At 66.3% G+C, this 56,436-nt stretch carries 53 protein-coding genes (1 of these 53 only partly in view); 30 read left to right on the forward strand and 23 right to left on the reverse strand.

Annotated elements, in window-relative coordinates; genetic code table 11:
* Positions 1 to 43: 43 nt before the first annotated feature.
* The 4 genes from E3O28_RS09200 to E3O28_RS09215 form a co-directional block, all read right to left on the reverse strand.
* Positions 44 to 1,342: a maleylacetate reductase gene (locus E3O28_RS09200; RefSeq protein WP_241973075.1), complete on the reverse strand. Its 1,299-nt coding sequence runs from the start codon at positions 1,340 to 1,342 to the stop codon at positions 44 to 46.
* A 7-nt stretch (positions 1,343 to 1,349) separates the two neighbouring features.
* Positions 1,350 to 2,054, reverse strand: coding sequence for an alpha/beta hydrolase (locus tag E3O28_RS09205; RefSeq protein ID WP_134415688.1), 705 nt, complete (start codon positions 2,052 to 2,054; stop codon positions 1,350 to 1,352).
* Between the two features lie 8 nt (positions 2,055 to 2,062).
* A complete protein-coding gene (locus E3O28_RS09210) occupies positions 2,063 to 3,037 on the reverse strand; it encodes a ring-cleaving dioxygenase (protein WP_104099468.1) in 975 nt (324 codons plus the stop codon).
* Positions 3,038 to 3,511: 474 nt separating this feature from the next.
* Positions 3,512 to 4,558: a sigma-70 family RNA polymerase sigma factor gene (locus E3O28_RS09215; protein WP_134415689.1), complete on the reverse strand. Its 1,047-nt coding sequence runs from the start codon at positions 4,556 to 4,558 to the stop codon at positions 3,512 to 3,514.
* Positions 4,559 to 4,743: 185 nt separating this feature from the next.
* On the opposite strand from E3O28_RS09215, the gene E3O28_RS09220 reads away from it, so the two are divergent.
* On the forward strand, positions 4,744 to 5,631 hold the full coding sequence (locus tag E3O28_RS09220) for a hypothetical protein (protein ID WP_134415690.1): 888 nt from the start codon (positions 4,744 to 4,746) through the stop codon (positions 5,629 to 5,631).
* Positions 5,632 to 5,693: 62 nt separating this feature from the next.
* Here the strand turns inward: E3O28_RS09220 and E3O28_RS09225 are convergent, their stop codons facing one another.
* A complete protein-coding gene (locus tag E3O28_RS09225) occupies positions 5,694 to 5,978 on the reverse strand; it encodes a glutaredoxin family protein (protein ID WP_134374113.1) in 285 nt (94 codons plus the stop codon).
* Between the two features lie 174 nt (positions 5,979 to 6,152).
* Here E3O28_RS09225 and E3O28_RS09230 point away from each other — a divergent pair, with 174 nt between their 5' ends.
* The 3 genes from E3O28_RS09230 to E3O28_RS16970 all read left to right on the forward strand — a co-directional run bounded on the left by E3O28_RS09230 (position 6,153) and on the right by E3O28_RS16970 (position 9,879).
* Positions 6,153 to 6,344 (forward strand): hypothetical protein, encoded by a 192-nt coding sequence (locus E3O28_RS09230; RefSeq protein WP_134415691.1) that lies wholly within the window; start codon positions 6,153 to 6,155, stop codon positions 6,342 to 6,344.
* Positions 6,341 to 7,921 carry a GGDEF domain-containing protein gene (locus E3O28_RS09235; protein ID WP_134342783.1) on the forward strand — a complete coding sequence of 527 codons (1,581 nt, stop codon included), beginning with the start codon at positions 6,341 to 6,343 and terminating at the stop codon, positions 7,919 to 7,921. Before E3O28_RS09230 ends, E3O28_RS09235 begins: the two co-directional genes overlap by 4 nt.
* A 341-nt stretch (positions 7,922 to 8,262) precedes the next feature.
* Positions 8,263 to 9,879: an ADP-ribosylglycohydrolase family protein gene (locus E3O28_RS16970; protein WP_241973076.1), complete on the forward strand. Its 1,617-nt coding sequence runs from the start codon at positions 8,263 to 8,265 to the stop codon at positions 9,877 to 9,879.
* Positions 9,880 to 9,907: 28 nt separating this feature from the next.
* On the opposite strand, the gene E3O28_RS09245 is transcribed toward E3O28_RS16970, so the two are convergent.
* Positions 9,908 to 11,617 (reverse strand): BCCT family transporter, encoded by a 1,710-nt coding sequence (locus E3O28_RS09245; RefSeq protein ID WP_134415692.1) that lies wholly within the window; start codon positions 11,615 to 11,617, stop codon positions 9,908 to 9,910.
* 137 nt (positions 11,618 to 11,754) lie between these two features.
* Between E3O28_RS09245 and E3O28_RS09250 the strand changes: the two genes are divergently transcribed.
* Complete coding sequence (locus tag E3O28_RS09250) at positions 11,755 to 12,405, forward strand: cob(I)yrinic acid a,c-diamide adenosyltransferase (RefSeq protein ID WP_104099476.1); 651 nt, start codon at positions 11,755 to 11,757, stop codon at positions 12,403 to 12,405.
* An 82-nt stretch (positions 12,406 to 12,487) separates the two neighbouring features.
* On the forward strand, positions 12,488 to 12,616 hold the full coding sequence (locus E3O28_RS17235) for a hypothetical protein (protein ID WP_277870375.1): 129 nt from the start codon (positions 12,488 to 12,490) through the stop codon (positions 12,614 to 12,616).
* Here the strand turns inward: E3O28_RS17235 and E3O28_RS09260 are convergent.
* Both E3O28_RS09260 and E3O28_RS09265 read right to left on the reverse strand, forming a co-directional pair.
* Positions 12,606 to 13,106 carry a PTS glucose transporter subunit IIA gene (locus E3O28_RS09260; protein ID WP_104099477.1) on the reverse strand — a complete coding sequence of 167 codons (501 nt, stop codon included), beginning with the start codon at positions 13,104 to 13,106 and terminating at the stop codon, positions 12,606 to 12,608. The two genes, E3O28_RS17235 and E3O28_RS09260, sit on opposite strands and share 11 nt — an antisense overlap.
* Positions 13,103 to 13,375 (reverse strand): PTS glucose/sucrose transporter subunit IIB, encoded by a 273-nt coding sequence (locus E3O28_RS09265; RefSeq protein ID WP_255408595.1) that lies wholly within the window; start codon positions 13,373 to 13,375, stop codon positions 13,103 to 13,105. Before E3O28_RS09265 ends, E3O28_RS09260 begins: the two co-directional genes overlap by 4 nt.
* Positions 13,376 to 13,546: 171 nt before the next feature.
* On the opposite strand from E3O28_RS09265, the gene E3O28_RS17240 reads away from it, so the two are divergent.
* The 4 genes from E3O28_RS17240 to nagA all read left to right on the forward strand — a co-directional run bounded on the left by E3O28_RS17240 (position 13,547) and on the right by nagA (position 17,636).
* A complete protein-coding gene (locus tag E3O28_RS17240; RefSeq protein ID WP_134401103.1) occupies positions 13,547 to 14,296 on the forward strand; it encodes a GntR family transcriptional regulator in 750 nt (249 codons plus the stop codon).
* A gap of 56 nt (positions 14,297 to 14,352) precedes the next feature.
* Entirely contained in the window at positions 14,353 to 15,597 is a 1,245-nt protein-coding gene (locus E3O28_RS09275) for a PTS transporter subunit EIIC (protein WP_104099479.1), read from the forward strand.
* A gap of 31 nt (positions 15,598 to 15,628) precedes the next feature.
* Positions 15,629 to 16,414 (forward strand): glucosamine-6-phosphate deaminase, encoded by a 786-nt coding sequence (gene nagB / locus E3O28_RS09280; RefSeq protein WP_104099480.1) that lies wholly within the window; start codon positions 15,629 to 15,631, stop codon positions 16,412 to 16,414.
* A 67-nt stretch (positions 16,415 to 16,481) separates the two neighbouring features.
* On the forward strand, positions 16,482 to 17,636 hold the full coding sequence (gene nagA / locus E3O28_RS09285) for an N-acetylglucosamine-6-phosphate deacetylase (RefSeq protein WP_241973077.1): 1,155 nt from the start codon (positions 16,482 to 16,484) through the stop codon (positions 17,634 to 17,636).
* 606 nt (positions 17,637 to 18,242) lie between these two features.
* Here the strand turns inward: nagA and E3O28_RS09290 are convergent.
* Positions 18,243 to 18,905, reverse strand: coding sequence for a hypothetical protein (locus tag E3O28_RS09290; protein WP_134415694.1), 663 nt, complete (start codon positions 18,903 to 18,905; stop codon positions 18,243 to 18,245).
* Between the two features lie 319 nt (positions 18,906 to 19,224).
* Between E3O28_RS09290 and E3O28_RS09295 the strand changes: the two genes are divergently transcribed.
* Positions 19,225 to 20,526, forward strand: coding sequence for an HNH endonuclease signature motif containing protein (locus E3O28_RS09295; protein ID WP_166784782.1), 1,302 nt, complete (start codon positions 19,225 to 19,227; stop codon positions 20,524 to 20,526).
* A gap of 187 nt (positions 20,527 to 20,713) precedes the next feature.
* Here E3O28_RS09295 and E3O28_RS09300 read toward each other — a convergent pair whose 3' ends face one another.
* Positions 20,714 to 21,505, reverse strand: a complete 792-nt coding sequence (locus E3O28_RS09300; protein ID WP_134415696.1) for an N-formylglutamate amidohydrolase — start codon at positions 21,503 to 21,505, stop codon at positions 20,714 to 20,716.
* Between the two features lie 168 nt (positions 21,506 to 21,673).
* Here E3O28_RS09300 and E3O28_RS09305 point away from each other — a divergent pair, with 168 nt between their 5' ends.
* The 4 genes from E3O28_RS09305 to E3O28_RS09320 all read left to right on the forward strand — a co-directional run bounded on the left by E3O28_RS09305 (position 21,674) and on the right by E3O28_RS09320 (position 23,857).
* A complete protein-coding gene (locus tag E3O28_RS09305; RefSeq protein WP_134415697.1) occupies positions 21,674 to 21,856 on the forward strand; it encodes a hypothetical protein in 183 nt (60 codons plus the stop codon).
* Between the two features lie 12 nt (positions 21,857 to 21,868).
* A complete protein-coding gene (locus E3O28_RS09310; RefSeq protein ID WP_134415698.1) occupies positions 21,869 to 22,327 on the forward strand; it encodes a hypothetical protein in 459 nt (152 codons plus the stop codon).
* Positions 22,328 to 22,696: 369 nt separating this feature from the next.
* Complete coding sequence (locus E3O28_RS09315) at positions 22,697 to 23,149, forward strand: hypothetical protein (protein WP_134415699.1); 453 nt, start codon at positions 22,697 to 22,699, stop codon at positions 23,147 to 23,149.
* Positions 23,150 to 23,464: 315 nt separating this feature from the next.
* Positions 23,465 to 23,857, forward strand: a complete 393-nt coding sequence (locus E3O28_RS09320) for a hypothetical protein (RefSeq protein WP_134415700.1) — start codon at positions 23,465 to 23,467, stop codon at positions 23,855 to 23,857.
* Between the two features lie 49 nt (positions 23,858 to 23,906).
* Here E3O28_RS09320 and cycA read toward each other — a convergent pair whose 3' ends face one another.
* Both cycA and ald read right to left on the reverse strand, forming a co-directional pair.
* Positions 23,907 to 25,373: a D-serine/D-alanine/glycine transporter gene (gene cycA / locus E3O28_RS09325; protein WP_134393754.1), complete on the reverse strand. Its 1,467-nt coding sequence runs from the start codon at positions 25,371 to 25,373 to the stop codon at positions 23,907 to 23,909.
* Positions 25,374 to 25,500: 127 nt separating this feature from the next.
* The gene (gene ald, locus E3O28_RS09330) at positions 25,501 to 26,637 is read right to left on the reverse strand and encodes an alanine dehydrogenase (protein ID WP_134415701.1); all 1,137 of its coding nucleotides are present in this window, start codon (positions 26,635 to 26,637) and stop codon (positions 25,501 to 25,503) included.
* A gap of 296 nt (positions 26,638 to 26,933) precedes the next feature.
* Here ald and E3O28_RS09335 point away from each other — a divergent pair, with 296 nt between their 5' ends.
* Complete coding sequence (locus E3O28_RS09335; protein WP_134374091.1) at positions 26,934 to 28,142, forward strand: PucR family transcriptional regulator; 1,209 nt, start codon at positions 26,934 to 26,936, stop codon at positions 28,140 to 28,142.
* Positions 28,143 to 28,162: 20 nt separating this feature from the next.
* Here the strand turns inward: E3O28_RS09335 and alr are convergent, their stop codons facing one another.
* Both alr and E3O28_RS09345 read right to left on the reverse strand, forming a co-directional pair.
* On the reverse strand, positions 28,163 to 29,329 hold the full coding sequence (alr, locus tag E3O28_RS09340) for an alanine racemase (protein ID WP_241973078.1): 1,167 nt from the start codon (positions 29,327 to 29,329) through the stop codon (positions 28,163 to 28,165).
* Positions 29,330 to 29,425: 96 nt separating this feature from the next.
* Positions 29,426 to 30,271 (reverse strand): uracil-DNA glycosylase, encoded by an 846-nt coding sequence (locus E3O28_RS09345; protein ID WP_134415705.1) that lies wholly within the window; start codon positions 30,269 to 30,271, stop codon positions 29,426 to 29,428.
* A gap of 146 nt (positions 30,272 to 30,417) precedes the next feature.
* Between E3O28_RS09345 and E3O28_RS09350 the strand changes: the two genes are divergently transcribed.
* The 3 genes from E3O28_RS09350 to E3O28_RS09360 all read left to right on the forward strand — a co-directional run bounded on the left by E3O28_RS09350 (position 30,418) and on the right by E3O28_RS09360 (position 34,166).
* Positions 30,418 to 30,765, forward strand: coding sequence for a hypothetical protein (locus E3O28_RS09350; protein WP_134401095.1), 348 nt, complete (start codon positions 30,418 to 30,420; stop codon positions 30,763 to 30,765).
* A gap of 31 nt (positions 30,766 to 30,796) precedes the next feature.
* Positions 30,797 to 33,532, forward strand: a complete 2,736-nt coding sequence (locus E3O28_RS09355) for a UvrD-helicase domain-containing protein (RefSeq protein WP_134415708.1) — start codon at positions 30,797 to 30,799, stop codon at positions 33,530 to 33,532.
* Positions 33,533 to 33,659: 127 nt separating this feature from the next.
* Positions 33,660 to 34,166 (forward strand): cupin domain-containing protein, encoded by a 507-nt coding sequence (locus E3O28_RS09360; RefSeq protein WP_134415710.1) that lies wholly within the window; start codon positions 33,660 to 33,662, stop codon positions 34,164 to 34,166.
* 268 nt (positions 34,167 to 34,434) lie between these two features.
* On the opposite strand, the gene E3O28_RS09365 is transcribed toward E3O28_RS09360, so the two are convergent.
* Positions 34,435 to 35,349: a YDG/SRA domain-containing protein gene (locus E3O28_RS09365; protein WP_134401092.1), complete on the reverse strand. Its 915-nt coding sequence runs from the start codon at positions 35,347 to 35,349 to the stop codon at positions 34,435 to 34,437.
* Between the two features lie 130 nt (positions 35,350 to 35,479).
* Here E3O28_RS09365 and E3O28_RS09370 point away from each other — a divergent pair, with 130 nt between their 5' ends.
* Positions 35,480 to 36,514: an NADPH:quinone reductase gene (locus E3O28_RS09370; protein WP_134415712.1), complete on the forward strand. Its 1,035-nt coding sequence runs from the start codon at positions 35,480 to 35,482 to the stop codon at positions 36,512 to 36,514.
* Between the two features lie 52 nt (positions 36,515 to 36,566).
* Here the strand turns inward: E3O28_RS09370 and deoC are convergent, their stop codons facing one another.
* The 3 genes from deoC to deoD are packed head-to-tail and all read right to left on the reverse strand — an operon-like array spanning position 36,567 to position 39,451.
* Positions 36,567 to 37,271, reverse strand: coding sequence for a deoxyribose-phosphate aldolase (deoC, locus tag E3O28_RS09375; protein WP_134415714.1), 705 nt, complete (start codon positions 37,269 to 37,271; stop codon positions 36,567 to 36,569).
* Between the two features lie 9 nt (positions 37,272 to 37,280).
* The gene (locus tag E3O28_RS09380; protein ID WP_134415716.1) at positions 37,281 to 38,687 is read right to left on the reverse strand and encodes an MFS transporter; all 1,407 of its coding nucleotides are present in this window, start codon (positions 38,685 to 38,687) and stop codon (positions 37,281 to 37,283) included.
* On the reverse strand, positions 38,687 to 39,451 hold the full coding sequence (deoD, locus tag E3O28_RS09385) for a purine-nucleoside phosphorylase (RefSeq protein ID WP_241973079.1): 765 nt from the start codon (positions 39,449 to 39,451) through the stop codon (positions 38,687 to 38,689). The genes E3O28_RS09380 and deoD overlap by 1 nt, the downstream gene beginning before the upstream one ends.
* Before the next feature lie 86 nt (positions 39,452 to 39,537).
* Here deoD and E3O28_RS09390 point away from each other — a divergent pair, with 86 nt between their 5' ends.
* Entirely contained in the window at positions 39,538 to 40,329 is a 792-nt protein-coding gene (locus tag E3O28_RS09390) for a GntR family transcriptional regulator (RefSeq protein WP_134415718.1), read from the forward strand.
* A gap of 75 nt (positions 40,330 to 40,404) precedes the next feature.
* Here E3O28_RS09390 and E3O28_RS09395 read toward each other — a convergent pair whose 3' ends face one another.
* Positions 40,405 to 40,779: a YccF domain-containing protein gene (locus E3O28_RS09395; protein ID WP_134415720.1), complete on the reverse strand. Its 375-nt coding sequence runs from the start codon at positions 40,777 to 40,779 to the stop codon at positions 40,405 to 40,407.
* Between the two features lie 51 nt (positions 40,780 to 40,830).
* Positions 40,831 to 42,897, reverse strand: coding sequence for a transketolase (gene tkt, locus E3O28_RS09400; RefSeq protein ID WP_134415722.1), 2,067 nt, complete (start codon positions 42,895 to 42,897; stop codon positions 40,831 to 40,833).
* 94 nt (positions 42,898 to 42,991) lie between these two features.
* Here tkt and E3O28_RS09405 point away from each other — a divergent pair, with 94 nt between their 5' ends.
* The 8 genes from E3O28_RS09405 to E3O28_RS09440 all read left to right on the forward strand — a co-directional run bounded on the left by E3O28_RS09405 (position 42,992) and on the right by E3O28_RS09440 (position 52,574).
* A complete protein-coding gene (locus E3O28_RS09405; protein WP_134342814.1) occupies positions 42,992 to 44,176 on the forward strand; it encodes an ROK family protein in 1,185 nt (394 codons plus the stop codon).
* A 196-nt stretch (positions 44,177 to 44,372) separates the two neighbouring features.
* Positions 44,373 to 44,831: a PTS sugar transporter subunit IIA gene (locus E3O28_RS09410; protein WP_134401085.1), complete on the forward strand. Its 459-nt coding sequence runs from the start codon at positions 44,373 to 44,375 to the stop codon at positions 44,829 to 44,831.
* A gap of 64 nt (positions 44,832 to 44,895) precedes the next feature.
* A complete protein-coding gene (locus E3O28_RS09415; RefSeq protein WP_134342816.1) occupies positions 44,896 to 45,168 on the forward strand; it encodes a PTS sugar transporter subunit IIB in 273 nt (90 codons plus the stop codon).
* A gap of 42 nt (positions 45,169 to 45,210) precedes the next feature.
* A complete protein-coding gene (locus E3O28_RS09420) occupies positions 45,211 to 46,737 on the forward strand; it encodes a PTS ascorbate transporter subunit IIC (RefSeq protein WP_134415724.1) in 1,527 nt (508 codons plus the stop codon).
* Positions 46,738 to 47,272: 535 nt separating this feature from the next.
* Positions 47,273 to 48,319, forward strand: coding sequence for an NADPH:quinone reductase (locus E3O28_RS09425; RefSeq protein WP_134415726.1), 1,047 nt, complete (start codon positions 47,273 to 47,275; stop codon positions 48,317 to 48,319).
* Positions 48,320 to 48,707: 388 nt separating this feature from the next.
* Complete coding sequence (locus tag E3O28_RS09430; protein ID WP_134342823.1) at positions 48,708 to 49,778, forward strand: extracellular solute-binding protein; 1,071 nt, start codon at positions 48,708 to 48,710, stop codon at positions 49,776 to 49,778.
* Positions 49,779 to 49,802: 24 nt separating this feature from the next.
* A complete protein-coding gene (locus E3O28_RS09435; RefSeq protein ID WP_134415728.1) occupies positions 49,803 to 50,816 on the forward strand; it encodes an ABC transporter ATP-binding protein in 1,014 nt (337 codons plus the stop codon).
* A 36-nt stretch (positions 50,817 to 50,852) separates the two neighbouring features.
* Positions 50,853 to 52,574 carry an iron ABC transporter permease gene (locus E3O28_RS09440; protein WP_166784783.1) on the forward strand — a complete coding sequence of 574 codons (1,722 nt, stop codon included), beginning with the start codon at positions 50,853 to 50,855 and terminating at the stop codon, positions 52,572 to 52,574.
* A gap of 110 nt (positions 52,575 to 52,684) precedes the next feature.
* Here E3O28_RS09440 and E3O28_RS09445 read toward each other — a convergent pair whose 3' ends face one another.
* On the reverse strand, positions 52,685 to 53,404 hold the full coding sequence (locus tag E3O28_RS09445) for an alpha/beta hydrolase (protein ID WP_174721894.1): 720 nt from the start codon (positions 53,402 to 53,404) through the stop codon (positions 52,685 to 52,687).
* Positions 53,401 to 54,228 carry an alpha/beta hydrolase gene (locus E3O28_RS16330; RefSeq protein WP_166784784.1) on the reverse strand — a complete coding sequence of 276 codons (828 nt, stop codon included), beginning with the start codon at positions 54,226 to 54,228 and terminating at the stop codon, positions 53,401 to 53,403. The genes E3O28_RS09445 and E3O28_RS16330 overlap by 4 nt, the downstream gene beginning before the upstream one ends.
* 303 nt (positions 54,229 to 54,531) lie before the next feature.
* Between E3O28_RS16330 and E3O28_RS09455 the strand changes: the two genes are divergently transcribed.
* The gene (locus E3O28_RS09455; protein WP_134415734.1) at positions 54,532 to 54,945 is read left to right on the forward strand and encodes a DUF2256 and DUF3253 domain-containing protein; all 414 of its coding nucleotides are present in this window, start codon (positions 54,532 to 54,534) and stop codon (positions 54,943 to 54,945) included.
* 195 nt (positions 54,946 to 55,140) lie between these two features.
* Here the strand turns inward: E3O28_RS09455 and E3O28_RS09460 are convergent, their stop codons facing one another.
* Positions 55,141 to 56,436, reverse strand: the 3' portion of a protein-coding gene (locus tag E3O28_RS09460) for an LLM class flavin-dependent oxidoreductase (RefSeq protein WP_104099292.1). Its footprint extends 90 nt past the window's final position; 1,296 of the gene's 1,386 nt are visible here — the last part of the coding sequence; its start codon lies beyond the right edge, outside the window — the gene reads right to left on this strand; its stop codon occupies positions 55,141 to 55,143.

Here is a 56,436-nt window from a genome sequence, read left to right on the forward strand (position 1 = left end):
GGCCGCGCCGCCCGCCCGCCCGGCCGCGCCGCCCGCTCAGCGGCTAGCGCCCGCCCGGGGCGGCGCCGGACCAGGCATTCCGCAGCAGCAGAGTCAGGTCGTCGGGGGTGACCGCGCGCGGGTTCGACGCGGGAACGGCCGGCAGGACCAGTGCCACGGCCCGGGCGATGTCCGACTCCTGAAACCCGAAGTCCCGCAGCGCAGTCGGTGCGTGCAGGCTGTCCCGCAGGGCGAGTAACCCTTCGACGGCGGTGCGCGAGCCCAGGGCGGCGGCTATCCGCGCCTCGGCCTCGGTGGCGGCGGGCGCGTTGAGGGCGACCACATGCGGCAGCACGATGGCGTGCGTCTGCGCGTGCGGCAGCCCGAAAGTCCCGCCCAGCACGTGACAGATCGTGTGATGCAGGCCCGAACCGGCGCTGGAGAACGCGCTCGCCGACAGATACGCGCCATAGAGGGCATCCTTCCGGGCGGCCAGGGCTCCGTGGATGCCGCCGCCCCCCAGAACCGGATCGCTCCCCGATGTGTCCGAGCCGGCCGCCTCCGCGGTGTGCGGTCCGACCCCGGGAGCCACGGCGATTCGCGGCAGGGCGTGGGCCAGCATTCGGATTCCCTCAGCGGCGAGCAGCGCGCTGACCGGGTTCGCGCCCGGGGCCCAGAGGGCGTCGACGCCGTGGGCGAGGGCGTTCAGCGCGCTGGACACGCTCAGCTCGCGAGGGAGGGACAGCGTGAGGTCGGCGTCGTAGATCACGGTGCCGGGCAGGACCCTCAGATCGAACCCGGTGGTCTTCACCCCGTTTTCGACCAGCCCCCAGACCGCGGTGGCCTCCGAACCGGAATAGGTGGTGGGCACCGCCACGATCGGCAGTCCGCCGGTCCGCTCGCTGCGCAACGCGAGAATCTTGGCCAACCCGATCGCCGACCCGCCGCCGAGGGCAACGATCACGTCGACGCGAGCCGCCTGGGCCGCCCGATGGGCGCGCTCGGCCGACTCCGCCGGAACGTGCTGCACGACCTCATCGAACACCAGCACCGAACGGATGCCGGCGAGCACCGCCGCGGACCGCTCCATTTCCCGCCGGGTCGCGATCACCATCACGCGCGGGGCGCCGGGAGTGCCGCTGGCGCTCAAGGTGCCCGCCGTAGCGATCACGCTCGCCGTGCCGGTGCCGGTGCCGCCGGCCTGCACGGTGCCGCCGGCCTGCACCGTGGCCGGCTGCTCGCCGAGCACCTTGCCGAGCACCTCGCCGAGCAGCTCGCCGGCCCGCCCGGTGCCGAAGAGCACGCGTTGTCGCTGCGTTCGATACTCGAAATCGAGGCCCGGCCCGACGGGCTGCTCCCTCACGGCACGCCTACGCGCGGGTCTGCATGGGGCGGGCCAGCCAGGCTCGGGCGGCGGCGACATCCGTGGCGGCGATGCCGTGACCTCCGTCGCGCAGCTCGCGGTCGACCTGGGCGCCGCGCCCGATGAGGGTGGCGACGGCCCGGTCGGCGCTCGCGAGCGGGGCCATCAAGTCGGAGCGTCCGTTGAGCATCAGCACCGTCGTGTCGGCGAGGTCCGTGGCGAGCGCACGATCGTCGAGCGGGAACATGCCGGAAAACGCGACGACCCGGTCGAGAACGTCGGGGTGCAGCAGGGCCGTGGCCAGGGCGATGTTGGCCCCGTTGGAGAAGCCCACGGCGATAATGCGGCGCCCATCGAGGTCGTAGTGCTGCCGGGCCCGGGCGATGAAACCGGCCAGTTCGCCGGCCCGCAGCACCACGTCCTCGACATCGAACACGCCCTCGGAGAGGCGGCGGAACCAGCGCAGCATGCCGCCCTCGGTGACGCGACCGCGCGGGGCGAGCACGGTCGCGCCGGGGTCGAGCGCGTCGGCAAGGGTGAGGATCTCCTGCTCATCGCCGCCGGTGCCGTGCAGCATCAACAGCACGGGGGCGGAGACATCCGTGGGGTCTGAGCCGGGCGGGCCCGAGTCGCCGGATGCCGTCGGCGAACCCGCCCGGAAAACGTGCACCCAGTCGAGATCGGTCTGTGGGGAGTCGCGTTGCTCGGTCATCGAGGGTCCTACTTCTCCGCGACGAGGGCCGGGTTGTTCTCGCTCGGCAGGGTGATCGGAACGACGGCGCGCTCGATCTGGTCCCGGCTGGGCTCGAGCCACGGCGGCAGCTTGAGCGAGCGGCCCAGTTCCAGCAGTGGCTCGTCGATGTCGAAGCCGGGGGTGTCCGTCGCGATCTCGAACAAGACGCCGCCGGGCTCGCGAAAATAGATCGACGTGAAGTACTGCCGGTCGAGGATCGCCGTCACGCCGTAGCCGCGCGCGACGAGTTCCTGGCGCCACTGCTCCTGCGTGGTCTTGTCCGGCACCCGGAACGCGATGTGGTGCACGCTGCCGCCGGCGGTCAGGCCGACCTGCCCGTTCGGGTCGGCGAGGATGTCCACGATGTTGCCGGGGGCTCCGTCGCCGGCACCCACCCGGATGCGGTCGGTTGTCTCCTCGATCACGTGCATGCCGAGGTCGCGGGTGAGCACCTCGACGGTGCCGGTCGGGTCGGCGACGGTGAGTACCGAGGAATGCTGGCCGCGCACCGCGTACTCGGCGGGCACAGATGCCGAGTCCCACGGATTGCGCGGATCAACCGTCGACGAGGCCACGAGGTCCAGCTGCAGGCCGTCGGGGTCACGCAGGGAGAGGCGTTCCTCGTCGGCGGAGCGGCGCACGAATTCGGATTCGACGCCGAGTTGCCTGAAGTGGCCGGCCCACCAGCCGAGGCTGCCGGCCGGCACCGAGAAAGCGGTGGACGTGGACTGGCCCGAGCCGGGGCGCCCGCTGGAGATGCCCGTCCAGGGGAAGAAGGTGAGCAGCGAACCCGGGCGGCCCGCGTCATCCCCGTAATAGAGGTGGTAGGTGCCGGGGTCGTCGAAGTTAACCGTTTTCTTTACGAGCCGCAGGCCGAGGCCGGTCACGTAGAAGTCGATGTTGCGCTGCGGTGCACCGGCAATCGCGGTGACGTGGTGCAGTCCGGAGGTGTGCGGAGTCACGGGGTCCCTTTCTGGCGGGAAGCTGGTCGGTGTGCTGTTGGCGTCGAGTCTGGCATGCGCTTTCTGAGCTGCGCAGTCCGGCGTGATGCCGACTTCTATGCAAACACATGTTTCTGTGGATTCATTCCCAGGCACGTGCAGCTCCCGCGCGAGGGCGAATGCGCCGCTCGGGCCGCCTCGGGCCGGGCCGACGGGACTACTCTCCCGGGCCGACATCCCAGGAACGCTCCGGCAAGTCCTCGAGCCAGTTCCCGACCGAATCGTCGTTCGCCAGGGAGATGCTGCTCTCAGCGGGACACGCCAGCCCCGGCGGAACCGAGCACGACGCCTCGGAGATCAAATCCCGGCCGTCGACATCCTTCGGCGGTTGTGCACCCGCGTTCCCAAACATCGAACCCCCTCAGTCGGCTTTTCCGGTGCGGTCGCCGGGGTCCGGGGCAACAGTTTGAAGCTACGCTCGCGGAGGATTCGCCGTCAAGCACTTCGAGAAACGGATGCTGCCGCGATTCTGCCGCCGCCCCGTTCCGCCGTCTCCGCGCTGGCGCTGACCCGCGCCCCGGGAACCCGCCCGGAGGCCAACGGAGACCGCAGCCGGGCCAGGGCCTGCAGCTCGATCTGCCGCACCCGGTCGTAGGACACACCGAAGTGCGCTCCGATCTCCCGCCGGGGCTTCGGGATGTCGCCGCCGAGGCCGTACCGCATGCTCAGGACGCTGGCTTCGCGGTCGGGCAGGAGGGAGAGGTGGCAGGCGAGGCGCTCCAGCAGGAGGGTGCGGCCGGCGGCGTCGCACGGGTCGAGCGCCGCGACATCCGCAATGGTGTCGCCGAAGGGCACGTTCTCGAGGCCGCTGCCGAGGTCGGCCCAGACCGGGGCGTCGATCGACCGCGGCTGGCCGGTGCGGTTCCGCAGCGTCAAAATCTGTTGCGTGGTGAGCCCGCTGGCCTGGCCGAGTTCCGCGATGGTGCCGTCGCGGCCGAACTGCTGCCGCAGCCGGTGCTGCACCTGGTTGAGGGCGGTGAGCGCCTCGACCTGGTAGGCCGGGAGACGGATGGTTCGGGCCTGGTCGGCCAGCGCGCGTTGAATGCTCTGGCGGATCCACCAGGTGGCATAGGTCGAGAACTTGAAACCGCGGGTGTGGTCGAAACGCGGGGCCGCCCGGATCAGGCCGAGATTGCCTTCCTGGATCAGGTCGAGGAGGTCGAGCCCGCGGCCGGTAAAGTGCCGGGCCACGGACACCACCAGCCGGAGATTCGCGCAGATCAGGTGATTCATGGCCCGCCCGCCGTCGGCCGCGAGCCAGCGGAGCTCCTCCCCGAGGTCGGCGGCCCCCACGCCGGAAGCACCCGGCCAAAGCCGTGAGAGTCTCTCCGCTGCGAGCAGCCCGACCTCGATGCGCTGGGCGAGCTCGATCTCATCCGTCTTGGTCAGGAGCGGCACACGGCCGATCTCGTGCAGGTAGGCGCCCACGGAATCGGCGGAGAAGCGGTGACGGGAATGGGAACGGCTCGCGGCGATGGTCATGCCGGTACCGTAGGCGCGGGCCGGGGTCGGGACCTTGGGGCCGACACAGCGTGTGCAGAATCACCGCACGGGTCCGGCTGTGCAGGAACCCCGTGCGCCGACCGACCTCGAACGGGGAGTTTCGCTCGGGGCCCGGATCGACGATGATGAGCGGGCAGAGCCGCATCGAGTGGAGGGACGCGACTATGAGTGATGCAGAGTCAAACGATTCCGGCGAGAACTTTCTGCCCGGCCGTGACGGCGACAGCGGCGGCGGCAGCGGTGACGACAGCGGTGATAGCGGCGGCGACAGCGGTGGCGACAGCGGTGGTGACAGCGGCGACAGTGGCGGCGTCAGCGAGAGCGAGGTCGACGGCTACGAGGTCTACCACCCGCCGGCGGACCGCTTCCTCACCGCCCAGATGTGGTGGATCGCGAGCGAACTGGTGCGGCGGCATCCGCATCTCCGCATCTCCGGGGTGGAGGTCGACGAGGCCGACCGCCTCCTGATCGTGCATGACGAGCAGGACGGCATGAGCGTGCAGTGGGACCTCGAGGGCGGCTGCAAATTCCTGGTCAACGGGGTGGTGCAGAAAATCAGCTGGATCCAGATGCTGGCCACGCTCAACCCGCACACGATCGTCAAGCGCATCGAGGTGGCGACCGGACTCGGCATCCCGAAGACCACACCGGCCACGTCCGCCCGGGCGCTGACCTACCGGGTGATCGCCAGCGCGCTGGCCACCGCGACCAACGACCGGTACGAGTGGTACGCGGTTCCGGCGCCCATGCTGCACGACGAAGATCCGGAAAACCCCGGATGCGAGTTCTTCCGCGACTTTCCCTCCACCGTCCGGGCGCGGGCCGAGTATGTCGCGATGACCCTCGATGAGTTCGAGGCGGGCGGTCGCAGCGTGTACTTCTACCAGCCGTTCTGGGCGCTGCTGCGCGACCTTGAGCCGATCGCGATCTTCGACTCTGCCGGGGTGGTGCACACGACCTCGGGCGCCACGGCACTGATGCCCCTGTATGAGCGGCTCGACCGCAAGCTCGCGCTCGTGACCGCGCGCGTGCTCGCCGACTACTTCCCCTGAATCGGGCGCGGGCACTCGGGCAGGCGAGCCGGCCTCCGCTGCGGAGAGGGCGAGCGAGCCGGTTAGCGGATGCTGCCGAGCTGGGTCAACTTCGCGTGCAGAGTCGAATCGCTGGGCTCCACCACGTGGGTGCCGTCCGGGAACAGGATCACCGGGATCTGGGTGCGGCCGCTGATCGCGTGGGCACGGTCGGCGCCGTCCCCCACGAGCAGGAGGTCGACGTAATCGTAGTCGACGTTCAGCGTATCGAGCAGTTTCTTCGAGCGGCGGCAGTCGCCGCACCACTCCGCCCCGAACACGGTCAGGCGCTGGGCGTCGGAAACAGGGGGAGCGGCGAGGTCGGTCATGAACTCATCCTAGGTCGGCACCCTGAGTGCCCCGCGGGTCGGCGTGCGTGCGCCTCGTTTTGGGGCAGAGGGCCATCGTCGATGCCCTCGAGAACCGGGTTTTTGAGGCAGGCCGACTGCTAGGTTCAGTCTGAGCACGAACAGTTGGGGGACTGAACATGCATTCAGACCAGGATGCCGCACAAGACTCAGGGGGACAACCGGCCATCGACCTGCCACGACCAGCAGCGCCTCACGCAGCGCCGGCGCCAGAACCAGCGCCAGAACCAGCGCCAGAACCAGCGCCAGAACCAGCGCCAGAACCAGCGCCAGAACCAGCGCCAGAATCCTCGATCGACGACCTCCTCGCCGACTGCGAGCGATTGAGCGCGAGCGGGAGCCATCTCGACGGTGTCGGGCAGGCCGAGGCGGTGCTGGCCCGGGCCGGCGCGACGCTGCTGCAGCAGGCGCAGGCCCGTGAACTGCTGGCGCTGCATCGGCTGCGACTGGGCGACTATGAGGCGTCCGTTCAGCAGGGACTGTTGGCGCTGGAGTTCCTGGACGGCACCGGCGATCTGCTGCGGCAGTCCAAGGTGCACTGCACCCTGGTGCTGGCCTACAGCGACACGGGGCTCTACGAACCGGCGCTGCGCCACGTGCTCGCGGCAGTGGAGACGGCCCGCGGCAGTGGCAGCGCCCTGGCCGAATTCTGGGCGCTCAGCCGTTCGTCGATGGTGCACGAGGGCATGGGCGAGTCCGAACGGGCGCTCGAACTGGGGCGGCAGGCGCTGGGCCTCACGCGCACGATCGATGACCCCGAGGCGCGGTTCGTGGGTCTCAACAACCTCGGTGACACCTGCCTGATCCAGGCTCAGAGGCAGAGCGCCCAGGGCATGAACGTGGAGATGGGCCTGAAGCAGGCCCTCCTGCTCGTGCGGGAGGCCGTGGCCGTGGCCCACGCCCAACGGCACAACTTCTACGAGAGCATCGCCCGCACCAACCTGGTCAGCATCCTGATCGAACTCGGCGAGCACGAAGAGGCCCGCGAGCAGGCCGGCCGGGCCCGCCGTCTGGCGAAGGCGCACGGGTTCCGCAGTCTCGAGGAGAACAACGACGCGCAGTTGGCCGAGGTGGCCAGGGCCGAGGGTGACCTCGATGGGGCAACCGCGATGATGAACGCCCAGCTGCTGGTCGCCGCCCTCGACGACGATCCGGCTCTGCACATCAAGCTGCAGCAGGCCTTGTTCGAGATGCACAAGGAGTCCGGCCGGTTCGAGCAGGCGCTCGGGCACTTCGAGAAGCTGCACGCCCTGATCCTGAAACGCACGACCGAGACGGCCGGCATCCAGTCCCAGATGCTGATCAACACCCTGGGGATCGAGCAGGCCCGCCACGAGGCGGAGCGGTCGCAGCTCGATGCGGCACGGCTGCGCATCCGTGCCGACGATCTGGACCACCAGGCGAACACCGACCCGCTGACCCGACTGCCCAATCGCCGGGCGCTCGACCGCCAGCTGCCGCCCCTGATGGGCCGCTCCCGTGACACCCGGCAACCGATCTGCGTGGCCATGATCGACATGGACCACTTCAAGCGGGTCAACGACGAGCACGGGCACGCCACCGGCGACGAGGTGCTGAACGCCATGGCCACCCTGTTGCGCGCCGTCACCCGGGACAGTGATATGGCCGTGCGCGTGGGCGGCGAGGAGTTCTTGCTCGTTTTCGCCGACACCACCCTGGAGTGTGCCGAGCAGGCGTGCGAGCGCCTGCTGGCCTCCGTTCGCGGCTACCACTGGGGTGCCCTGGCGCCCGATCTGGCCTGCACTGTGAGCGTCGGCCTGGCCGAACTCTCCCCGGGCGAGACCGTGGCGGACTGGCTCGCGCGCGCCGACGCGGCCCTCTACCAGGCCAAGGATTCCGGCCGGGACCAGATGGTTACCGCCGTGGTGCTGTCGGCGGCGTAGAACCCGAGGAGCCCCCCCCCCATTCAGAGCGCCGTGCCCGGCCTTGAACCAATTCGACGGAGATTTTGCCGAAAGGGTCGGTTTGAGGCCGAAAACAGGGTTTATGGGCAAAGTCTCCGTCGAATTCGTTAGGGGCGGAGGTGCTGCAGGGCCGTGGGCGGGGAAACGAACGACCCCCCCGATTCACGGCCGGCACTGACCCTCGAATGCGGCGGCGACGGATGCGGCGTTTCGCCCGTAGGCTCGACGTGGGGGTTTGTGCCTCGGGGGGCCCGGAAAACGGGCCAGCCGGAGCCCGACTTCATTGACTGCACGATCGCACGATTGCACGGGGGAAACGCTTGAAACTGACGTCCGCACAACTGGACCGCGCCGCCGGCGTTCTGCTGGGCATGGCCTGTGGCGACGCCCTCGGCGCCGGCTACGAGTTCGGCCCGCCGCTCGCGAGCGACGCCGTGGTTACGATGAGGGGCGGCGGCGGGTTCGATTGGGCTCCCGGAGAGTGGACCGACGACACCTCCATGGCCGTGCCGATCGTCAACGCGATCGCGGCCGGTCAGGACCTCCGCGACGAGGCCGTGCTCGACGAGATCGTGGCTGCCTGGGTCGAGTGGGCCCGCACGGCACCGGACGTGGGCAACCAGCTGCGCGCGGTGCTCTCCCGAACCGAGCCCACGGCATCCGCGGTGCGCGTCGTCGCCCGTGCCCATCACGACCGGCACGGCCGCAGCGGCGGCAACGGTTCGCTCATGCGCACGGCGCCCGTGGCGCTCGCCTACCTCGACGACCCGGTGGCGCTCGCCGGCGTCGCCCGCACGATCAGCACGCTCACCCATTATGAAACGGATGCCGGCGACGCCTGCGTGCTCTGGTGCCTGGCCATTCGGCACGCGGTGCTCGAGGGCACCCTCGACGTTCGGGTCGGCCTTGACGCCCTGCCCGCCGACCGCCGCGCGCTCTGGGAGGCGCGCTTCGTCGTGGCCGAGGCCGGCGTTCCCTCCGACTTCAGCCGGAACGGCTGGGTCGTGGAGGCGCTGCAGGCGGCCTGGTCGGCGATCATTCAGCCACGGAGCGCGCCGGGTGGCGCTTCCGGCGCGGGAACCGTCTCCGCCACCCCCGCCGGGCACCTGCAGGACGCCCTCGAGATCGCCGTGCGCGGCGGCCGCGACACCGACACGGTCGCCGCGATCGCCGGCGGGCTGCTCGGGGCGCGCTATGGCGCATCCGCGGTGCCGGCCGCCTGGCGCCGCATCGTGCACGGCTGGCCGGGCGGATTGCGCGCCGACGAACTGGTGCGCCGCGGTGTGCTGGCCGCCCGCGCGAACGGTGGGCGATCCCGATGGTCGAGCGTGTCGGGGTCCCCGGTGCTGGCCGAGCGCCGAGACCGGGCCAGCACCGACCGGAACGAGCCTGGTGCAGTCAAGCGCCGCGACGTGGCCGTACTCGACCGTCGGTCCCGCAAAGACCGTGCCGCCACCACCTGGCCTACCGCCGATCACCTGCCCTACTCCACCTCCGGCGACATTTCCACCTTCGTGCGGCACCCGCACGACGATGGTGTCTGGCTCGGTGCGATCGGCATCCTGGGTGACCTGCCGGTGGAAATCGACGCCGTCGTGTCGCTCTGCCGGGTCGGCCGCACACAGGTTCCCGGCCGCATCCGTGCGGAGAACAAGGTTGCGGTCTGGCTGATCGACGAGCCAGCAGAGAAGGCCAACCCCAACCTCGACTTCGTGCTCACGGACACCGTCGATGTCATCGCGGCCCTGCGCGCCGAGGGACGCACCGTGCTCGTGCACTGCGTGCAAGCGGTCAGTCGCACGCCCGCGGTTGGTGCGCTCTACGCTGCGAGACACCGGGGGATCCCGATCGAGCAGGCGCTGCGCGAGGTGACGGATGTCCTGCCGCACGCGCATCCGAACACCGCGTTCCTGCAGGCGCTTAAATCCGAGGCGTGAGCGATCGGCCTGCAAAAACAAGCCGGTCTCAGGGCCGATGGCCATCCGGGTCGAGGGGAGACGCGGCATCCGGTTGCACGCCCAGGTCGATGCTCTCCGCGGTCGCATTCGTGAACGGGACCGCGCCCAGCGCCTCCGAGGAGGTGCGCACCGGCCCGACGGTGCGCTGGCGCAACGGGTCACGACGCAGATCCACATAGAGCGACACGCACAGCCCGATGATGATCAGAACGAACGGGGTCGCCGCCAGGATGGTGAACGTCTGCAGGGCACCCAGCCCGCCCACGAACAGCAGAACCGCAGCGACGGCGCCGGTGAGGATCGCCCAGAGGATCACCAGCGGCTTCCAGGGCTCCTTACGACCGCGACTTGACAGCGTCCCGAGCACGAGAGCGCCCGCATCCGCCCCGCTGACGAAGAACACGGCGGTGAGCACCATCACTACGAGAGCCGAGCCGATGAAGAACGGATACTGCTGCAACGCCGCGAAGAAGCCGGCCGCCGCACTGCCGGTGCCGGCGATGTCGACACCGTTCAGCTGCAGGTTCAACCCCATGCCGCCGAAGACGACGAACCACAGGATGCTGACCCCCGTCGGCACCAGAAGCACGCCGAGAATGAACTCACGTATGGTGCGGCCGCGGGAGATCCGGGCGATGAAGGTGCCCACGAACGGGGTCCAGGAGATCCACCACGCCCAGTAGAAGATCGTCCAGCTCGCCAGCCACTCCTCGCCGCCGAACACCGCCGAGTGGAAGCTCATCGGTACGAGATCGGCCAGATAGACGCCGATCGACGACGGCAACAGGTTCAGGATGAAGACAGTCGGGCCGACCACAAAGACGAACACGACGAGTAGGGCCGACAGCACCATGTTGGTGTTACTCAACCACTTGATGCCTTTCGCCACCCCGCTCGCCGCGGAGAACACGACCCCCACGGTCAGCACGCAGATAATGATGATCGGCACGACCGTTCCGGGATCCTCCTCGAATTGCCCGGAACGAAGCAGTGAGACACCGGCCGCGATCTGCAGTGCGCCCAGCCCGAGCGACGTCGCCGAACCGAACTGGGTGCAGATGATCGCCAGGATGTCGATCGGCTTGCCCCAGCCCTTGCCCTCGATCCGTTCCTTGCCGAACAGGGCCTGGAACGGAGCGCTCATCAGGTTGCCGCGGCCCATCCGGTAGGTGGAGTAGGCCAGGGCCAAGCCGACCACCGAATAGATCGCCCACGGATGCAGACCCCAGTGGAAGAAGGTGTACGCCATGGCCGCGTTGGCAGCCTCCGGGCTGTTCGCCGGTGCGTCGACGAACGGCGGCGGCGTCGCCAGGTGGGTGACCGGCTCGTACACGCCGAAGAACATCAGCCCGATCCCCATGCCTGCACTGAACATCATGGAAACCCAGGAGACTGTCGAGAACTCGGTGCTCTGCCCGTCGCGGGAGAGCGGAATGCTGCCGTACCTCCCGAAGGCCAGCACCAACGAGAAGATGACGAAGCCCGACGCCCCGAGAATGAACAACCAGCCGAGGTTGCCGGTTACCCAGCCGAGAACGGATGCTGATACGTCGCCCACGGTCTCGGTGAACAGCACCCCGACCAGACAGATCACCACGATGATGCCGGCGGAAACGCCGAAAACCGTTTTGTCGATGGTGCCCAGGCCCTCTCGGTGCGGTTCACTGACCGCGTCCCCGAGTTCCGACTCGATGCCATCTGCTGAATCCTTGGACATATCGCTCCTCGGTGATCGAACACCCGTCGATCGGACAGTTCCCGTCACGTCACTGCCGCGGGAGGTGCGAGAAGAAAACTGCTTGCGGCTCGCCTAAACGCTACGCGGATGGCGCGGCGATTACTATAGTGTCCGCTATGGCTGACCTCGGAGAATTCGCACCGGCCCAACCGGCCCTCTACACCGGCAAGGGCGATTCCGGCCGCACCACCTTCGGCCGGCACGGCGACGTGGCCAAGACCGACGTGCGTGTCGCCGCCTACGAAGCCTGCGACGAGGCCAACGCGGCCGTCAGCTTGGCCATGGCTGCCGGTGGCCTGCCCATCGAGGTGACCAGTACGCTCGCTAGCGTGCAGAACGACCTGTTCGATTTGGTGGCCGACCTGTCCGTGCCCCTCGACGACCCCGAGTCGGCGCCGGCACGCATCCGCGAGTCGCACCTTGTCCGGCTCGAGCGTGCCGTCGATCACTTTGCGCAGCAGGCCGCCGACCTGAGCGGCTTCGTGCTCCCCGGCGGAACGGTCGCAGCCGCACTGCTCTACCAGGCGCGTGGCGTCGTGCGCCGTGCCGAGCGAGCGGTGTGGGTTGCCATCGACCTGCACCCGACCTCCGTCGACCCGCTCACCGCGCGGTACCTGAACCGGCTGTCGTCCCTGATGTTCGTGCTGGCCCGGGGAGCCAACGCCGAGCACGGCGACGTGATGTGGGTGCCCGAGGCTTCGGCTCGGGCGATGGCGCAGGAAGAGGTCGGCGACGACCGTCCGGAAACGGGTGCCGGCGGCGCCTGACGGTGCTGCTCTCCGAGATCGGCGACGCGGCCTCCCGCGTAACCTCCGACCTGGCCGCAGGCGAGCCGCAAGCGGCAGCACGATGAGCACGAGTACCAGTACCAGCACCAGCACCAGTACCAGCACCAGCACCAGTACCAGCGCCAGCGCCATGAATCCCCCGGCGGATGCGTCCGCGGTCGACGGTCAGCGGTGGACGCTCAGCGGGTGACGGTCAGGAAAACATCGCCGGACTCGAGTTGGGCGCCGGCCGTGACGGCATCCGCCAGCGTGATGTTCTCCGCCTTCTGTTCGAGGATGATCACGGGCACGATCGGGTTGCGCCCGGTGGCCTCGATGGCCGACACGTCCCAGGTGACGATGATGTCGCCGGCAGAGACGTGGTCGCCCTGCTGTGCGCGCAGGGTGAAGCCCTCGCCGTGCAGTTCGACGGTGTCGATACCCAAATGCACAAGCACGCCCAGACCGTCGGGGGAGACGATCACGTAGGCGTGCGGGAATACCTTGAGCAGCGTGCCGCTGATCGGGGCGATGGCGTCGACCACGCCGCGGGGCGGGTCGATTGCGGCGCCCGGGCCCACGATGGCCTGGGCGAAGGTGGGGTCGGGCACCTCGGCGAGCGCCACAGCGCGGCCGGGCACAGGGGAAAGGACGATGACGGGGGCGACCACGGAGGCGCTCACGGGTGCGGCCGGGCTCATAGCAGGTCCTCGATGTCCTCGGCCAGGTTGTCGGCTTCGGGGCCCACGACGACCTGCACAATGGTGCCGGAACGGAAGACACCGTGCGCTCCGGCGGCCTTGAGCGCCGCCTCGTTCACGGCCGCGGGGTCGGTCACCTCGGTGCGCAGGCGAGTGATGCACGCCTCGATTTCGACGATGTTGGTTTTTCCGCCGAGGGCGGCCAGGATCTGCGCGGCTTTGCTAGTCATCTTCTGTTCCTTCTGTGGTGGGCACTGCGACGGGCTCATCGACTTTGATTCGATCGAAGGCCCGGGCCGCACTCGGTGTTGACAAGTGGGGTGCCCTGCCTTCATGATCTAACTATTGGATCGTACCAGTACGGACCACTCAGTGGAAGTGGTACTACACCACTCGGGCTCGACGCCGACCGAACCGATCAACAAGTGAAAGGCAACGCCATGAGCCAGACCCAGGAGGAGAGTTCAATGCTCGCAGCCGGGCCGGTGTCCAAGCAAACGCAGCTGCGCTCGATCCTGCAGGATCTGGTCGAGGAGACCCTGGCTCCACACGCCGCGATTGCGCCCGAGCGCAAGCTGATGGCGAAATACGGCGTCAGCCGGTCGACCGTGCGGGAGGCCATCCGTCAGCTGGTCGAGGAGGGTCTGCTCTACCGCATCCAGGGCAAAGGCACCTTCGTGGCGGGCGAGCGCGTGCAGAGCGATCTGCACCTGGCCTCCTTCACCGAGGACATGCGCCGCCGCGGCCTTGTTCCGGCAACACTCCTGCTGGCCACCGCGCTGATCGAGGCACCGCTCGATGTGCGGGCGGCACTCGGTCTGGGCGCGGGCGCCCGGGTGCAGGTCGTCGAACGGCTCCGGCTGGCCGGCGGCACCCCGATGGCCCTCGAACGCGGCTACTATCCGGCGGAGCTGCTGCCGAATCTTGGCGAGCAAGACCTCACCCGCTCCCTGTACGCGACGTTCGCGACCGAATACGGCCTGCGCATCGACAACGCCGAGCAGGCGGTCTGGGCGGATGCTGCCGGTCCCCAACTCGCGGAGACGCTGGGCGTCACCGCGGGGGCGCCGCTCATCGTCTTCCGGCGCACCTCGTCGGCGGGGTCAGCCGCCATCGAGTACGTCACGTCCTGGTACCGCGGTGATCGCTACCAGATTCACATGACCCTGAATCTCCGGCACCAGCTCTGATCTCCGGCCCGGCATGAAGCCGGGCCCACACACCACACCCATCACAGGAGGAATTCATGTCCAGCATCACCGAAGACGCCGGGACGCGACGAAAAATACCGGGCCTGGGCCAGGCTCAGCGAGTCGGCCGCAGCCTTATGTTGCCCATCGCGGCGTTGCCTGCCGCCGGGCTGCTTCTCCGCATCGGTCAGCCTGACCTGCTCGGCGCCATTCCGGGCTTCGAAACGGGCGGAGCCGTCATCGCCTCGGCGGGCGGGGCGCTGTTCGGGGCCCTCCCGTTGCTCTTCGCGGTCGGCGTCGCGATCGGCTTCGCGAAGAAGTCCGATGGCTCGACCGCCCTCGCGGCCGTGGTCGGCTATCTCGTCTTCTCCAAGGTCGGTGAGGCGATGTCGCCTCTCGTACTGGGGCTGCCGGCCAAGGGTGACCCCCAGGTTCTCGTCGATTACAGCGTGCTCGGCGGCATCCTGATGGGTATCGTCTCTGCGGTGCTCTGGCAGAAATATCACCGCATCTCCTTGCCCAGCTACCTCGCCTTTTTCGGTGGTCGACGCTTCGTCCCGATCATCACCGCCGTGGTGGCGCTCGCACTCGGTGTTCTGCTCAGCTTCGTCTACCCGGCCTTCGCCGGCGGATTGACTGCCTTCGGCGATGTCGTCACCTCCAACGACATCTGGGGCGGCTTCCTGTACGGCACCACCAACCGGCTGCTCATCCCCGTGGGGCTGCACCACATCCTCAACTCCGTGGTGTGGTTCGTGATCGGCGACTACAACGGCGCCAGCGGCGATATCGCGCGGTTCTTCGCCGGCGACCCCACCGCCGGAACCTTCATGACCGGGTTCTTCCCGATCATGATGTTCGCCCTGCCCGCTGGAGCCCTGGCCATCTGGCATGAGGCGAAGCCGACCCAAAAGAAGATCGTCGGTGGCATCATGCTCTCCGGTGCCCTCACCGCCATGCTCACCGGCGTCACCGAGCCCCTGGAGTTCTCGTTCATGTTCGTGGCGTTCCCCCTCTTCGTCATCCACGCCTTCCTCACCGGAACGTCGATGGCCCTGGTGAACGCACTGGGTATCCGCGACGGTTTCAGCTTCAGCGCGGGTCTGTTCGATTACGTGCTCAACTTCGGCCTCGCCGAGAAGCCGCTTCTGCTCATCCCGATCGGACTGGCGTATGGCGCGATCTACTACTTCCTGTTCCGCTTCGTGATCCGCAAGTGGAATCTGAAGACCCCCGGCCGCGGCGACGACGAGGTGCCCGACGCCAGTGCGCCGGACTCCGCCTCCTCGACGTCGGTCTAGTCCACACAATCCAGAATCTGGAGTACGAAAAATGGCTGAAGTAGTTTTTGTTGACAGTAAGGCCGCGGCGGGAACGCTCGCGGCGGCATCCATTCGCGCACTGATCACCCAGAAGCCCGACGCGGTGCTGGGCCTGGCCACCGGCTCGACCCCGCTCTCGGTCTATGCGGCGCTCGCCGCCTCCCTGGCGGAGAACCCGATGGACGTCTCCCGGGTGCGCGGCTTCGCACTGGACGAATACGTCGGCCTGCCCGCCGACCACCCGGAAAGCTACCGCTCCGTGATCACCCGCGACGCCGTCGTGCCGATCGGCCTCACCCCCGAGAACATCCAGGTGCCGAACGGCGATCTGGCCACGATCGAGACCGCGGGCGTCGACTACGAGGCAGCCATTCGCGCCGCCGGCGGCATCGACGTGCAGATTCTCGGCATCGGCCGCACCGGGCACGTCGGGTTCAACGAGCCGGGGTCGTCGTTCGCGTCGATCACGCGAATCAAGACCCTCGCCGAGAAGACCCGCGTCGACAACGCGCGGTTCTTCGCATCCCCCGACGACGTGCCGATCCATTGCATGACGCAGGGTCTGGGCACCATTCTGCGGGCCCGGCACCTCATTCTGCTGGCCTTCGGCGAGGAGAAAGCGGATGCCATCGCCGCCGCCGTCGAGGGACCAATCACGTCGAGCAAGCCGGGATCCGTCATCCAGCTGCACCCGCATGTGACGGTCATCGTCGACGAGGCCGCCGCCTCCCGGCTCGAGAACCTCGCCTACTACAAGTACGCCTGGGCCAACAAGCACGCCTGGCAGGGGATCTGACGCAGCACTCCCTGACTCGACCCCGACCCCCGTTCCCTGCAACTCGCTGACTCCTGGAGACACCCTCATGACCCCGCCCGCACCCATCCAGGTCGACTCGATGCTCCTCGCTGCCCGGGCCGTGATCGCACCCGATGCGGTGCACACGCCGGGGTGGGTAGACATCCGTGCGGGGCTGATTGTGGCCTGCGGCGCGGGGGAGCCGCCCCGCCCTCCCGACCAGGTCTTCGAGCAGAGCACCCTGGCGCCCGGCTACGTCGACATCCACACGCACGGCGGCGGCGGCAGCAGCTTCAACGACGCCGACACCGACGCAGCCGTGGCGCGGATCACCGCGACCCACCGGGCCCACGGCACGACCACGATGATGGCCAGTCTCGTCACCGGTCCCCTCGACGAATTCGAGCGCACTGTGGCAGCCCTGGCCGGGCTGGTCGAACGGGGAGTGCTGGCCGGCATTCACCTGGAGGGCCCGTGGCTGAGTCCGGCTCACCGCGGGGCCCACGACGAGAGCTTGTTGCGCGAGCCTGATACTGAGACCGTCGACCGGTTGATGCGGGCGGGACGAGGCACCGTGCGCATGGTCACCATCGCGCCTGAACTTGAGGGCGGGCTAGCGGCCGTGACGCAGATCGCGGGCCACGGGGCCGTGGCCGCGATCGGGCACACCGACGCGAACTACGACCTGACGCGGCAGGCGATCGCGGCGGGGGCCACGGCCGGCACGCACGTATTCAACGCGATGCGGCAGATCCACCAGCGTGAGCCCGGCCCGGCTCTCGCCCTGCTTGAAGACCCGAACGTCTTCGCCGAGCTCATCGCCGACGGCGTGCACCTGCACCCGGCCGTCGTGCGGTTCATCATCGAAAGCCCGTCGCGGCCCGTCTTCGTCACGGATGCCATGGCCGCCGCCGGCGCGGACGACGGCGCCTACAAGCTCGGCGGCCTCGACGTGAGCGTCGCTGACGGCGTGGCGCGCCTGGCCGACGGCACGATCGCCGGCAGCGTGCTCACCCTGAGCGAAGCCGTGCGCTACGCCGTGCACACCGCCGGAGTGCCGCTGGCCGTCGCGGTGCGGGCGGCCACCCAGAACCCGGCCGACATGATCGGCCTCCCCGACCGCGGTCGGCTCGCCGCCGGCCTCCGCGCCGACCTGATCGTGCTCGACGCGGGCCTATGCGTCACGGCGACGATGCAGGCCGGGGTGTGGTGCGCGGAGTAGAACCCGCTCCCCTCCAAAGCCGCACCCGCTCCCGCCCGCCCTCCCCCGTCCGGGTCCCACCCTCTCCCGTCCTCGTCCGGGTCCCGTTCGCTCCCGTCCGCTCCCGTCCGCTCCCGCTGCCGTTCCTTCGCCAAGCCCCGAACGAATTCGACGGAGATTCTCATGAAAAAGTGCCTGGGAGGCCCATTTTCGGTCGTTTCAGGCAAAATCTCCGTCGAATTGGTTCGCGCAGGCTGAACAGAGGGCTCCTGAGCGGAGGGCTCCTGAACAAAGGTTCACTGAGCGCGGATGTCCCGCGCCACCACATCCCACTTCGGCTGACTTCGCCCGCGCGGTGGCGCTCGGCCTCGGTTGGGGGCTGCTGCCCGAGCAACAATGCCTCACCGAGCTCGGCGACGGCCAGCTCGTGGAACTGGCACCCGGGCAGCCGATCGACGTGGTGCTCTACGGGCAGCGCTGGCACATTGCCTTCCGGCTGCTGGGCGAGGTGACGGATGCCGTGGGCAGGGTCGCAGCGGCCAGTCTGCACCCGTCGGGTCCCGCGCGGACCCGGGCAGTATTGAGCATGTGCGGCGGTCAAACCTGGGGGAGGTGGGAAGCTCGCGGTCAGTCTCTCGCCCACACCTCGACTTCGCTGATTGAGGTGTCTGCCGCCCGGTCGCCGCCCACGCCGCCCACCGCGATGGCGATCGTGAGCACGATCTCTGTGGTGCTGCCCTTCGGGATTGCCAGGCTTTGATACGCGGCATAGTCGGCGACCGGCTTCTGACGAAGCATGGAGGGTTGGATGCCCTGGTCGGTCTTCACGGTGAACTGCCTCACCCGGGCATTGCGGAGGAACAAGGCCTCCGACTTCGCATAGCCATTGATCACGCAGACGAGCTGCACATCGGGTGTGCCAGGCAGAGTCAGAGTTAGCGTCTCGTTCTTGCCTAGACCGTCAGCGCCCTCCACCCACGACGTGCCGAGATCCCCATCGATCGCCAAAGCGGCTGGATGCTCGACAACAATGGGGTCGGATTCCGTCAGGGCACTGGAACTCTCGGCGCCGACCCCTGACACCAGGTGCAGCCCGCGGGGATCATCGCAGTCGGCCTCGGCGAGCGCGCTCTTGAAGAGCGGAGTGAGCGCAAGGAGCAGCAGGGACGTGGCGACAGCCGTAAGGATGCCGATTAGCAGCCCACCCACAACGCCCGGCCAGCGGCTTTGCGGCGGTTGCACGACGCCGACCCACATCCTCGGTTCGTTGGCGTTTCCGCGAGAAGCCATCTCCGCTCCAGTTCACTTCGTGTGACACCGGTATTGACGATTCCAGGAAGTCCAGAACACGCGGGATCGCATGTGTCAGGACGAATGCAATGCTTTGGCCGGAGCCTACGCGCAGGAGCATCGCTTCGGTCGGAAGCCTCGAGGGGTGTCGCCAAGCCGCTTCTGGTCGGCAAACGGATTGCCGAATGGCCACCACGGCTGCCCCTCGGCCCTCACCGCACACCCCCGACTACTCCTTCACAAAACCACTTTGACCAGCTCATTCACACTCCTGTGCCACGGCCGTCGAATGTCAGTGGCACCCCGTAACGTGACTGCTATGACCACCTCAGTCAGCACCTCGCAGGCCCAGCTCGGCTCGCGTTTCGACGCGATAGCCGCCGTCGACCGCAGCCTCGCGCGGGGCTTCGCGCAGCGGGCCGACCTGATCGATGACGCCCGCAGGTTCAGCGAAGCCACGGCCGCGAGCGCTCCCCGCAACACGAGCTCCCGGTGGGACCCCGACGAGATCGCCCGGCGCGAATTCTCGAGCGAACTGGCCTGCACCTTGCGCATCCCCGCACCCACCGCCGAGGGTCTGATCGCCGAGTCCCGGGCCCTGGCCGAAGACCTCCCCGGCACCCGGGCGGCGCTGCAAGCCGGCGAGATCAGCTACCGGCATGCCCAGGTGATCATCGGGCAGGCCCTCTCGGTGCCCGCCGCGGCCCTGTCCGATTTCGAGGAGGCGCTGCTGCCGGCCGCGCGCGCTCTGACGGCGGCCAAGCTCAAGCACAAGGCCCGCGTGCTCCGCGAGCGCCTGCACCCGGAGTCCATCACCGCCCGGCGGGAGAAGTCCTTCGCGGAACGCACCTCCTGGGTGCAGGCGGAGCCCGACGGAATGGCGACGCTGAGCCTGACCACGAGCGCCGACGTCGTGCACGCCATCTTCGCCCGGGCAAACGATGCCGCGCGCAGCCTGCAGGGGCCGGGGGAGCCGCGTTCCCCCACCCAGATGCGCACCGACGTGATGACCGACCTGCTGATCGACGGGGTGACTCCGTCGGGAATCGGCACGGGCATCCGTGCCACGGTCCAGATCATGGTCCCGGTGATGACCCTCCTCGGCCACAGCGAAGAACCCGGCTACCTCGAGGGCTACGGGCCGATTGACCCCGACACGGCCCGCGACCTGGCCTCGCGAGCACCGAGCTTCACGCGCATCCTGGTTCATCCCGAAACCGGGGTCGTGCTCTCGGTCGGCCGCACACGCTACAAGGTGACGAAAGAGCTCCGGCGGTTTCTCCGCCTGCGCGACGAAACCTGCCGCTTCGCCGGTTGCAACCAGCCCGCGCGCGGCGCCGATCTCGACCATACCCATGAATGGCAAGACCTCGGCCAGACCGCCCACGACAACCTTGCCCATCTCTGTCCGGGCTGCCATGCGTTGAAGACGGAGACCGGGTGGACGGTGAAACAAGAGCCAGGCGGCATCCTCACCTGGCACTCACCGACCGGACGCCCATTCGTGACGGAACCGGCCACCCCGATCGCCACTCCGGGTGCACCCGCGGGTGCGTCTCGGGCCGGCGCCGGGCCGCCGAGACCCGCCCGGCCACCGCTGCCCGATGAGGCCCCGTTCTGACCGGCATCGTTTCGATGCAAACGGATGCCCGACCGCCGCTACCAGGTGTCTGGACCACCGCTATCATCAAGCGCTACTCGCCACAGGGCTTGCCCGGGATTGACGAAGGCGCGTCGTGGCAACTCGATGGTTTGCGCGCGACCGTGGGAGAGAGCGTACGTTTCCGGCAGTGACCGTCTGCGTCGTTTTAGCCGTATCGAACCTGGTCGACCAGCCGCTTCAGCGAAACCTGCAACGGCGCGAACCCCTCCGGCTTGCGAGTCACCGTGGCCTCATCCAGGTAGACGTCCCGGCGAATCTCGAGCATCACCGAACTCACCCGCGCATCGCTGCGGTAGTGCTTGAGCGGCACGTACGAGCCCGCGAACGGCGCATTGGCCTGCGCGTTGAGGTCAGGGAAGCATCCGCCAACCGTGGCCAGAAGGTCGACGGATGCGTGGAACGGCTCCAACCCGACGCAGAGCGGTGCCCGGTAGCCGCCGCCGTGCAGCTCATCCGACAGCAGGGCCTCCGGGTAGGAATGAACGTCGAAGATCACGGCTCGCCCGTGCACGGCCAGCGTTGCGTCCACGAGTTGGGTGAACCGGGCCGAGTAGGTGGTGAAGTAGTCCATCAGGAGCTTCTCATCGTCGGCGGACACCCGGCGGATCTCCTGGCTCCGGGAACCGTGGGTGTAGAGCACGCCCATGCCGACCGCGTTCATCTCCTCGGTGTCGTCGGGGAACCGCTCCACGTCGACCGCAAACCGGGAGAGCCCGCTGATGACCGCGCTCGCACCCGTGATGGCCCCGACGAGTTCGTCGGTGAAGTGGTCGGTCATGATGTCTTTCTCGGCCTCCAACTCGGCCGGTGAGATGACGTAGGAGTGCAGGTGCTCCGCCGGGATCGCACGCCCGCCGTGCGGTGCGTGCAGGATCACGGGTGACGTCGCCGAGTTGTCGATCAGGCGGAACAGCGCGGTTTCGGTGTGGGTGGTCATCGGGTGCCTCCAGGCCGTGGCGCTCCCGGTCGGAAGGAGTTCAGGGTCTCAGGGGCCACCGACATTCGGTCACTGATGCTCCGTGGCCCCTGCTCTGGGCCTACCTTGGCGCGCAAGCGGGGTCATCTCGGGCTGCGACTGGAGCAACAAACAGAACGAGGGGGCCGCATGACTCGTGCAAAATGGCAACTGGAATCAGCCGATGAGTTTCGGAACGGACCCCAGGCCAAGGTGGTCGACTTCTGGCGTTTCGGGATGGGAGATGCGCGAACGAACAATCTGCGCGGCTACCTGGCCGAGTACGTGGTTGGCCTCGCCGTAGACGCAATTCCCGCGAGTCGAGTCGAGTAGGACGCGTACGACGTGCTGGCGCTCAGCGGCACCCGCATCGAGGTCAAGACCTCAGGCCTTGTTCAGGCCCGGAATAAGTCTGATCCGCGTTCTCAAACAAAACCGCGTTGGAAAGTGCGAAAGGGAAACGCCCACACTGACATTGGTGGGAAGCCGAAGCGACTTCACGCCGATGTGTATGTCTTTGCCTTGGTTACGTCGACCTGTTTGGCCGATTACGACCCGCTCGACCTCGATAAGTGGGAGTTCCGGGTGGCGAGCCGCTGGCAGATCGACGAGTTTGATCGGTCCACATTCACGCCGAGCAATTTGACCGTCGATGGAATTCAACCGGTTCGTTGGGCCGGACTCAAGGATGCCATAGCCGCGGCTGGGCCCCAGTCCGTGACCGACGAGATGTCGCTATTCGTTGCCATCAAGTTGGCCACGGAGCACCTCGGAGAGCGTAGCCAGGCTGGAATTGGGTCTTAGCACATGGAATCAAAGCTTTTCTGGCAACCGCGCGCGCTTCTGAAGGAGTTGGAATCAGTAGGAGATTGGCCGCGTCTTGCGACAGTTTTCCTGACGCTCGAGTGGTCATCGATTCTGCAAGGGCGGCCCGCCCGTTCTGGGGCTGTAGTCAGCGTTCCCCGCCCGCTAGATTCGGCCCAGGGAATCGGGGGATCCATGAGTATTGAGGCGCCATCGATGAGGCAGCCTTCCACGCTCTCCCGATTAAACAGTGACGTAAAGGCGCCGCGGCATTCAGGACGACGGGTTGTTGAGACCGCTCTCGTTTTGTGCCTGATCCTCCCTCTTTCGGCGTGCTCAGGTTCGCGTCCGAATATACGAGAGGAGGCAATGTTTGAGGCCAGGATCAGCATAGAGAAGGTCTCCGCCCTGGCCATCGAAAGCGCCATTGGCCACAACCTCGACAGCTACTTGGATGCGGTGTCCACAGGAGACGTCTGGCCCAAGCCGGCGTTCGCCACAATCCGCGAAGACACAGATGAACAGACACCCGGTTGGGCTCGCGGAGCGGCGTTCGGAGCGGTAGTCGATCGATCAATGTCCTACCCGAAGGTGCTGGTTAGCTACGCCGCATCGGGGCAAAGCTCCACCGGAAGTGGATTCAATTCGAGGGTTGCCAACGTGTTGGTCTGCGTCAGCATCGAGGTCGAGTTCGTGGGCGACCGGGTTGATGTCTATATGCCCCCTTCTATCGCTGCCGTGGAATGTCCCGCCGACGTACAAAAATACTTCGGCGGGAACGAATTGGTCACGCTTGACGAGGTGTTCGCCGCATCTCCATGACGTTAGCGGCGGCCCAAAGTCACCGACTTTCGATAGCGCCAACCGCCACGGTGGCTGAAGACGGCTGTGAGGGGTCGCAAATCGACCTTCCTGAGTCGATTGAAGGTCGATTTATGACCCCTCACGGCTTCGGCAGGGCGAATCAGGAGCCTCCGAATCGGTGTGGAGTCTGTTCCAGACCTGCCGTAGGCATCCATATTTACTGCCGAGACACCCCCACTGGGGACAAAAAAGCAGGCCAAAGCCTTCTTTCGCGGTGCGCCCCCACCTAGGCTTGAACTTTGCAGTAAAGCCAATCAGTTGGGGGACTGAAGCGTGAGTTCGGATAATGTGTTGCTCGCAACGGGGGCGCTGGTCGTGGCGCACTGCGGGGTCCTGATGGGCACGGTGTGTCTGCCGTTCGCGGCGTCGTTCCTCCTGGACGGAATCGTGCAGCTTCTGCGAGGCGACGGCCCGAAGCTGTTCCTGGGCAGCCTGGGCCTGGTGGTTCTGCTTGCCGGTGCCGGATACGCCCTGTGGCAGTTCGGAGCCGGCTACCCCGGAGTGGAAATGGAGAGGCCGGCCCTCATGGTCACGGTTTCCCTTTACCTGGTCGCGGTCTCCACTGTGCTGGCGCTGATCGGGTTCGTGCTGCGAACGGTGAGGCTCCTCCGGGACGCCCGGCGGGAGGCGGACAGGCTGCAGTACATGCAGATGTCTCCCCTGTGACGCCGGCTGAGCACCGCGCTGCCTCGGACTGACCGGCTCGTCTCGACCCTCAGTCGCGGAAGGTGAGCGCCAAAGCCCGATCGGCCTCGACACTCGCCCGGTGAAGTTCTTGATTAGCGGCCATTTCGGGGCGACGGCGGATGATGAGCCAGGCGATGCCGAGCCCGATGAACCACACCGGCGTCACGACCAACGCCTGCAGCGTATCCGTCTTCTGGGTGAGCGCCCAGATCAGGAATACGAAGAACGCGAGCAGGACATAACTCATGTACACGCCGCCGGGCATTTTGAACTTGGATGCTGCGTGCAGCGCCGGGCGGCGCTTGCGATACACGATGTAGCTCACCACGATGATGGTCCATACGAAGATGAACAGCACCGACGCCATTGTTGTCACCACGGTGAACACGGCCATGATCGATGAACTCGAATACAGCAGCACAGCCGATATGAGCAGGAACATGCACGAGAACAGCAGGGCGTTGGCCGGCACCTTGTGGCGGGTCAGACGTTGGAACCGCCCCGATGCCGTGCCCTCGACCGACAGCCCGAAAAGCATTCTGGATGTTGAATACAGACCGGAGTTTGCTGAGGATGTCGCGCTCGTGAGCACGACGAAGTTGATCACGGCCGCGGCCCCGCCGAGCCCTGCGAGGGCGAACATCGCCACGAACGGGCTCACATCGGCGCGGACCTCACGCCACGGCGTGACCGTCATGATCATGATCAAGGCGAGAACGTAGAACAGCATGATGCGAATGGGAATGGAGTTGATTGCCTTGGGAAGGTTCTTCTCCGGGTGCTGCGCTTCGGCGGCCGTGGTGCCCACGAGCTCGACCCCGAGGAACGCGAACACGGAGAGCTGGAAACCGGCGATGAACCCCATCGGGCCGGTCGGGAACATCCCGCCGTCGTTCCACAGGTTGGTGAAACTCGCCGGGGTGCCGTTGGGGGACTGGAACTGAGTGAACACCATCACGAGGCCCACGACGATAAGCGTGACAATTGCCACGATTTTGATCAGCGCGAACCAGAACTCGGTCTCGCCGAACGCCTTGACACTCGTGAGGTTGAAGCCGAGCAGAATCGTTACCGCCACGAGCGCCGGAATCCATAGCGGCAGATCGGGCCACCAGAAGCTCGTATACAGCGCGATCGCGATCAGCTCGGCGATGGCGGTGACGATCCAGCACACCCAGTACGTCCAGCTCGTGAAGAAGGCGGCCCACGGCCCGAGCAGGTCACCGGCGAAGTCGCTGAACGACTTGTATTCGAGGTTGGAGAGCAGCAACTCGCCCATGGCCCGCATGACGAAGAACAACATGAAGCCGATGATCATATAGACGAAGATCACGGACGGCCCCGCGAGGGAGATCGTCTTCCCCGAGCCCATGAACAGGCCCGTTCCGATCGCACCGCCGATGGCGATGAGCTGGATATGACGGTTCGAGAGCGATCGTGCCAGGTGTGGTTGCGCGTTCGGCGCTGGATGCGTGCTGGTTTTCACTTGCGACATCGGAGATACTTCCTTGTAGTCCAGGCAATGGGCACAGTGTCGGGGTCACCGATCTCTGCAGAAATTGTGGGTCGCGGATGCCGGGGCCGACCGATCAGGCCGTACCCGGCATCCGCGACCAGTGCTGCTAGACCAGCGCGAGCTCGACCTCTGAGACGAGGTCGGTCCAATCCGTGAGCGGTAGGTCGAGGGCGACGCTGACCGAGCGGTTCGCGACCCTTCCGGCGGCGATGTTCAGGCCACCGGCAAGGGCGGCGTCCCGCTCGAATGCTGCACGCACGCCACGGTCGGCAATCGACAAAGCGTAGGGCAGAGTCACGTTCGTCAGCGCGAGGGTCGACGTCTGCGGAACGGCGCCGGGCATGTTGGCGACGCAGTAGAAGATCGAACCGTGCACGGGGAAGGTGGGGTTCTCGTGCGTTGTGGCGTGTGTGCCCTCGAAGCAGCCGCCCTGGTCGACCGCGATGTCCACGAGCACGGAGCCCCGCTTCATGCGCGACACGAGCTCGTTGGTGACGAGCTTGGGGGCCTTGGCGCCGGGGATCAGCACGGAGCCGATCACGAGGTCGGCCTCGGTGACGGAACGGTTGATCTCGTAGGCGTTCGAGGCGATGGTCTTCAGACGTCCGGCGTACTGGGCGTCGAGTTCGCGCAGGCGGTCGATGTTGATGTCCAGGATGGTGACGTCAGCGCCCATCCCGATGGCCATGGCGGCGGCGTTGGAGCCAGCGACGCCGGCACCGATCACAGTCACCTTGGCGGCCCGCACCCCGGGCACCCCGCCCATCAGCATGCCCGGGCCACCACCCGGTCGGGTCATCGACGCGGCGCCGACCTGACCGGCGAGGCGTCCGGCAACCTCGCTCATCGGGGCAAGCAGCGGCAGTGAACGGTCAGCCTTCTGCACGGTCTCGTAAGCGATCGCGGTCACGCCGGACTCGAGCAGGGCGCTGGCGAGGGCGGGCTCGGCGGCGAGGTGCAGGTAGGTGAAGAGGATCAAGCCCTCACGAAAGTACGAGTACTCGGCCGCGATCGGCTCTTTCACCTTGAGGATCATGTCGGCGCTGGCCCACACCTCGAAGGCGGTCTTGACGATGGTTGCACCGGCGGCTTCGTAGTCGGTGTCAGCGAAGCCGGAGGCGATTCCCGCGCCGGCCTGTACCAGCACGGTGTGGCCGTGAATCTTGGCTTCGTGCACTCCGGCGGCGGTGATGGCCACGCGGAACTCGTTGTTCTTGACTTCGGTTGGAACGCCAATGATCATGGGGAACTCCTGCTTCTTGTAGACGCCTGCTGATCGACTTTGGTCAGCTTTAAAATGATAAACCCGGATTTAAAGGCCGCCCCGGCTCCGCCACGGGGACAACGGAGGCCGAGGGCAACTCCGTCGTGCGGTGCACAAGGCAGAAAATTGCCGTTTACACAGGTATTTGTCTTTCCCGAGGCCGGTGGTCAGGGGCGGATTCATCGTGCAGACACCCCGCAGTCGGCTCGACATCTGTTGCGCCCAGGTGCGTCGATCGTCTCCTGACGTCCACGCTGCTCCGTTAGATTGAATCTATGAAAACGGCCGATATTGACCAAGCAGTGGTCAACATCGCCGCGCGAATTGACCGGGCTCTCTCGCTTGAAGACCTCGACGGCGGGCTGCTCGCGTATAGCGCGCATCAACCCACGGCCGACCGAGTGCGCACGAACTTTCTGCTGAGCAAGGTTGTTCCGCCCGATGTCAGCGCCTGGCAGCTCAGCCACGGTATCGCCTCGGCAGTGAAGCCGGTTCCCGTGCCGGCCAACGCCGACCTCGGAATGTTGGGCCGCGTGTGCGTGCCGCTGCTGGCACGTGGATTCCGGGTGGGGTATCTGTGGGTCCTCCAGCTCGACGACGAGCAAACGCCCGAGGTGATTCTGCGTGAGCTGCGGCTCATCCGCCCGGAGATGGACGCCCTCGCAGAGATGCTGCTCAACCGTTCCAGCGCCGATTCTAAAGCGCGGCGCACCGACGAGGCCCAATTCCTCGCCGCGTGCTTGGGGGACCGCAATGCCGGCGTGGCGGTGGACGGTTGGCCTGGTGTGCACGGGCGCGGACCCTGGCGGCTCGCCGCGCTGCTCGAGCGCGGTGACAACGCGCAGCGCGACCCCGCCAAGAGCGGCCTGCTGCACCGTCTCGCCGCACTGTATGCCACGCTTGGCATCAATACCGTGCTGTTCTCGGCCGGCACCGAAACGCATGCCGTTCTGCTGCTCCACGACGAGATTGACGGCTTCGACCTGTCCGAGGTTCGAATGCGCTTTGAGTTCGAGGTGTCCCGCCGCGGTGGGCAGGTGGCTGCACCCGCCCTGATCGGGCTGAGCGAGCCCTTCACCGACCTGCGACGGCTGCCCGGTGCCTACTCCGAGGCGCGGAGCGCCGTGCAAGCGGCCAGGGTTGATACCCAGCTCGGCACGCTCGTATCGTTTCGCGCTACCGGGGTCTACCAATTCCTGGCCGTCGCAAGTCGAGACGTGTTGCCGTCCGAGTCAGCGCTCTTCTCCGAACTCCGGGCACTCGACCGAAACGGGGAACTGCTGCCCGTGCTCGAGATGCTCTACGACAAGAACGGGTCCGTGGCCGAGGTCGCAGAGCACCTGCATTTGCACCGAACCAGTATTTACAACCGGCTCGCACGCATCCGTTCCGCGTTGGGCGTCGACCCGCTCGGCGGGCAGGCGCGCCTTGAGCTGCACCTGGCCCTCAAGGCCGACCGCTGGGCTGGCCGTCCGCGCCTCTGACGGGCCTGCCCGGATTGGTCTCAGACGTTTCGGTAGACGCGGGGAACGCGGGGACTGATGCGGGTGACCACTTCGTAATTGATGGTGCCGGCGGCCGCCGCCCACTCGTCAACGGATGCGTCGTCGTCGCCGGGGCCGAACAGCACCGCTTCGGCACCGATCACCGACGAGCCGGAGGCCACGAGTGCGGCCTCACCGAGGTCGATGACCATCTGGTCCATGGCGATGCGCCCGACCACGGGATAGGTCACGCCGTTGACTCGCACCGGGCCTCCCGTGGCGATGCGCGGAATGCCGTCGGCGTAGCCCAAAGGAATCAGGGCGAGCGTCGTCGGGGCCGTGGTGCGGTAGTTGAGCCCGTAGGAGACGCCCTGTCCGGCGGGAACGTCTTTGCACACCGATACGAGCGTGCGCAAGGTCATCGCCGGGCGCAATCCGAGGTCGTTCGAGGTCTGGTTGGCGAACGGCGACAGGCCGTAGATGGCCAGCCCCGCCCGCACCAGATCGAAGTGCGTGTCGGGGCGGGACAGCGTGCCGGCGCTGTTGGCGAGGTGCCGCACCATCGGGCTCAGCCCCGCCTCCTGCGCCACAGCAACGGCCGTCGTGAATGCCGCAACCTGTTCGTCGGTCTCGACGCGGTCGGGTTCATCGGCCACCGCGAGGTGCGAGAAGATGCCCACGACGGTCACAGATCCGCTGGCTTCCGCCTGTCGGGCGCGGGCCACGAGCTCGGCCCACTCCGTGGGGGTGCTGCCGTTGCGGCCCAGACCGGTGTCAATCTTGAGATGAATGCGTGCGGTTTTTTGCTGCTGCTGCGCAGCCAGGGCGATGAGCGGCAACTCCCAGCCGGAGCATCCGAGATCAATGTCCGCGGTGATTGCCGCGGCGAAGTCGCTGTCTGTGGTGTTCAACCAGGCCAGTACCGGCACCGGGATGGCCGCAGCGCGGAGTGCCAGTGCCTCCGATATGTGTGCCACGCCGAGCCACTCCGCTCCCGCCTCGAGCGCCGCGCGAGCGACGGGGAGAACCCCGTGACCGTAGGCGTCCGCTTTGACGACCGCCATCAGCCGGGCTGGGGCGGCGAGCGCAACGAGGTGGCGAACGTTGTGTCTGATCGCGTCGAGGTCGATCACGGCTGCGCGCTCCGGCAGCCGTTCGGTGGCGGTGGGCACGGCTGCTGATTTCACACGTTGCAGCCTAACCCTCGGGTGCGAAGGCCAACTCTTGGCGGAGTGGCACGACCCAACGGTTGCCGCTGGCCGATCATGCAGCTTATGCGCCCCCTACGAAGCCAGGTCGCGCAGCAGAAGCTCAACCAGCAAGCGCTGACTCCGTTGTGACGGCAGTGCGTGGACATACTCGCTGATCCGAGCCTCGGCTTCGACCTCACCCGGCACCAGGGGGAGCAGCTCACCCCGTGCGGCCGCCCGAAGCTCAGGCCCGGTCATTAGAGCGGGCAGGTCAACCTTGAGCGCCGGGAGGGGTTTGAGCCCGGCGTGCCGCATCGCTTCGCGATAGACCTCGCGCACCCTTTCTAGAGCGATGGACTTCTCCGGCTCGCGCAGGATGAAAGCCCGGTTGCTGGTGTGGCGGGTGTTCCAGGTTTTCAACCCACGGGCATCCGCGTAGTCGCCGAATCGCATCTTCTTCATGAACTGGTTCACGCTCCGGTGAGCGTCTCCGCCATGGGCAACGATGGAGCGGATGTTGGGGTGCAGATCAAGAACTCGCTTGAGCACATCGAGCCCGTCGTCAATCAGATTGTTCGGCAGGCCGTTCGGGTGTGTTTCGTGCACGTGCCACGGGTACGCGTTCCAGGGCACGATCTGGGCGTCGGTGAGGCCAACGGTCTCGTAGATGTCGCCCATCCGAGCGGCCGAGCCGTCATTGTTCTCTCGGGACAGCATGCCGGAGCCCTTGGCTCCGCCGGCCTGCGGCCCAGGGTTCGAGGAGAGGGCAAGGATGACGGCGGTTGAAGCACCGTAATGGGGCGCGATGTACGGAACAGAGAAGCCGGGCAGCTCCATCATCAATTGATCGCAGAGTGCGTTGATCGCGGCCACCTGCGGCTCGCGGATTCGGTTCAGCTGGTCGTCGCGAAATTCTGGGTCGGCCATCCGTCGGGTCATGCCTGAAGCCTAGAGGCGTCTGTCTCACCTCCAATTCGCGGCGCCCCCAACTGGGGTCAGCAGGGCAGATCACAGGCGTTCTTGGTGATGTCGGCGCACCTAGGCTGGCACTGGAAGTGATCGGCAAACAGTTGGGGGACTGAACAATGAGCCCGGATTCTTTTGGAGCCTTGTTAGCGGCATACGGCGGGATCATCGTGCTGACGGTGTTTCTGCCGTTCATAGCCTCCTTTATTTTGGATGGCGTTGTTCAGGTACTGCGGAGCAATGGTTTGAAGTTCTTCCTTGCCGCTCTCGGCCTGACCGGGGTCTTCGCGCTCGCCGGCTACCTTCTTTGGCAGTACGGGATCAACAACCCGCCTCTGCCGTCGTCGACCCTGGAGAGCATGGGGACCATGGCTCAGATGCTGCTGACATTTTCGACAGTCCTCGCGCTGGCCGCATTCGTGAGTCGCACGGTGAAGCTGCTCTGGAAGACTCGGCGAGCGGCATAGTTATGGTCTGTTCCGCCCAGCGCAGTCGCCCGTGACCATCCCCAACCGAGCCCAGACCTGGCACCCGTCGGCCCTCGGCAAGCGCGTCACGAAATCCCGGGACTGGCGACTGACCCTGACCGGCCCCGAACTCACGATCACCCTCGACGGTGAGCCCGTCGCCCGCGACATCGGCTCCTTCGGCGGGCTGACCGTGACCCCCGGTCGCCTCTGGTCACACCTCGAGCTGGAGCATCCGGACCGGCGCTTTCGGTTCCGCGGCATCCCGAACCGGCGCGCGGCATCCTTCGCGACGGCCTTCACAGCGGCACAGGCCGAGGCCGTGCGCGTGCTCAGGCTGCTGCAACTCGTCGACGAATTCGATCAGGCCGCCAAACAGGTGCGGCTCTTCACCGAAGCGCTCGGCACCGCCGTCGCCGTGCAGCTCAAGACGAAGGGCTGGCTCACCACAGAGTTCTCCGCCTACTGGGCCGCGCGCAAAGCCGCCGTCGGCTTCGGCCAGCTGCTCGACGACCCCGATCTCCGGCCACACATCACGGAACTCTCCGCGGTGTCCCGGGAGACGGTTAATATCTGGCGCGACGACCTGCCCGAGTTCGTCGCCGCCCAGAACGAGCGGCACCTTGCCGCCGAGCTCGACGACTGCCAGGACTTCTTCGACACGGTCGAGAAGTCACCGCTCACACCCGAGCAGGCGCGCGCGGTCGTCTGCTTCGACAACCGGATGCTGGTCGTCGCCGCAGCCGGATCCGGCAAGACCTCGACGATGGTCGCCAAAGCCGGCTACGCGCTGCACCGCAACCTGATTCCGGCCGACAAGATCCTGATGCTGGCCTTCAACAATGCCGCGGCGAAGGAGCTGGGCGCGCGCACCCAAGAACGGCTGGCGCCTCTGGGCCTCGATGCCGGCAAGGTCGTCGCGAAGACGTTCCACGCGTTCGGCCTCGAGATCATCGGGAAGGCCACCGGTCGCAAGCCGTCGCTGGCGCCCTGGCTCGAGGGTGGGGGAGACATCAAACAGCTGGGGCGCATCGTCGATGTTCTCCGCGCGACAAACCCGCCGTTCCGTCTCCACTGGGACTTCTTCCGGGCAGTGCTCGCCCGTGACTACCCCGACCCTGACGCAGAGCTCGGTGAAACGGACAAGCCACCGGCCTTCCGCACGGCGCAGGGCGAGCAGGTCAGAAGCACCGGTGAGCGGATGATCGCCGACTGGCTCTACTTCAACAGCGTCGAGTACGTGTACGAACGCTCCTACGAGGTCGACACGGCCGACTCCGAGCACCGGCAGTACCACCCGGACTTCTACTATCCGCAGATCGACGCGTATCACGAGCACTGGGCGGTCGACGAGAACGGGCAGGCGCCGGAGGAGTTCGTCGGCTACCTCGACGGCATGCAGTGGAAGCGCGAGACCCACCGCCGCCACGGCACCACGCTTCTGGAGACGACGAGGGCACAGCTCTGGAGCGGCGAAGGCCTCAGTCATCTGGAGAAGGAGCTGACCGAGCGCGGCATCCGTTTGCAGGCAAACCCCGAGCGGCTCCTCGCCGGGCAGACACCCACAGATTATGGGCGCCTGCTTCAGACGTTCCGCTCGTTCCTCACCCACGCCAAGAGCAATCGCCTCAGCGACGACCAGCTGCGGCAACGCCTCGAGGAGCAGTCACACGGCGAGGTGCGATTCCGCGACGCCGCGTTCCTGCGCCTGTTCGCCCCGATTCGGCGGGAGTGGGACAAGAAGCTGGCCGCCGAGGGCTGCATCGACTTCGAGGACATGCTCAATCTGTCGGCGGATCACCTGGAGGCCGGCGACTGGGAGAGCCCCTACGAGCTGGTCATGGTCGACGAGTTCCAGGACGCCAGCCACGCTCGGGCCAGGCTCGCCCGCGGCCTAGTCGCCCAGCCCGGCTGTCACCTGTTCGCCGTCGGTGACGACTGGCAGAGCATCAACCGGTTCGCCGGCGCCGACCTGTCGGTGATGACCGACTTCGAGCACCTGTTCGGGCCCAGCGAGGTGCTGCGGCTGGAGCGCACGTTCCGGTTTCCGCAATCGATAGCGGATGTCTCCAGCCGGTTCGTGCTGCAGAACCCCACCCAGCTGATCAAACGCGTCGTGTCCTCGACCCCGGAATTCCCGCCGACGATCGGGGCCGTCTCTGTCGACACCGACAAGGCCGTGAAGGCGGCCATCCACCACCGGCTCAAGGCGCTGCACACCCAGATCGCCCGGGGCCGAATCCCTCAGCCCGTGGGCGTCAAGGTCACCGTTTTCGTCCTGGGGCGGTACCGCCACCAGAGCGATTGCCTGCCGGACTGCCGCGACCTCGCTGACCTTCTGGACGTGGAGTTCATGACCATCCACGCCTCGAAAGGCGCCGAGGCGGACTACATCGTGATCCCGGGTATGGTCTCGGGCAAGTGGGGCTTTCCAAGCACCATCCCGAACGACCCAGTGCTGCGCATGGCGATGCCCGCGGCCGAAGACTTCAAGCGGGCCGAGGAACGGCGACTGTTTTACGTGGCCATGACCCGTGCCCGGCGGGGCGTGCTGCTGGTCACCGTCAAGAACAGGGAGTCACCCTTCCTGATGGAACTGATCCGGGACCACGGGATCGTGCGCACCAACGCCATCGGCGAGGCTCTCGATTCCACCGTCTGCCCCCGGTGCGGCCGTGCGTTCATGGTCGAGCGCCCGGGCAAGCGCGGGCCGTTCCTGGGCTGCCGGCGGTATCCGCGGTGCAAGAGCACCCTCGCGCTGACCTGAGCGCGACCGTGACGGGGCGTAAATGACCTCAACCGGGGCGCCATCCCGGTATCCAATCGGCTGGGGGCGGCCTAGCGTTCGCACTGTACTCGTCAACCCCGCTGTCCCCGCACTAGGAGGAGGAATCATGACCGCGAACCCACCAGCCGGGGTAGCTGGCATCCGCGTCAAGACTGCGCGCGACATCGAGTCGACCGGAGACATCACCGCCTCGGACCGCTACCTCATTGACAGCTCGGACTCGGGCGGCGTGATCGCGGTCGTGGAACACCTGCTGGCTCCGCGCACCCTCGCGGCCCCGATCCACCGGCACAGTCGGGAGGACGAGTACAGTCTCGTGCTTGCCGGGCGGCTCGGCGTCTTCGAGCAAGGCGACGAAATCGTCTCCGTGCCGGGTGAACTGGTGTTCAAGCCGAGAGGGCGCTGGCATACCTTCTGGAATGCCGGCGACGAGCCCTTGCGGGTTCTGGAGCTGATCGCACCTGGTGAAATCGAACAGCTCTTCCGCCAGCTGGCCGAACCGGGTGGCGAGTACGACCCGGCGACGCTCCCGGCGCTGGCGGCCGAGTACGGCTGCGATGTGGATTTTGAGGCCACGATGCTCCTGGTGCAGCGGCACGGGCTCGTGTTCTGAGGCGCTGGCGACCACGCACAGCGCAGGCGCACGATTCTCGCCCAGCCCCGGTTGTCCCGGTTCGGGGCGTCGAAGATGGGTGCGTTGGACCCGGCCTAACATGACGCCGAGTGACGCCCGGCCGTGGGCTCGCAAACCGGACTCACCGAGCAAGCTCAGGCCTCTCTGCCAGGCTCCGGACGGAGTGCTCGCCGACAACCGCATCGCCCGCGGCCGAATGCGGGGCATCGCGCCGCACGACATGACGCCGGTGAGGCCAACTGGGGCACTAGGCTGACGGCTGCAGCAAACGCAGGTCGCTCGACATGCCACGTGGCCCCAGCCAGAGGGCTCGATGATAGCCAGCATTCGAAGCTGCGACGACGTGATGTTTGCGGAAGGAAAGGCTGGCAATCGGGGTCATCGTTCGTGTTTCAATGGCCTCCATCTGGTCTGTCAAAACGAGTCCTCCCAGATCAAACTGAGAGTGGTGATTCGGGCAGAGGCACAGGATGTTGCTCAGAGCATCATGGCCAAGATGGGGTCGCCCCAACGGCCGGACGTGAGCGCCCTCGGCGTAGAACGCGTTGTTCGCGGTCGGGATTGCCTGCTCGCAAACCTGACACTCATAGTCATAGAGCTTCTTCACTACACGCGACAGCTGCGAGTCTCGAATCCGGCGAGACACAATGGTTGTGGCAAATTCCGGGTCGGGTAGATTCAGTGTTTGCGGCTCAAGCGGGGCTTGTTCATCGATTCGCTCAAGTCGGAAGCGAACGATTTGGAAGCCATCCCGACCCAGCTCCATCCACCATTGGGTGACCAAGTAGAGCCCCGAATAGACGTAGCCTGCCGGGGGTGCAAATGGAGAACCCTTGTGTTTTCCTCGCACGACACGAACGGGCAGAGCCTGGGCATGGCTCGTGATGAGACCAGCATTGCCTGAAGCGTTTGGAGACTGGTCCGCGATTTGGCGCGAGCTGTTGGGGTCTTTGCCGCCGTGACCGGAGTAGATGATGTAGTCGCCATTGTCCTCGTCGTCGATGTAGCCGCCAGAAATGACGATTGAGTCGGAGCCCTCCAACTTTGTGCCACTGATACCGGCTTGCGTCGGGCGATGGACGAATGCTTCGTGAAGTTCGCGGCGGTCGATGAAGAATTGGCCGACTGTGACCCCTGTCGGTGTTCCAAAAAACCTACTCATTGTGTAGCCCCCTTCTGTCACTCTATCGTTGAGATCGAGGAAATTGTGCAGGCTAGAGGCTAGTTATCTGGCAGCAGGGATGATTGCAGACATCGGGAACCATTCCACCCCCACCCGCGTTACCCCTGACATGAAGTCAATTGTGTACAGCCAGACCGGTGACCCGTCCGTGCTTCAGCTCGTCGATCGGCCGGTGACCGAACCCGGAGCCGACGAGGTACGGGTCCGGATCGTGGTCAGCGGCGTGAATCCCACCGACTGGAAGTCGCGCTGCGGCTCGGCGCCGGGCCAGGCGCTGGCGTTCGATGACGTCGTGCCCGGCCAGGACGGCGCCGGCATCGTTGAGGCGGTCGGCGCCGGCGTGCAGCACGTCGGCGTGGGCGACCGGGTGTGGCTGGTGCTCGCCGCGTACCAGCGCGCGAACAGCGGCACGGCCCAGGAGTACGCCGTGCTTCCGGCGGAGCGGGTCTTCCTGCTGCCGGAAAATGCCAGCTTCGACCAGGGCGCGAGCCTCGGAGTGCCGGCGATCACGGCGTGCCGGGCGCTGACGGTGGCCGAAGACGGGCCGCACCGGCTGCACCCGGGTGCCCTCGCCGGGAAGGTCGTGCTCGTGGCCGGCGGAGCTGGTGCGGTCGGGCACGCGGCGATCCAGCTGGCCCGATGGGCGGGGGCATCCGTTGTCACGACCGTGAGCGGGCCGGCGAAAGCGGCGCTCGCCACGGCCGCCGGTGCGCAGCACGTGCTCACCTACACCGACCCGGACATCGTCGACCAGATCCGGGCGATCGCGCCCGAGGGCGTCGACCAGATCATCGAGGTCGCGCCGGCCCACAATGCGCGGCTCGACCTGGCCGTCATCCGTAATCGTGGGTCGATCGCGGTCTATGCCAACAATGGCGGCGACCAGGTGACCCTCGACGTGCGCCAGCACTTCAGCCTCAACGTGCGCTACCAGTTCGTGCTGCTCTACACGGTGGGCGCCGACGTGATTCGGGCGGCGGCCGAGGACATCACCGCGGCCCTCGTCGACGGCGCACTGAGCGTGGGGGAGGAGGCAGGGTTGCCTTTGCACCGCACGGACCTCGCGCACACGGCGGATGCCCATGCCCTGGTCGAGAACGGGGTTGTCGGGAAGGTACTGATCGACGTCTCGGCCGGCCGGTAAGAACATGCGCGCCGGGCTCACACAAGATGGAATGTGCGCGCCCAGCCGAAGGTCAGTAGCCCCCGGCGCCTTCGGCCGAAGACGCGCCGGAGAGCAGCGCCGCGCTGCCCGAGACACCAAGCCGGGTCGCGCCGGCGTCGATCATGGCCAGGGCGTCGTCAAAGGTTCGCACCCCGCCCGAGGCCTTGACTTCCGCCCGGTCGCCCACGGTCTGCTTCATCAGGCGAACGGCGTGCACGGTCGCCCCACCGGCGGGGTGGAAACCGGTCGAGGTCTTGACGAAGTCGGCTCCCGCGGCGACGGATGCCTGGCACGCGCCGACGATCTCGGCATCGGTCAGCGCAGCGGATTCGATGATCACCTTGAGCACCTTCGGCGCCGGAACGTTCGCGCGCACGGCCGCGATGTCGGCCTGCACGTCTTCAAAACGGCCGGCCTTGACGGCACCGATGTCGATGACCATGTCGATCTCGTCGGCTCCTTGCTCGATGGCGAGGGCGGCTTCGGCGGCCTTGATGGCGCTGTGGTGCTTGCCGCTGGGGAACCCGCAGACAACCGCAACCTTGAGGTCGGCGCCGGCGGGGATGCAGAGCGGCAGCATCGACGGGGAGACACAGACCGAGTAGGTGCCGAGCCTGATGGCCTCGGCGATGAGTGCGGTCACGTCTGCTGCCGTAGTCTCGGGCTTCAGGAGGGTGTGGTCGATGTGGTTGGCGACGATGGCTGCGCTGATGGTGATGGTGGGGGCGGAAATCATGGTTTGTCCTTAGTTGGTGACGGGTGCGGATGCTGGTTCGCCTTGGCGCTCCAGGACCACGACGAAGGCGCGGTAGAGCACCAGGCCGAGGGCAGCGACCGCCGCGAGAATCAACAACACCGTTCCGTACGAGGACGCCTGGTCGGTGCTGGCGATCCCCCCTAGCAGGTTGGGCTTTAGCTTCATCAGGGTTGCGGTGTAGGCGATGCCGATCGGCACGGCGATGTTGATGGTGAGGTTGTAGAAGCCGATGGCGATACCCGAATTCTCGACCGGCACCCGCCCGATAGCGGTCGACACGAGTGGGCCGTACATCAACGCAAAGCCCATTCCGAACAAGATCATCGAGATCACGAAGATCCCGATCCACTTGTCCACCACCAGAGCCGGGATCAGCATCGAGGCGATGATCACGATCAACGCCGTAGTGATGGCCTGCTTGGATGTGAGGACCCGGGCGATTTTGCCGGTGGCCGAGCCGACTATCACTGCGGCGATATAGCCGGGGATCAGCAGCAGGGAGACCTCTCCGAGGTTGTAGCCGTAGATGTCGGATACCAGGAACGGGAAGAGGAAGGTGTAGCCGAGCTGGACCGAGTAGATGACGAACACCACGATGATCATCAGCGAGTATTGAGCGTTGGCGAAGAACGCGATGGTGATCACGGCGTTGTCGTGGGTTCGGATGTGCCAGATGAACAGGATCAGCCCAGCGACGACTGGCAGCAAGTACCACAAGTTGAAGTTCTGCATGAACAGGATGATGCCGGTGGCGAACACCGCGATCAGGAAAAGCCCGAGCACGTCCACGTGGCCCTTATTCGTTTCCTCCGCAGCAACCGTGCGGAGCACGAGCGGGATGGTCAGCAGGGAAAGCAACGTGACCAGGAAGAAGGCCGCCCAGCCGATGTAGGTGGCGATGAAGCCGCTGCCGACGGTGCCGATCAGTAGCGACAGCTGGAAGGCTGCGGTGCTGAAGCCCAGGTACTTCTTCTGCTCGTCGCCCCTGAAATGCTTGGTGACGTAGATCACGTAGAGGGTCTCGGCGGCCGCCAAGCCGGCGGTCTGGATCAGCCGGCCGACCAGGACCAGCCAGAAGTTGGCCTGGAAGATGAAGCCGACGATCGACCCGATCGTCATCACGAGGATCGCGAAAATGATGAGTTTCCGGATACTGATCGAGTCGGCCAGCGCGGCGTAGACGACGGCACCGATACCGATCAGGATGCCGGTCAGCGTGGCTTGCAGGCTGACGGTGTTGACGGGCAGGTTGAGGTCCTGCGCCAGCGCCGGCGACATGAACTTGAAGCCGTTGTCCAGCACCAGCGAAAACACGAAGAGAAACAGCAGGATGGGGACGGCCCGGGTCGGTGTGAAGACCGGGGTTGGACGCTTGGCGTGAGTCGCGTTGCTCATCAGATCAGTTCCAGCGCGATCTCGATCATTCCTGTGAAGGCGGTCTGCCGTTCCTCGGGGGTGGTCTTGGCGTTGGTGACGAGCTGGTCGCTAACAGTGAAGATGCCAAGCGCATCGACGCCCCCGGCCGCGGCGTTGGCGAACAGACCTGCCGACTCCATCTCGGCGGCCAAGATGCCCATCTTCATCCACTTCCCCATGGCGTCTGGATCGGCGCCGTAGAACAGGTCGGACGAGAGCACATTGCCCACGTGGGTGCGTTGACCGCGCTCGTCGGCGATCCGTTTGGCGTGCTCGAGCAGCCTGTACGACGACAGCGGCGCCCATGAACCGGGCAGGTTGAACTGGTGCAGGTAGTTGGAGTCGGTCGACGCGCCCTGGGCGATAACTACGTCGTAGAGCTCCATGTTCTTCTGCATGGCGCCGCAGCTGCCCACCCGGATCAGGTTCTTGACCCCGAAAAAGTGGATCAGCTCATAGCTATAGAGCGAGATGGAGGGGATGCCCATACCCGTGCCCATTACGGACACGGGACGCCCGCGGTAAGTGCCCGTAAAGCCCAACATGTTACGAACCTCGTTGAAGCACCGGATGTCGTCGAAGTAGGTCTCGGCGATGAATTTTGCTCGTAGCGGGTCCCCCGGAAGGAGGATCGTCTCGGCGATATCCACCCCTTTCGGATCAATGTGCGGCGTGCTGCTCGTGGGGGGATACAGACCCTTCATCGTTGACGGTGATCCGACCCTCGTGGTGGTTGAACTCATGTTGACCCCTTCGTCTAAATAGTATGAAGTTATACCTCTCAGGTAGCATATCAAATGTGATACGTTCGGGGTGACAAGGAGGTCTCGTGACGACCCGTTTGGAACCGCACCCGTTCTTTCACCAGCAGCTCTACCTCACCGTCGGCCAGCCGATTCGAGTCGCCGTCTACACGCGGCTCGCAGATGGAATCCGCTCTGGTGTGTTCCGGCTCGGCGAAATGCTGCCGAGGGAAACAGAGCTCTCGGCAATGCTCGGCGTCAGCCGCACACCCGTACGCGAGGCGCTGATGCTCCTCGAAGAAGACGGGTTACTGGTCACCCGTCGCGGAGTTGGACGATTCGTAACGGACTTCATCCCGCACGGCGGACTGGAGCAGCTGCGGCCATTTGAGGTCGCCTTAGCCGACCCGAACATGACGTTGACTGTCCAGCCGGTGCGCTTCGAGTTGGAAGGGGTTACCGACTTCGTGTCCCACCGGCTCTCGCTCGACCCGGCTGCCAACGCCTGGATCCGCGAGAGCGTCTTGCTGCAGGATGGCGTTCCCGTTGCCACTGTTCAAGAGCATCTCCCCGCTGGGCGCTACCTCAGTGATGTGAGCGCGCGAATCGCATCCGAACTCTCGGAGATCGCCGCCGAACCACGGACACTCCTCGCATCCATGCAGGCAAACGGCCACGTCTTCACAAACAGCGTGTGCCAGATCGTCGCAACCGACGCTGGCCCCACGCGAGCGAAACTGCTGAACATAGAGCCGGCAGCGGCGGTCCTCGTTCTGACCCAGACAGCGGAGCACGGCGGAGTTCCGATCTACGCCGCAAAATGTGTCGTCGCGCCCGGGCACGGGTCACTGTCGGTAAGGCAACACAACCCGAACTAGGGGTGCTTTTCGGCGACTGGGCTTAGTCGCGGGCGATGCGCAAAGCTGCGGTCTCTATCGCGCAACGGTGAACCCTTATCGAATGTCGACGATCTGCTTGCCGAGCGGCATCAGCGCCACCGGAATCAGCTTGAAGTTGGCGATCCCGAACGGGATGCCGATGATCGTGAAGCAGAGCACGATGCCCGAGAAGAGGTGCCCAAGGGCGATCCAGAAGCCGGCCAGAATCACCCACACGACGTTGCCGAGGAAGGACCCGACGCCCGCGTTCGGCTTGTCGACCACGGTCTTGCCGAACGGCCAGAGCGCGTAGACGCCGATCCGGGCCGCTGCGATGCCCCAGGGGATGGTGATGATCAGCACGAACATGATCAGCGCCGCCAGCATGTAGCCGAGGAACAGCCAGAAGCCCGAGAACACGAGCCAGATGACGTTGAGGATGGTTGTCATAGTGATTCCATTCTCTCCCTGGTGGCCGGGTCGCCGGGCCGACGGTGTGGCTCACCGAGCGCGTGATCCTGCCGATTCCCTGAGCCGGGTGGCGGCGAGGGTGGCGTGCGCTGCGGCGATGACCGCGTCGAGGTGGATGCCGCGGCGACGCAGCACCTCGTGGCCGCTGCCCGACTCGCCGAATTCCTCGATCGACACCACGCACCCGTCGAGGCCGACCCAGCGGTACCAGGCGTCGCCGCGGCCCGCCTCGACGGCGACGCGGGCGCGCAGGGCGGTCGGTAACACCGATTCGCGGTAGTCGGCGTTCTGCTCCGCGAACCACTCGGCACAGGGCAGGGAGACCACGCGGGCGGAGATGCCCTCCTCTGCCAAGCGGGCGGCGGCATCGATCGCGAGGTGGACCTCGCTGCCGGTGGCGAGGATGGCCAGGTCGTCACCGTCGCCGTGTTGCCAGCGCACATAGCCGCCGGCCGTGACGCCTGCAGGAGTTGTGTCGCTGCTCTCGAGCACCGGCAGATCCTGCCGGCTGAGGATGAGCGCGACAGGTCGGTCGGGGGAGGCGAGGATGCGACGCCAGGCGGCGACGACCTCAATGGAGTCGGCGGGGCGCACCACGTCGAGGCTCGGAACGGTGCGAAGCGACGCGATCTGCTCGACGGGCTGGTGGGTGGGGCCGTCTTCGCCGACGGCGACGGAGTCGTGGGTGAAGACGTACACCGCGCCGAGGCCCATCAGGGCGCCGAGACGGATGCTCGGGCGCATGTAGTCGCTGAAGACCAGGTAGGTGGAGGCGAACGGGCGCCACGGGCCCTGCAGGGCGATGCCATTGAGGATGGCCGCCATGGCGTGTTCCCGGATGCCGAACCGGATGAACTCGCCGGCCGAGTTGGTTGCGGAGAAACGGTCGCCGTCGACCTCTACGGTGGTGGAGCCGGCGAGATCTGCGGAGCCGCCCCACAGGGGAACTGCGCCCTGCAGGGCGCGGAGCACGGCGCCGTTGGTCTTGCGGGTGGCGATCAGGTCGCCGGGGCTGCCGACCTTGACCGAGTCGAGAGCAGACGCGTCGAACTCGCCGCCGCGGAAGGCAATCCAGCGCGCTGCGGCCTCGGGGTCGAGGGTGCTCCAGGAGGCCAGGTCGGCCTCCCATTCGCGGTGCAGTTCATCGCCGCGGGTGAGCGCCCCGCGGGTGTGTTCGAGGGTCTCGGGGGCGACGAGGCCCTGCAGGGGAGCATCGGGGGCGAAGCCCAGTGTCGTCTTCACCGCGGCGAGCTCGTCGGCGCCGAACCCACCCGCGTGCGCGGCCGACCTGCCGCCGAACTTTGCGGAGGGGGCACCGATGACCGTGCGGAGAGCAACCAGGGTGGGGCGGCCGGTGCGTTCCGCCGCCGCGCGGAGGGTGGCCTCCAGGGCATCAAGGTTGTTGGGGGTGTCGATCTCGAGCACGCGCCATCCGTAGGCCCGGTACCGGGCGCGCACGTCTTCCGTGAAGGTGTCGGCGGTGCTGGAGTCGATGGTGATGCCGTTGTCGTCCCAAATGAGAACCAGGTTGTCGAGACCGAGCGTGCCGGCCAGGCTCGACGCCTCACCGGAGACGCCCTCCTGCAGGCATCCGTCGCCCGCCAGCACCCAGGTGGTGTGGTCGAGCAGGGTGGAGCCGGGGGTGAACACGGCGCTCTCGTGCCGGGCGGCCATGGCCATGCCCACGGCGGAGGCGACGCCCTGGCCGAGCGGTCCGGTGCTCATCTCCACGCCGACGGTGTGGTGCACCTCGGGGTGTCCGGGCGTCTTGGAGCCGAGGGAGCGGCTCTTGGCGAGGTCGTCGAGGGTGAGGCCGTAGCCGGTGAAGAACAGCTGGGTATAGAGCAGAAGGCTGGCGTGACCGGCGGAAAGAACGAAGCGGTCGCGGGCGGGCCAGTCGGGGTGGGCGGGGGAGTGACGCAGAACTCGGGAGAACAAGACGTGGGACAATGGCGCCAATGCCATGGCGGTGCCGCCGTGTCCATGTCCTTTGGCCTGCACGATGTGGGCGGCCAGGGCTCGGGCACTCGCGACAGCGCGGGTGTCGAGCTCGGGCTGCGTCGTCGTTGACGTGGGATTTGTTGATTCGGTAGCCATGGGAGACACTTTGGTATACAAATGTACTTAAGTCAATAGCGGATCCGGCGAGTGTGCAGTGCACCCGCGGATGCGTCGGAGGGGTAAGGATTCGATGGCTCACACTTTATCTACGGGCTCGGGCGTGGTGCTCGGTCTGATCAGGTCCGGCCTCGCCACCACCCGCAGCGGCCTCATCGACCAGCTCGGCTGGTCGCGGATCACCCTGGCGCGGCGCCTGGACGAACTGCTGCTCGCGTCGATCGTGGTGAGTGTGGGGCAACTCGATTCCCGCGGCGGCCGCCCGCCCGAGGAGTTCGCGGTCAATCCGCACGCCGGCCTGCTGTTCGCCGTGGACATTGGTGGATCGCACACCCGGCTGGCCATCACCGACCTGGTCTCCACCATTCTCAGCGAGGATGAAGCCGACATCGGGCTGAGCGAGGGGCCGGCCAAGATCTTCGAATGGGCCGGCCAGGTCTTCGACCACATGCTCGATCGGCTCGGCAAGACCCGCGCCGACGTGGTGGGGATCGGCGTAGGCGTGCCCGGCCCGGTCGATTTTGTGACCGGGCGGCTCGCCACCGGGCAGGTGGACGCGCAGTGGGACGGCGTTTTGGTGAAGGACTACTTCGCCGGCCGCTTTGACAATGCCGTATTCGCCGTGGACCGGGACGTGAACATCATGGCGCTCGCCGAGGCGCGGCGAGGCTGGAGCGAATACCGAGACGTGGCGGTGCTCAAAGCCGGCATCGGGGTCGGTTTGGCGTTTGTGCTCGACGGCTCGATCTACCACGGCTCCCGAGGAGGCGCGGGCGATCTCAGCCCGGTGCGCTCCGGCGGAGCCCGCACCGAACGGCTCGAGACGAGCGCCAGCGGTGCGGTGATCCGCCGCGAGCTGCAGCGCCGGGGCTACCGGGTGCGCACCAGCAACGACATCGTCGGCCTCGCCAACCAGGGCGACCCCGAGGTGCGGCGGCTGCTCAGCGAGACCGGCACCGCCATCGGGCAGAGCCTGGCGCACGTGGTGGGTCTGCTCAACCCGCAGGCCGTGGTGGTCGGCGGCAACCTCGCCCAGGCCGGCGAGCCCTTCCTCGGCGCCATCCGCGACGCTATCTTCGCCGGCGCCCGGGACTTCGCCCTGCAGGGGCTGGTGGTGGAGAAATCCCGGCTCGGCCACATCGCCGGCATCACGGGAGCCTCGCTCATCGCCCAGGACGCACTCTTCGAGGCCGACCGCATCAGCCGGTTAACCCGTGGCGCCCTGCCCGGTCTCTCCCCGCTCGTTCCGTCGATCTAACTCGCGCTGGAGCCTCGGCAGTTCCCACACTGGCCGCGCCCGCCATTCGTTGCCCACGACGCCATTTGGCGACGCTAGAGAGTCAATTTCAAAAACTTTAGTACATTTATAGACAAAAGGTCGCTCAGGCTTGTACAATCATCCCAATCGCCCTCGCAATCAGGGGTGGATCGAATCCAAACAACGGAGTTCATTCGTGGCACTTAACCTCGCCGAAGCACTGTCGTCCATCGTGACCCAGGCGGATGCAGCCGACTGGCGTGCCGCGATCCGTCTCGCCGGCGACGGCCTCGTGTTGGGTGGAGCAACCACGGATGCTTACACCGACGAGATGATCGACGCTGTCGAAAAGCACGGCCCCTACATCGTCATCGCCCCGGGCATCGCCCTGGCGCACTCCCGGCCGTCTCCGGCGGTTCTCACCGGCGGACTCAGCTGGGTGAGCCTGGCCACCCCCGTCAAATTCGGCAACAAGGCCAACGACCCCGTCAACCTCGTGATCGGGCTCGCCGCCGTCGACCACGACGCTCACCTCGCCGTGATGCGCGCACTGGCCGGTGTTCTCTCCGACAGCTCGGCCATGGAGCGCCTCACCGCGGCCACCAGTCCGGCCGACGTTCGCGCCGTGCTCGGCGGGTTCGCCGCAGTCGCGTAACGCGCGGCACACGCATCCACCCCACTCTTCTACTCTCTGATCTCACCCAATCGAAAGGCACCCCATGAAGATCGTCGCCGTCTGTGGAATGGGCATCGGTACGTCCGTGCTCCTGAAAATGAACGCCGAGAAGGTTCTCGCGAAGCTTGGTATCGATGCGGATGTCGAGGCCGCCGATATGGGCGTGGCTCGCGGTGCCGCTCAGACGGCCGAGATCGTGCTCACCTCGGCGGAGCTGGCCGAAGAACTCGGCGATGTTCCCGCCGAGGTCATCGTCATCAACAACTTCTTCGATCTCGAGGAGATCACTGAGAAGCTCACCGCCGCCGTCGAGTAACCCCTTTCACCTTCCCTTCTCACAGAATATGGAGCTCCCACAATGGAGTGGCTCGTCGTCGTACTGAACTTCATCGGTCAACAGATCCTCAACGTTCCGGCTTACCTGATCGGCATAATCACCGCCATCGGACTTATGGCACTCAAGCGCAACGCCGGACAGGTGATCGGCGGCTCCCTCAAAGCGGCCCTCGGCTTCCTGATCCTCGGTGCCGGCGCCGGCGTCGTGGTGGGCTCCCTCGACCCGCTGGGCAAACTGATCCTCGCGGTCACCGGCGCCCAGGGTGTTATTCCCACCAACGAGGTCATCACCGCCATCGCGCAGGACGAGTTCGGCGCCCAGAGCGCCTACGTGCTCACCCTCGGGTTCCTGGTGATGCTGGCCCTGGCCCGCTTCACCCCGCTGAAGTACGTCTTCCTCACCGGGCACCACATGGTCTTCATGGCCACGATGCTCACCGTGGTGCTCTCCGTCGGATTCGGAGACGGCGCCGGCTGGCTCGTGGTCGTCATCGGCGCTCTGCTGCTCGGCGTGATCATGGTGGTCATGCCCGCGTTCGCGCACCCCTGGACCAAGAAGATCACCGGCAACGACACCATCGCGATCGGCCACTTCGGCACCCTCGGCTACATCGCTGCCGGTGCCGCCGGCCAGGCCGTCGGTCACCGCAGCAAGTCGACCGAAGAGATCAAGTTCCCGCAGGGCCTCAAATTCCTGCGCGACTCGATGGTCGCCACCTCACTGTCGATGGTTCTCATCTACATGGTCTTCGCCATCTGGGGCCTCATCGCCCTGCCGCTGCAGGAGGCGCTCGACATCTTCGGCTCCGCCGACGCCGGCGCGTTCATCATGGCGGCCTTTGCCCAGGCCCTGCAGTTCGGTGTGGGTGTCGCAGTCATCCTCTACGGTGTGCGCACGGTGCTCGGCGAGCTGGTTCCCGCGTTCCAGGGTATCGCCGAGAAGGTTGTGCCCGGTGCGCGTCCCGCGCTAGACATCCCGATCGTGTTCCCGTTCGGCGCCAACGCAGTGCTCATCGGCTTCCTGAGCTCGTTCGCCGGTGGCCTCCTTGCGCTAGGTGTGCTGGCAATCTGGCTGAACCCGATGTTCGGGCTCGCACTGATCCTCCCCGGCATGGTGCCGCACTTCTTCACCGGTGGTGGAGCCGGTGTCTACGGCAACGCGACCGGCGGACGCCTCGGTGCCATGCTCGGTGGCTTCGTCAACGGCGTGATCATCACCATCCTGCCCGCCATCCTGCTGCTGGTCCTCGGCGACTTCGGCTTCGCCAACAGCACCTTCGGCGACGCCGACTTCGGTTGGTTCGGCACCCTCGTGGGTGTCAGCGTCGGTGTGGGCGGCGGACTCGGGGTCGTCCTTGCGATCCTCATCGCCGTGGTGCTCGTCAGCGTCGCGATCGTCTACCAGATCCACGTTGTGGACAAGGGCTGGGTGCCCGGGGCCAAGCGTGACGTCTGGATCGCCGAAGAGAAGGCGGCCGAGAAGGCCGTTCTCGACGCCGAGAAGGCTCGTCGCAAGGCGGAAAAGGAAGCGGCGGCCGAGGCCGTTTAGGTTCACCGGCTCGACGTTTCGCCAGAGGGCGGCCCCGCGGTGCGGGGTCGCCCTCTGTTCCTGTTCGGAGTGCTTCGGGGCTGGGTTCTGACACCTGTACCGGCTGGGAGCACGGTCAACGTATTCGACCTGGTCACGCCGATCGGCGTGAATCGTTCCAGGTGTGCTCGCTCAACCGCGCGTGCGAGTGCCGCGTTCAAGGCAGCGATGTCGAAACTCGACGGATCATTGATATCTATGCCATCTTCCGCTAAGAGCGGTGCCATCTCCTGAAGAAGGTCATTGGCCATGCTTGGCCGGTGGACCATGCCGGCTGCGCCGAATGCGCTTCGGAAATTGGGGTCGTCTAAGGGGGTGGACATGCTCCGAGCTTGGGCGCGGGGCGGCTGCGGAGTCGCGGTGAGGAAGGCGGTTTCGTGCGATTTTCGGTATGCCTGCGCGATCGGTGATGCCGCACTGGTGCGCGTCGTAGGGCCGAAGCCCGAGAAGAGAGCAAGGCGAGAACCTTTCCACTCCCACCCGCGTTACCCCTGACATGAAGTCAATTGTGTACAGCCAGACCGGTGACCCGTCCGTGCTTCAGCTCGTCGATCGGCCGGTGACCGAACCCGGAGCCGACGAGGTACGGGTCCGGATCGTGGTCAGCGGCGTGAATCCCACCGACTGGAAGTCGCGCCGCGGCTCGGCACCGGGCCAAGAGCTGGCGTTTGACGACGTCGTGCCCGGGCAGGACGGCGCCGGCATCGTTGAGGCGGTTGGCGCCGGCGTGCAGCACGTCGGCGTGGGCGACCGGGTGTGGCTGGCGCTCGCCGCGTACCAGCGCGCGAACAGCGGCACGGCCCAGGAGTACGCCGTGCTTCCGGCGGAGCGGGTCTTCCTGCTGCCGGAAAATGCCAGCTTCGACCAGGGCGCGAGCCTCGGAGTGCCGGCGATCACGGCGTACCGGGCGCTGACGGTGGCCGAAGACGGACCGCGGCGGCTGCACCCGGGCGCCCTGGCCGGCAAGGTGGTGCTCGTGGCCGGCGGAGCAGGTGCGGTCGGGCACGCGGCGATCCAGCTGGCCCGATGGGCGGGGGCATCCGTTGTCACGACCGTGAGCGGACCGGCGAAAGCGGCGCTCGCCACAGCCGCCGGCGCGCAGCACGTGCTCACCTACACCGACCCGGACGTCATGGCCCAGATCCGGGCGATCGCACCGGAGGGGGTGGACCTGATCGTGGAGGTCGCACCGGCCCAGAACGCGAGGCTGGACCTGGCCGTCATCCGTAATCGGGGGTCGATCGCGGTCTATGCCAACAACGGCGGCGACCAGGTGACGCTCGACGTGCGCCAGCACTTCAGCCTCAACGTGCGCTACCAGTTCGTGCTGCTCTACACGGTGGGCGCCGACGTGATTCGGGCGGCGGCCGAGGACATCACCGCCGCCCTCGTCGACGGCGCACTGAGCGTGGGGGAGGAGGCAGGGTTACCTTTGCACCGCACGGACCTCGCGCACACGGCGGATGCCCATGCCCTGGTCGAGAGCGGCGTTGTCGGGAAGGTGTTGATCGACGTGTCGGTGGGGTTCGCTCCGGCGGCGTGAGCAATGTGCACCGTGAACCGTGCGCTCTGAGCAGGGAGTGACGGCCCGCGCCCGCCGAACGCTCTATCGCGCCAACGCTCACCCCCAGCGTCGCCGGAGCTTCAGCCCATTGAATGGCCAACCGCCGACCTGCGCCCATCGTGTGCGCTCTTGGGGGAGCGAGCGCCGAGTAAAACCCGGGTATTTCTGCATCAGCTGCGTGCGCAAGACATCAACTGCGGCATCGCTTCCAACGGCGTCAGTACAGCCAGTTAACGCCAGACGAACTTTCGTTCAGATGGCCTGGAGCTGGATTTGCTGCGCCTTAGTGTGAACGAACCGTTGCTAAAACTTGATTCGGCCGGTGAGTGGCCATCTGCCCTCTCGCGGCCCAGAAAAGGACTGACTCTTGCACAAGCGCACCCTCACCGCGGCCACCCTTGCGACCGTGCTTCTCAGCACCGTCGCGTTGACGTCATGCAGCAGCACGGCAGGCGAGGCGTCGTCGTCGGGGGAATCCTCCGGAACCCTCATCGTCTACACGAACTCCAATTCGGATGGGCGTGGGGAATGGGTGACGGCGAAGGCGGCCGAGGCCGGGATGAAGATCGAGATCGTGGGGCTGGGCGGGGCCGACCTCGCCAACCGCATCGTCGCCGAGAAGAATAACCCGGTGGGCGATGTTGTCTTCGGCCTGAACAATATGTTCTTCGAAACGCTGAAGGCAGAGGATGCCGTTGCCGCCTACACGCCGGAGTGGTCCGGGGATGTCGACAAGAAAGCCGGCGACGCCAAGGACGGGGCGTTCTGGCCCCTGGTCGAACAGGCCATCGTCACCGTCTACGACACCAACACCGTGAAGAGCGCAGACGCCCCGAAACAGGTCAGCGACCTGTGGGACGACGCCGAATACGACGGCCGATACGAAGTGAACACCAGCCTCGGCCAGGCCACCCCGCAATTGGTGCTCGCCGGCTTGCTCGCGCCCTATGCCGACGAGAAGGGTGACCTGGGCATCTCGGATGCCGGCTGGAAGCAGGTGCAGGACTACTACGAGCACGGTTCGCCAGCCGTCGAGGGCACCGACCTGTATGCGCGCCTGACCCGCGACGAGGTCGACTACGGCGTGCTTCCGAGCAGCGGAATCACCAGCCGCGACGCCGAATACGCCACCAAGACCGGCGTGATCAGCCCGGAAGACGGTGTCCCCTACGTCACCGAACAGATCGCGGTCATCAACGGCACGCCGCGCCAGGAGCAGGCCGAGAAGTTCATCGACTGGTTCGGCGGCGCCGAGGTGCAGGGCGAGTTCGCCGCCGAATTCGCGTCCTACCCGGTGAATGAGAAGGCTCGCGCAGAGGCGCTTCCCGCGGTCGTCGAATTGATCGAGTCCCTCCCCAAGCAGGACATCGACTGGTCGCTGACCCGCGAACGTATTTCCGAGTGGGTCGAGAAGACCGAGCTCGAGTACCTGCCCTAAGTCTCGGCCCGGGCACGAACAGTCATGATCAGATTCGAGAATGTCGAAGTGAGCTTCGGCGAGAAGATCGCCATCCCCGACCTGACCCTCGAGATCGAGCAGGGTGAGTTCTTCACCCTGCTCGGGCCCTCCGGGTGCGGCAAGACGACGGCCCTGCGCACGCTCGCGGGGTTCATCGAACCGTCCCGGGGTGAAATCTACATCGACGGGAAGGTGGCCACCCGGCTGCCGAGCGAAAAACGCAGCGTAGGCATGGTCTTCCAGAACTACGCGCTGTTCCCCAGCATGAGCGTGTGGGAGAACATCGCGTTCGGCCTGCGGGTGCGAAAGACCAGGAAGGCCGAAACGGCGCTGCTCGTCGACGAGATCGCCGCGCAGGTCGAGCTCATCGAGGAGCAGCTCGCGAAGAACGTGTCCGAACTCTCCGGTGGCCAGCAGCAGCGGGTCGCCATCGCCCGGGCTCTCGTGCTCAAGCCCCGCATCCTGCTGCTCGACGAGCCCCTCTCCAATCTCGACGCCAAGCTGCGCGTGCAGCTGCGCGAACAGCTGAAAAACCTGCAGCGGGAACTCGGCATCACCACGGTGTACGTCACGCACGACCAGGAAGAAGCACTCACCATGAGCGACCGGATCGCCGTGTTCAACCACGGCGTGGTCGAGCAGGTAGGCACCCCGGAGGAGATCTACAACCGCTCCGGCACCGAGTTCGTGTGCACCTTCGTCGGTGCGATGAACAAGCTCTCGGGCGACGTCGTGCACCAGCTGCGCCAGCGCGGCGGCACCGGTCTTGCACCGGCAAAAACGTCGTACCTGCGCCTGGAGAAGGTGTCGTTGCAGGCGCCCCCGGGCAACACGGATGCGATCCGGCTCGACGGCGTCGTCGCCGGCCGTTCCTACCACGGCTCGCACAGCACCTACACAATCGACAGTCATGGCAGCAGTATTCGTGCACTGGTGCCCGAGGGCGGCGGATCTGCGCTGGAACCGGGTTCTGCGGCGCAGTTGTATATCGACCCGTCGTCGATCCTGCAGTACTAGAGGGGGGCATCCGTGCGCACTTCGTCGTGGGCTTCAATGTTCCGATCCCCGTTCGTCGTCATCATCACCCTGGTGACGCTGTGGTTCGTGGCAACGTTTTTGGTCTTCCCGAACGCCAACCTGCTCATCAGAACCTTCTTTCCGGAGGGCCAGTTCAGCTTTCGGGCCGTGGAGAAACTGGTCAGCTCCGAACGCGCGATGAACAGCCTCTGGCACAGCTTCGCGCTGGCCGCCACGCTGGCCGTCACGGTGAATGTCGTCGGCATCTTCATCGTTCTCGTCACCGACTATTTCAAGATCCGGGGCGCACGGATGCTGTGGCTCGGCTACGCCACCACCCTCATCTACGGGGGCATCGTGCTCGCCGCCGGCTACAACTTCATCTACGGCCGCTACGGATTCGTCACCAACGCCGTGCGCAACTGGTTTCCTGAGATCGACCCGAACTGGTTCTCCGGCTACTTCGCGGTCGTCGTCGTGATGACGCTGGCCACGACGACGAACCATATGCTTTTCCTGGGATCGTCGCTGGCGAAGATCGACTACCAGACCATCGAGGCGGCACGCAATATGGGCGCGTCGACCATGGGCATCCTCTGGCGAATCGTGTTGCCCGCCCTGCGCCCGATGATCTTCGCCGTGACAGTTCTCACGTTCCTGACCGGTCTCGGCGCACTGACAGCGCCGCTCGTGTTGGGCGGCACCGATTTCCAAACGATCGCCCCGATGATCCTCACCTTCTCCAAGAGCACCGGGTCGCGTGACCTCGCCGCGCTGCTCGCCGTGATCCTCGGCCTGGCGACCATCGTGCTGCTGGCAATGATGAACCGGGTCGAAAAGTCGGGGGTGTACTTCTCGGTGGCGAAGGTGGCGACCCCGCTGCAGAAGCAGAGAATCCCGAACCCAGTGGCGAACGCTGCCGTGCACGTTGCCGCCTACGCTCTCTTCGTCGTCTACGCGACGCCGGTGCTGCTGATCGTGCTGTTTTCCTTCGTGCACTCGAGTGCCATCGTCACGGGAAGCATCAGCTGGGATTCGTTCACGCTCGACAACTACGCCACGGTCTTCGGCACACCCGCAGTGCTCCGACCCTTCGTGGTCAGCGTCGTCTACAGCGCGCTGGCGTCGGTGATCGTGGTCGGCGGGATGCTATTCGTCTCACGGTTGCTGCAGAAACACCGCAACCTGTTGACCGCCACGCTGGAGTACCTGCTGCACATCCCCTGGATCCTGCCGACGATTCTCATCGCCCTCGCCCTCGTCATGACGTTCGACCGCCCAAACCCGATGGTCGGCGGCCAGGTGCTCACAGGAACGACGAGTCTCCTGTTGATCGCCTACGTGATCGTGAAGATCCCGTTCACCCTGCGATTGCTCAAGGCGGCTTTCGCATCGGTGCCGGAGTCGCTCGAGGATGCCGCCCGCATCCTCGGTGCCGGGTCGATGTTCACCCTTCGCACGGTTCTGGTTCCGCTGGTTCTCCCTACCGCGGCTGCGATCACGGCACTCAACTTCAACAGCCTGCTCGACGACTATGACGCCGCGGTGTTCCTGTATCACCCGCTCTACCAACCCCTCGGTGTTGCGATCAAGGCCAGCACGGAGGGGGAGAACAACCTTGACTCCATGTCGATCACGTTCGTCTACACCGTGTTGCTCATGATCATCATGGGGTTCACCATGTACCTGGTCTACGGGCGAGGAGGCTCGTCGACGAAGCGCCATACGCGCCGCGCCCGCACTGTCGCGGCGAAGTAGTCGGGGCGGAGTCCTCCCTGCGCCTGAACATCAGCCCGAGCGGTCAGGCTCCGCGTGCAGCAGGGCAAGCACCTTCCCCGCGTGACCGAAGGTCGATCTGCGACCCGGAGTCAGACTGCCGACTCCGCGGCATCCGTCACCGCGTCGAGCACGGCACGCACGGCCGCCGGGTCACCGAGGATGCGGAAGTGCCCGCCGACCCTGAGCTGGATGTTGCGGGCGCCGACGAGTTCACTGCCCTCGGGGACATGCGGGTCGAACACCCCGTAGATAGACGTGATGCGGTCGTTGACCCGGTGGTCCAGGCCGAGGTCGTGCAGGGCCACGTTGGCGGGAGCGAAGGCACGGATGCTCGGCACGACCCAGTAGCGCGCATAGCGGGAACCGCCGAAGGGAGCACTGATCGCGGTCATTCCGCTCACCCGGCGGCCCGGGTCATCCGTCGTCATGAGCAGTTTGCCGATCAGGCCGCCCTTGCTGTGCGCCACGATGACGACGCCGTTCAGGTTCTCCCGCTCGAGGTAGGCGGCCACGGTCGCGGCGGCATCCGCCAGAGAACGCCGGTTGCGGCCGAGCTTCGCCACCACGTGCACCGGATGCCCGTGGCCGTGCAGTATCTCAATCAACGGTCGCATGAACTGCCAGGATTCATACACCCCGGGGATGATCACGATCGGGGCTTTGGTACCGGAGCGGAAGTCCGTGGGCCGGGCGCGGGAGAGGAACGCATGGGTCTGGCCGGTCGCCGCATAGACATAGTCGAGCAGCCACCACCAGGCCTCGCGCAGATGGCGACTCAGCAGACGGGGGTTCAGGAGACGGCGAATCATTGTGCCGGGTGCGCGACCGACGGAAGCCGCAGGGCGTGCCCCTCGATGATGGCGGCGGTTTGCACGGCGGCACTGTGGTGCACCAGGTGGCGGTGCCCCGCGACCTCGAACACATGCCCGTCCGGCGCGGCGGCGGCCAGCGATGCACACCAGGTGCTGCCCGAGACGGGGTCGTTGGTGCCTCGGATCACGAGGATGGGGGAGTGCACCTCGCCAAGGGCCAGGTCGGTGCGGTAGCCGAGCATGGGGACGAGCTCGGTGGAGAACCAGCGCGGGCCGCACTCGAGGTAGTCACGGAACACGATCAGATTGCCCGACGGCGACTCCTTGGCCACATCCCGGGTCAGGCCCAGCGCCTGTTGCACGGCTGTCGACCGGCGGGGATCGGTGACAGGGCCGATCAGAACCAGGTGGGAGACGGCATCGGGGCGTTGCCGGGCCACCTCGGTGACGAATTGGGCGCCCATCGAATGGCCGACCAGGACCGCCCGCGGCACCTCGAGTCGATCAAGTAGCCGGCCGAGCAGGGCGCCGTATTCTTCGACAGCGAGCGGCCGAACGGGCCGGCGGGTGCCGCCGAATCCGGGCAGATCGAGCGAATGGGTATGCCCGATGGCGGCCAGGCTCCTCTGCACCCGGCGGTAGTAGCGGTGCGACGCCCCGATGCCGTGGACCAGCAGGTAGGTCGGCGCGTCCGGCGAAGGCGAGGTGCTCTTCAGGGAGTGCACGGTGAATTGATGCCCATCAACCTCGATGCTGCGGCTACGGGCAGGAACAGCGGCTGCGCGCCATCGTTCGACACGCGCTCGGTCGGTGCTCGTCACGGGATTTCCTTCGGGTTCAGGTGCAAAAATCCTAGCCTCCGGCAGTGTCGGGTGGCCTGGGCGCTCACGGGGGCTGAGACATCCGTCACTGATAAGACGGATGCGGGCCGAATTCGTCACGCCCGCGGCGCCGATGGGTCGGGCGCGCCCTGCCTGGCGGCCTGCCCGGCGCCCTGCCCGGCGCCCTGCAGCCCCGAGAGTCGCCGATTCTGCCGAGAATCGCCGCTGGAACGGCGACGCTCGGCGCAAACGGCGGCTCTCGGCGGCTCTCGGCGACCCGCGCCATCCCGCAGGATAGAAGGCATGGCCCACCGTCAACGAAAGCCCGCCGATTCTGACCCCGCCCGTGACCGGGCGGACAAGACGTGCGCCTCGTGTGGGCGGCGCATCGAGTGGCGCATGAAGTGGGCCGACAACTGGGAGTCGGTGAAGTACTGCTCGACCGCTTGCCGCACACATGGGGTCACGGCGACCGACCTCAAGCTGGAAGAGGCTATCGCGACACTGCTCAGTGCGCGGGCGACGGATGCCACGATCTGCCCGTCCGAGGCGGCGAAAGTGGTCGGCGGTGACGGCTGGAACGACCTGATGGAGCCGGCCCGACGCGCCGCACGCCGCATGGTCGCCCGCGGTGACCTGCAGATCACGCAGGGCGGGGCCGTGGTCGATCCGTCGACGGCGAAGGGTCCGATCCGGTTGCGGCGGGTGCGGACATAGGCGCAGTACCCGCGCTCACCGAGTGCCGTGGCCCGAGACCATTGCCCGCATTCTGGCCGCCGCCACCGCGCGGCCGCCGGTCGTGCTGCGGCGCGAGCGTGAGCAGGTGCTAACTGGCCGGGCGCCGCCGCACGGATTTCCCCCGGCTGCTGGTGCAGTCGGGGATTGCATAGGGCGAGCGGCGGTCGCCGCTCGTCACCTAACGGATTGGTTCACCCCGAGTCGATAATCGGCTCCGTGGTGCTCCTCGGGCAGACGGTCGCCGCGCCCGTGCAACTTGTTGCGTAGAGTGCCCTCGACGTACTCCTCCGGGTAGGCCCCGCGACGACGCAGCTCGGGAATCACGAACTCGACCACGTCTTCGAACGTTCCGGGTGTGATCGCGTAGGCGAGGTTGAACCCGTCAACATCGGTATCGGCGACCCACTCCTGTAGGTGATCGGCAACCTCTTCCGGTGAGCCGACGATGAACGGCCCCAGGCCGCCGATTGCGCCGAGCTTCGCGATGTCACGCACGGTCCACTCGGAGCCGTCATCATTCGCGGCCTGAAAATTTGCCACCGCCGACTGGATCGCGTTGCTCTTCACGTTGCCGATCGGCTCGTCGAGGTCATACCGGGAGAGATCGATGCCCATCCAGCCCGACATGAACACCAGGGCGCCTTCTTCGCTCGCGTAGGAGAGGTAGTCCTGATGTTTTGCGTGCGCCTTCTCGCTGGTCTCGTCGGTGATGATTGTCAGCAGCGTGTAGATCTTCGCGGAGTACCGGTCTCGACCGGCCTGCTCGAGCGCATCCCGGATCTTGCTCACAGTCGCGGTGAGGCCGGACTTGGTCGAAGCGGCCACGAAGATCGCCTCGGCGTTGCCGGCGGCGAAGGCGATACCGCGCGGCGATGCCCCGGCCTGATAGATCACCGGCGTGCGCTGCAACGACGGCTCGGACAGGTGGATCCCCGGCACGGTGAAGTTCTTGCCGTAATGCCCGATCTCATGCACCTTGCTCGGATCGGTGAACACCCCGGTCTCCCGGTCGCGGATGACGGCATCGTCTTCCCACGAGCCCTCCCACAACTTGTACAGCACCTCGAGATATTCGTCGGCGACGTCGTAACGGTCGTCATGCTCCAACTGGTCTTCATGCCCCATGTTGCGGGCGGCGCTCGGCAGATAACCGGTGACGACGTTCCAGCCGACGCGACCCTTCGTCAAATGGTCGAGCGTCGACATCCGTCGTGCGAACGGGTACGGATGCTCGTACGCTGTACCCGCGGTCACGCCGAACCCGAGGTTCTCGGTCACCGCCGCCATGGCGGAGACGAGCAGAATCGGGTCGTTCACGGGAACCTGGGCCCCGTGCCGGATCGCTGCTTCGTTCGAACCGCCATAGACGTCGTACGTTCCGAGCACATCGGCGATGAAAATGCCATCGAAAGTGCCTCGCTCGAGCAGCCTGGCCAGGTCGGTCCAATAGGAGAGGTCCTTGTATCGCCA

Source organism: Cryobacterium sp. TMT2-14 (genome assembly GCF_004402465.1).
Taxonomy (GTDB): domain Bacteria; phylum Actinomycetota; class Actinomycetes; order Actinomycetales; family Microbacteriaceae; genus Cryobacterium; species Cryobacterium sandaracinum.

Coding starts and splice junctions, on each gene's coding strand:
- E3O28_RS09380 (WP_134415716.1), bottom strand. CDS start 38,687: ATGAGCAACGCGACTCACGCCAAGCGTCCAACCCCGGTCTTCACACCG.
- nagB (WP_104099480.1), top strand. CDS start 15,629: ATGGCTGAAGTAGTTTTTGTTGACAGTAAGGCCGCGGCGGGAACGCTC.
- E3O28_RS17240 (WP_134401103.1), top strand. CDS start 13,547: ATGAGCCAGACCCAGGAGGAGAGTTCAATGCTCGCAGCCGGGCCGGTG.
- E3O28_RS09305 (WP_134415697.1), top strand. CDS start 21,674: ATGACTCGTGCAAAATGGCAACTGGAATCAGCCGATGAGTTTCGGAAC.
- E3O28_RS09315 (WP_134415699.1), top strand. CDS start 22,697: ATGTTTGAGGCCAGGATCAGCATAGAGAAGGTCTCCGCCCTGGCCATC.
- E3O28_RS09440 (WP_166784783.1), top strand. CDS start 50,853: ATGTTCCGATCCCCGTTCGTCGTCATCATCACCCTGGTGACGCTGTGG.
- E3O28_RS09290 (WP_134415694.1), bottom strand. CDS start 18,905: ATGGCTTCTCGCGGAAACGCCAACGAACCGAGGATGTGGGTCGGCGTC.
- E3O28_RS09230 (WP_134415691.1), top strand. CDS start 6,153: ATGCCGCACAAGACTCAGGGGGACAACCGGCCATCGACCTGCCACGAC.
- E3O28_RS09360 (WP_134415710.1), top strand. CDS start 33,660: ATGACCGCGAACCCACCAGCCGGGGTAGCTGGCATCCGCGTCAAGACT.
- E3O28_RS09275 (WP_104099479.1), top strand. CDS start 14,353: ATGTCCAGCATCACCGAAGACGCCGGGACGCGACGAAAAATACCGGGC.
- E3O28_RS09365 (WP_134401092.1), bottom strand. CDS start 35,349: ATGAGTAGGTTTTTTGGAACACCGACAGGGGTCACAGTCGGCCAATTC.
- E3O28_RS09345 (WP_134415705.1), bottom strand. CDS start 30,271: ATGACCCGACGGATGGCCGACCCAGAATTTCGCGACGACCAGCTGAAC.
- E3O28_RS09300 (WP_134415696.1), bottom strand. CDS start 21,505: ATGACCACCCACACCGAAACCGCGCTGTTCCGCCTGATCGACAACTCG.
- E3O28_RS09420 (WP_134415724.1), top strand. CDS start 45,211: ATGGAGTGGCTCGTCGTCGTACTGAACTTCATCGGTCAACAGATCCTC.
- E3O28_RS17235 (WP_277870375.1), top strand. CDS start 12,488: ATGAGCACGAGTACCAGTACCAGCACCAGCACCAGTACCAGCACCAGC.
- E3O28_RS09215 (WP_134415689.1), bottom strand. CDS start 4,558: ATGACCATCGCCGCGAGCCGTTCCCATTCCCGTCACCGCTTCTCCGCC.
- E3O28_RS09260 (WP_104099477.1), bottom strand. CDS start 13,106: ATGAGCCCGGCCGCACCCGTGAGCGCCTCCGTGGTCGCCCCCGTCATC.
- E3O28_RS09265 (WP_255408595.1), bottom strand. CDS start 13,375: ATGAGCCCGTCGCAGTGCCCACCACAGAAGGAACAGAAGATGACTAGC.
- deoC (WP_134415714.1), bottom strand. CDS start 37,271: ATGATTTCCGCCCCCACCATCACCATCAGCGCAGCCATCGTCGCCAAC.
- E3O28_RS09250 (WP_104099476.1), top strand. CDS start 11,755: ATGGCTGACCTCGGAGAATTCGCACCGGCCCAACCGGCCCTCTACACC.
- E3O28_RS09455 (WP_134415734.1), top strand. CDS start 54,532: ATGGCCCACCGTCAACGAAAGCCCGCCGATTCTGACCCCGCCCGTGAC.
- E3O28_RS09335 (WP_134374091.1), top strand. CDS start 26,934: ATGAAAACGGCCGATATTGACCAAGCAGTGGTCAACATCGCCGCGCGA.
- E3O28_RS09405 (WP_134342814.1), top strand. CDS start 42,992: ATGGCTCACACTTTATCTACGGGCTCGGGCGTGGTGCTCGGTCTGATC.
- E3O28_RS09205 (WP_134415688.1), bottom strand. CDS start 2,054: ATGACCGAGCAACGCGACTCCCCACAGACCGATCTCGACTGGGTGCAC.
- E3O28_RS09415 (WP_134342816.1), top strand. CDS start 44,896: ATGAAGATCGTCGCCGTCTGTGGAATGGGCATCGGTACGTCCGTGCTC.
- deoD (WP_241973079.1), bottom strand. CDS start 39,451: ATGAGTTCAACCACCACGAGGGTCGGATCACCGTCAACGATGAAGGGT.
- E3O28_RS09245 (WP_134415692.1), bottom strand. CDS start 11,617: ATGTCCAAGGATTCAGCAGATGGCATCGAGTCGGAACTCGGGGACGCG.
- E3O28_RS09445 (WP_174721894.1), bottom strand. CDS start 53,404: ATGATTCGCCGTCTCCTGAACCCCCGTCTGCTGAGTCGCCATCTGCGC.
- E3O28_RS09225 (WP_134374113.1), bottom strand. CDS start 5,978: ATGACCGACCTCGCCGCTCCCCCTGTTTCCGACGCCCAGCGCCTGACC.
- tkt (WP_134415722.1), bottom strand. CDS start 42,897: ATGGCTACCGAATCAACAAATCCCACGTCAACGACGACGCAGCCCGAG.
- E3O28_RS09370 (WP_134415712.1), top strand. CDS start 35,480: ATGAAGTCAATTGTGTACAGCCAGACCGGTGACCCGTCCGTGCTTCAG.
- E3O28_RS09350 (WP_134401095.1), top strand. CDS start 30,418: ATGAGCCCGGATTCTTTTGGAGCCTTGTTAGCGGCATACGGCGGGATC.
- E3O28_RS09395 (WP_134415720.1), bottom strand. CDS start 40,779: ATGACAACCATCCTCAACGTCATCTGGCTCGTGTTCTCGGGCTTCTGG.
- E3O28_RS09220 (WP_134415690.1), top strand. CDS start 4,744: ATGAGTGATGCAGAGTCAAACGATTCCGGCGAGAACTTTCTGCCCGGC.
- E3O28_RS09295 (WP_166784782.1), top strand. CDS start 19,225: ATGACCACCTCAGTCAGCACCTCGCAGGCCCAGCTCGGCTCGCGTTTC.
- cycA (WP_134393754.1), bottom strand. CDS start 25,373: ATGTCGCAAGTGAAAACCAGCACGCATCCAGCGCCGAACGCGCAACCA.
- E3O28_RS09425 (WP_134415726.1), top strand. CDS start 47,273: ATGAAGTCAATTGTGTACAGCCAGACCGGTGACCCGTCCGTGCTTCAG.
- nagA (WP_241973077.1), top strand. CDS start 16,482: ATGACCCCGCCCGCACCCATCCAGGTCGACTCGATGCTCCTCGCTGCC.
- E3O28_RS09435 (WP_134415728.1), top strand. CDS start 49,803: ATGATCAGATTCGAGAATGTCGAAGTGAGCTTCGGCGAGAAGATCGCC.
- ald (WP_134415701.1), bottom strand. CDS start 26,637: ATGATCATTGGCGTTCCAACCGAAGTCAAGAACAACGAGTTCCGCGTG.